The following is a 54703-nucleotide window of genomic DNA, read 5'->3' as shown; positions in this document are numbered from 1 at the left end:
CGCGAGGGGGTATTCCTCTGCCTCGGGTTCGAGGAAGAAGTCGAACGGGTTCAGCACCGCCATCTCGGCGACGAGGTCGACTTCGACGCGGAACTCCCGCGTCTTGTCCGGGAAGACGAGGCGCGCGAGATAGTTGCTCTGCGGATCCTGCTGCCAGTTGATGAAGTGCGTGGCCGGCAGCACCTTCAGCGAATACGACAGGATGCGCGTGCGGCTGTGCGGGCACGGTCGAAGGCGCACGACCTGCGGTCCGAGCTGGACCGGGCGGTCGTACTTGTAGTGGGTGACGTGGTTCAGGGCGACGTGGATCGACACGCTGGATCTCCGCGGATTGTCGGGACGTCGCCGGACGAGCCGCCGGCGACGTTCGGGGATGTGATCTTGTTGTAGAGGCCGGGCGGACCGCTGCGACGCGGCGCGCTCACAGCCAGTCCGGGTTCGGCAGTTCGGCGAAGGCCTCGCGCAGCCGCTCGCCCCACTGGCTGCGGATCTGTGCGTAGTAGGCGTGGTCCAGGTTGACCGAGATGTGCGACTTGACGGTCAGCGCGTCGCGCTCGATGACGCACAGGTCGAGCGGCAGGCCCACCGACAGGTTCGAGCGGATCGTCGAATCCATCGACACCAGCGCGCACTTGGCGCCATCGGCAAGCGTGGAGCCGTAGCGCAGCACGCGGTCGATGATCGGCTTGCCGTACTTCGATTCGCCGATCTGGATGTAGGGCGTGTCCTCGGTGGCTTCGATGAAGTTGCCCGCGGCATAGACGTTGAAGAGCCGCGGCGCCTCGCCGAAGATCTGGCCGCCGACGATCAGCGAGGCGTTGAACTCGACGCCGAACTCGTGCAGCGCGTCGGCGTCGCGCCGGTGCACCTCGCGCACGACGTCGCCGACGTGGCGCGCCACCTCGAACATGTTGGGCGCATTGAAGAGGTTGGCCGAATCGGTGAGCGCAAGGCGCTCGCTGATGATGTTCACGACCGACTGGCTCACCGACAGGTTGCCGGACGTGCACATCACGACCACACGCTCGCCCGGACGCTGCCAGACACGCATCTTGCGGAACGTGTTGATGTGGTCGACGCCCGCGTTGGTGCGCGAGTCGGACAGGAACACCAGCCCCTTTTCGAGGCGCATCGCAACACAGTAGGTCATGGCATTTGCTCGCTTGGTGCCGCGGCCGGAGGGCTCCCGCCGCGGCGGCTCACACGCTTCCCCCGCCCGGCTCAGGCGCCGACGAGGAAGTCCTCGCTGATGCGCACGCTCAGGTCACCGATCGAGTCGATGAAATCGTCCAGCCACGCGTGCAGCCCGCGCTCGAAGATGTCGTCCATGCGGCCGTAACGCAGCGTCGCGTACAGCTGGCCGGCGCGGCGCACGGTCTCGTCGGAGCGGCTGTTGCGCACCTTGTCCAGGATCTCGACCACCCCTTGCATGCACGAATGCAGCGCACGTGGCAGATCCTCGCGCAGGATCAGCAGTTCGGCGACGCGCTCGGGCGTGATCACGTCGCGATAGACCTTTCGATACACCTCGAAGGCCGACACCGAGCGCAGCAGTGCGCCCCAGTGGTAGAAATCGTTGGCATCTACGAGGTCGTCTCCCTGGCTCTGCTGCGCGCCGGGCAGGCCGTGATACTTCACGTCGAGGATGCGCGCGGTGTTGTCGGCGCGCTCGAGCAAGGCCCCTAGCCGAATGAACTGGAAGGCCTCGTCGCGCAGCATCGTGCCAAACATCGCCCCGCGCAGCAGCGAAGCGCGCTGCTTCACCCAGTCGAAGAAGGCCGCGATACCGCCCGAATGGATCTCGGCGAAACTCTGGTCGCGCAGCTGCAGCCAGGTCTCGTTGATCGTCTCCCACATCTCCGCGGTGAGCGTTCCGCGCACCGCGTGGGCATTCTCGCGCGCCGCACGCAGGCAGCTGTAGATAGACGACGGATGCGTCTCGTCGCGCACCATGAAATGCAGCACTTTCGTCGCGGTGACCTCGTCGTGCCGCTTCGCGTAGGCGTATTCGAGGCTGTTCAGCGCGATGATCGCGTTCCAGCTGCTGCGCTCGGTCTCCGCGTCGTGCGGCACGAGCGACATCTGATAATTGACGTCCAGCAGGCGCGCCAGATTTTCCGCGCGTTCGGAATAACGGGCCATCCAGTAGAGGTGATCGGCAGTACGGCTCAGCATGATCGGGGCTCCGGCGCGGCGGTCGTGGTCGGGGGGCGAAGACGGCAGGACTCAGCGCTGCGGTTCGGCATGGCCGTTCTCCAGCACCCAGGTGTCCTTGGTTCCGCCGCCCTGCGAGGAATTGACCACCAGCGAGCCCTCCCGCAGCGCCACCCGCGTGAGCCCGCCCGGCACCAGCGAAACCTCCTTGCCCGAGAGCACGAAGGGCCGCAGGTCGATATGGCGCGGCGCGATGCCGCTGTCGACGTAGGTCGGGCAGGTCGACAGCGCCAGCGTCGGCTGCGCGATGTACTTGTCCGGGTGCACGGTGAGCACCGCGCGGAACTGCTCGATCTCAGCCTTGGTCGCCGCCGGCCCGACCAGCATGCCGTAGCCGCCCGCGCCGTGCACCTCCTTCACGACGAGCTGCGGCAGATGCGCCAGCACGTAGCGCAGGTCGTCCTTCTCGCGGCAGCGCCAGGTCGGCACGTTGTTGAGGATCGGCTCCTCGCCGAGGTAGAAGCGCACCATCTCGCCGACATAGGGGTAGATCGACTTGTCGTCCGCGACGCCCGTGCCGATCGCATTGCACAGCGTCACGCGCCCGGCGCGGTAAGCCTTCAGCAGGCCCGGCACGCCCAGCATCGAATCCGGCCGGAAGACCTGAGGATCGAGGAAGTCGTCGTCGATGCGGCGATAGATCACGTCCACGCGCTTCGGACCGCAGGTCGTGCGCATGTAGACGGCATCGTGGTCGATGAACAGGTCGCGGCCTTCGACGAGCTCGACGCCCATCTGCTGGGCGAGGAAGGAGTGCTCGAAGTAGGCCGAGTTGAATGCCCCCGGCGTCATCACGACCACCGTCGGATCATCCACGCCGGCCGGCGCCACCGCACGCAGCGTCTCCAGCAGCAGATCGGGGTAGTGCTCGACCGGCGCGATCTTCTGCTGCGCGAAGAGCTCGGGGAAGAGCCGCATCATCATCTTGCGGTTCTCCAGCATGTAGGACACGCCCGAGGGCACGCGCAGGTTGTCCTCCAGCACGTAGAACTCCCCCGCCCCCGCGCGCACGATGTCCACACCCGCGATGTGCGCATAGATGCCGTTGGGCACCTTGAAGCCCTTCATCTCCGGGCGGAACTGCGCGTTGTTGAGCACCTCGTCGGCGGGGATGCGGCCCGCGCGCAGGATGTCCTGTCCATTGTAGATGTCGCCCAGGAACATGTTCAGCGCCTTCACACGCTGCTTGAGTCCGGCGCGCAGCGTCTTCCATTCCGCATTGGGGATGATGCGCGGGATGGTGTCGAAGGGAATCAGCCGCTCGGTGCCGGCCTCCTCGCCATACACGGCGAAGGTAATGCCGAGGCGACGGAACGCGAGGTCCGCCTCGGCCCGCTTGCGCGCCATCACGCCCGGCGACAGCCCGCGGGCCCAGGTTTCGAATGGAAGGTAGTGCGGGCGCGTCGTCGCATCCCCATCGTGCATTTCGTCGAAAAACAGCGTCGTCATGATGATTCGATCCGGTTGCGATTCATCGGACATCAGCGAAGACCATGCCAGGGTGAAATTCCCCACAACAGAAGCACCGTTTCATGCGGCTTTCGCAACTTCCGGACGAAACGGCACCAGATCGGTGCAATCTCCGCCCATTCAATGTGCATCAACAAGCGATGCACCAAGATGCAGCTCGCCGCAGCCGGGATGCGCAGCCGCCAGCTCCGCTCCCTCGCGGGTGGGTAAACCTCATCCTAGGAAAGAATTGCGCCCGCTGCGCCCCGTGCCGTCGCAACGGCACGCGCCCGACCCCGGAACCGCCTCAGCCGCGGCCAGCGGCGGGATTCTCGGCGGGGTCGTAAGGAATCACGTTCTCCTGCTCCGCCGGATCGTTGCGTGCGACGATCGCCCTTGCCGGCTCGGTGTCGCTGAGGTTGAAGGCCTGATGCGGGACGTCCGGCGGGATGAACAGGAACTCCCCCGCGCCGCTCACGACCCGCTCGCGCAGGCCGGGCCCGAACCGCGTCTCGACCCGCCCCTCGAGCACATAGATCGCGGTCTCGTAACCGCGATGCCGGTGCGGCGCTGCGACCCCGCCCGGCGGAATGACCACGATATGCATGGACAGCCCGCGGCTGCCGGCCGTCTCGCCCGAGATCCCGACGAAATACGGCAGCCGCTGCCGCGTGAGGACTTCGCGGTCCGGGCGCAGCGCGACCACGGTCCCGGACGATTCTGGCGTTCGTGTCGGCATGCGGGCTCCTCTTGATCGGAGGCTCTGCGGCGGGTCCGCCGCAACTCGTTCAGCGTAGCCCGCCGATTCGGCACTGTCGAGGCAACTCACGGCAACTCACGGCGCGGTCATGCTCCCGTGCCGCCGGTCGCTCCCGCCGACACAGCCTCAATCGTCCGCGAGTTCCGGATATTCCTGCCGCAGCGCGTCGCCGTCGCGCTTCCACGCGAGGCACTCGCCGACAAAGGCCAACGCGCGCGAATCCGGCCAGCGGCGCGGGTCCGGGTCGATGGCGACCTGCCGCGCCATGCGCTCGGGCCACGAGGCCTGGGTGTATGTGTTGCCGACCTGCGTGATGAGGTCGGTAAGATGCGCGCATCCCCGTTCGCTGCCGATGCGTTCGCGAATCTGCCGCCCGAAGCCCGGCCCGATCTGCAGCCCGATCAGGCCGCGGTAGGCATCCACCGCTTCAGGGCACGCCGACCACGGCGCCACCTGCATCGCGGCCCGTACGTCGAGAATCGTGAAATTGTCGTCGATCAGGAAATTGATACCCATGTGGTGCATGAACTCGCCCGCGTGCACCGGCTCGCGGGAGCGGAACGGGACGTCCTCACCTTTTTCGTCCACAACCGTCGCCTCGATTTCCCACAGGCCGTCCTTGCGGCGATAGGCGTGGCACGTGATCTGGCGCGTATGCGTGAGCTCGCGCTCGCAGTCTCCAAGCATTCCTGCCCCCACTCGAATCGGTCATGATCGCCATCGAACGCGATGACGAATGGCTCCATGGTAACGCCTGTCTGGTCCGCGGATCGTCGGCGCGGCCACTCGGAGTTCGGGCAGAACTGCATGAGGATCTAGCGATCCGCAGGCATTTCGACAGCCGAAAAGCAAAAGGCCAGCCCCGGAGGGCTGGCCTTTTGCCTGAATCGATGGTGCCGTTGAAGTGAATCGAACACTCGACCTACTGATTACGAATCAGATTTTTTCTCAATATAGAGAAATACAGATCAACGCAAAATTGCGCGTAAATGCCTGTTTTTTCACAGGCTACACGAATCAGCAGTTGAAATACATTGATCGGTGTTGCTAGAATTTGGCTACACCGTGGCTACACGAAATCGAGATTCTGGCTACACAGTGGCTACACGGAACCGCCTTCTGACATGAATGACGCGGTAATGACCGCCTCGATATGTCGTGTCGCCAACGTCGGAGCCGACATCATGCAACGCGAACGCCTGACCCCCGAGCGCATCCGTCGCTTCACCTGCCCCGCGGACGTGAAGCAGGCTTTTCTGTGGGACACCGAGGCGCCGCGCCTCGCCGTGCGGGCAACCGCTGGGGCGAAGTCCTTCGTGTTCGAGTCGAAACTCAACCGGCAGACGATCCGCCGAACGATCGGCGACGTGCGCGCCTGGACAATCGAGGATGCACGGACCGAGGCACGCCGGCTGCAGACGACGATCGACCAGGGCACTGATCCGCGCGAGCTCGACCGCGAACGGGAAGAGGCGAAAGCCGCCGCCAAGGCTGCCAAAGAGGCTGCACGGCGCGAAGCCGAGGAGCGCAAGCGCTACACCCTGCGCGCCCTCTGCGACGCCTACGTCGCCCACCTGGAGGCCCACGGCAAGGCCAAGAGCGCGGCAGCGACCCGCAGCGCGTTCAAGTGCCACGTGACGACGGCTCACCCCGCCATCGCCGACACACCGGCTCGCGACGTGACCGCCCATCACATCGCCGCCATCGTGCGCAAGGTGCGCGAAGCCGGCAAGGAACGTTCCGCCGGAATCCTGCGCAGCTACCTTTCGGCCGCATTCAATGCGGCCCGCCGCGCGCCCTTTGATGCCAGCCTTCCGGCTGAGCTGATCGCCTTCGGCGTGGAACACAATCCGGTCGAAGTCGTCGCCGCCATCCCCGTGAAGGCCGGCAATCGCACGTTGAACGTCGACGAACTGCGCGCCTACCTGCTCGCCCTTGGGGGCGAGCTGCCCGACCAGGCGCTGCGCCTTGCCCTGCTCGCCGGCGGGCAACGCCTGGCGCAACTGCTGCGCGCCCGCGTGAGCGACTACGACGAGCAGACCCGGACCCTGCGCCTGTGGGACGCCAAGGGGAAGCGGCGCGACCCGCGCGAACATCTGCTGCCACTCGCACCGAAGGCCGCGGCACTCGTCGCGGGGCTGGTGCAGCGCGCAAAGGCCCAAGAAACGGAGCGCGCGAAGGAAGGCGAACGCCCGGCCGACTTCGGGAATCTGTGGCTCTTCTCGACGCACGGCCGGGTGGCGATGACCGAGACTACCCCCGGCAAGCGCGCCGCCGAAATCTGTGCCGCGATGAAGTGCGAGCCCTTCGACCTGCGCGACATCCGCCGCACTTGCGAAACGATGCTGGCCGGCATGGGCGTGTCGCGCGAGACCCGCGCGCAACTGCTTTCGCATGGCATCAGCGGAGTGCAGGCCGCGCACTACGACCGGCACAGCTACATCGCGGAGAAGCGCACCACGCTGGAGGCCTGGGAACGCCGGCTGAAGGCCATCGAGAAAGGCGAAAGCGCACCCGCGAACGTTCGCCAGCTCCGCAGGAAGGGGAATGCAGCATGACGATGCAAGGCCGCCGACATCCTCTGTACGCTGCGCCCCGCGCCGCATTTGATACCAATTTGGTAACGTGCTAGATTGAACCATGCACATCATTGCCCTGCGAACACTGCGCGAGTTCTGGGAACGATACCCGCAGGCAGAAGCCCCGCTGCGCGGCTGGTATGCCGAGGCGGTCCGCGCCGACTGGCGGACACCCGCCGACATCAAGGCCGCGCACCGCAACGCGAGCTTTCTGCCGAACAACCGCGTGGTGTTCAACATCAAGGGCAATGATTACCGGCTGGTCGTGGCGGTCCGCTACACCGCCGGTGTGATGTTCGTTCGATTTGTCGGCACGCATGCGGAATACGACCGCATCGACGCCACAAGGATTTAGGAGGCCCGCCATGGAACTGAAACCGATCCGCACCGATGCCGAGCACCGCGAAGCCCTGGCAGAGATCGAACGTCTGTGGGACGCGCCCGAATCCGGCCCCGAAGCGGACCGCCTGGAAGTGCTCGCGCTACTGGTGGAAGCCTACGAGAAGGCCCATCACCCGATCGACGCCCCGGACCCGGTGGCCTTCCTCGAATACGTCATGGACAGCCGCGGACTGACGCGCAAGGATCTAGAGCCCTACATCGGCCCGCGCGGCCGCGTTGCGGACATCATGAACCGGACCCGCCCGCTGACCGTGGCAATGATCCGCCGCCTTTCCGCCGGACTCGGGCTGCCCGCCGATGTGCTGATTCAGCCGTACCCGCTGCGGGAGTCTGTCGCCGCCTGACCGAGCAACGCCGCCGCCTGACGGATCCAGGCAAAGCGGGCCGGCAAGTGCTACCAACACAGTGCCGACCCTGACCACAACGTGAAGGGGACTCACATCATGGCTATCGCCGAATTTACCACCGTGCAGAAAAGACCGACAGACGGGCGTGCAAGGCCTGCGTTGCGTGTCGTTCACATCCACGAGCAGAATACCCGCGAATGCGTGGCGGTCCTCGAAAAGCTACTGGAGAGTGCGCGAGCCGGTCGAATCATCGGACTGAACTGGTCGGCCATTACCGACGATCGAGAAATGATCAGAGGCCGCACCGGGCTTCTGAAACGCAACCATGCCCTAGCATTGCTCCTCGCGTCGCGTATGACGCTTGCACTCACACAAAGCAGTGATGCATAGACCACCGACATCGAATTTCGAGCGGTGCGCGAACGTCCTTCGACCCTGCCCGCAATCCGATCTGCAAAGGAGATCGAATCATGACCACGATCAACGAAACTGAAAGTCACATCACGGCTTCCCGCGCATCGCATATGAACCATGCGCCGATCTACCAGCTGAGCCCGGAGGCGACGGCAGCCGACATCGGGAACCATATCGACCTGCAGTTGGGGCGCGTTCATTCGATGCTCATGGCACTGGCCAATGTTGGCGAAGAGGAACTCACCGAAGACCAGACGAAGGATTGTTTGTACACCTGCATGGATATGGTTGAAGAGGTCAAGGACCTTCGCCGGTTCGCATCCGGCAAGATCCGGTAAAGACTCACGTCGGAGCAATGCCGCCCCTACCTCGACGGAGGGAAGATCCGGGACACCCTGCCCGGCCTGGGGCGGCACCCTCTACCAGGGACGCGGCACAGGTGCGCGAAATGGACGAATTAACGAACGAATTGGGTGTGAAGCTCGACAGCCTCGCATCTTCTTTGGAGCCGTTTTTTGCATCGCAGAATGGGCGCGGGTGGCTAAGGCTCTGTGAGCTGCTCGATGCCGCAACGACGGACCCTGAAATCTTGGGGAGTGAGCCGGCGCGCAACTTCCTTGCCGTGGTTCGTGAGTTGGCGCGGGACGCAATTACGGCCACCACAGAGGAGCAAGCCTTTGCCCCGCTGATAGCTGTAATCGAATCAGGCCGGGCAAGTGCAAAAGCAGATGCCAGCCACGAGGGTCGAAGACTGACTCGAGATTATGCAGAGCGCCTATTCATGGCGAAGCCGGGGGAGTGGGACACCATTGGCGATGCGGCGATGAAGCTTGCGCCCGATGTTATCCTGGAATCTCGCAAGCACTCCCGGCCATTGTCCGCCGGTAACGCGCAAAAAACCCTGTCCGAGTGGTTTAGCGAGCTCATACAGCGCAACCCAGATGCTAGGGCGAAACTGTCCGAGAAATCCCGAGCTGCCATTGACCGTGCAAGAGCCCGCAACCGGTAGCATGCAAGCGGGTACACGTGCATGCTGACGTAGAAGAATTAATAAAATCAATACGTTAGATTGCATTCGCCAACGTTGATTAACCGAGCAATTCCGCCGGAGATCAACGGAGGTTTTCCGACAGGAGAACCCGCGAATGCAAACATCAACGAAGGCCGAGACCGGCCAATCGTACCCCCTCGACACCGACACCTTTGCCGCGCGTAACCAGGTGAAAGGGCAGAGCGTCCGCGCTCGCGTGTGCCGTACGGGCTCATATTTCGGCGTCACTCCGAAGAAGCTCGCCAACGGCCGCCTGGCGTGGCCTGACGTTCAAGTCGCTGTCTGAGCGGAGGACGCCATGACGACGACACCCAGAAACGAAAACCCCCAGCTGGCACTGGGGGGCTTCGGCAACGGCACTGCGACGACACGCGCATTTTCCTTCCCCGATCCGGCGACCGTCAAGGGGGCTGTCCTGGCGGACCTCCTCGCCGGCCGCCGCATTACCCATCTCGATTGCTGGCGGGAGCATGGTTCGAGCCGGCTGGCGCATCACGCGTTCAAGCTGCGGGAGCTCGGCTGGCCGATCAGGACCGACGAAATCCACGTTCCGACGAGCGACGGCCGCAAAGCGATGATCGGCGAATACTCGCTGCCGGCGGAAACGATCCGCGATGCCGGCGTGCGCGGCCAACACTTCATCAAAGCCGCGCGCAGGAGGGCGTGATGGATGGGCCGCGAACGCACGAAAAGCGGCACAGGCGAGCGCTTCCTTGCCTTGCCGCACAAAGTCATGGACTGCCCCGCATTCATCGGACTGAGTTCCCCTGCAACGCGTCTGCTGCTGGATCTGGCGCGACAGTACGCCGGTACGAACAACGGCAAGCTGCTTTGCACGTTGTCCGTGATGCGCAAGCGCGGATGGACGAGCAACGACACGCTGATCCGCGCACGCAGGGAGTTGGAAGCAGCCGGATTCATCCAGCAAACCCGCCTGCCGATGATGCCGCGCCGTGCAGCGTGGTATGGGATCACATGGAGGTCACTGGACTTCGACCCGGTAATGGATCTAAAGCCTTGCGACTTCATGACGCGCGCGTACCTGCTCACCCCCGAGGAAATCAAAACGCGGCACCGTCTCCCGGTGGCATCAAGCGCCGGATAGCACCGTCTCCCGGTGGCATGGATGCCCTGATGCCACCGTCTCCCGGTGCAGTAGAGGCCGAAAACCCCGTTTTGATGCCACCGTCTCCCGGTAGCTATTTAGATGTTGCCATCTGTAGGGACGAATCTGAGGGGAGAACCTGACATGCCCATGACCCAAATCGACGGCCTCGCCTATGAGCTCGACGGCGACTTCATCGACCTGGAACAGGACTGCGGCATCGGGGAAGTCGATCGCATCCGCCTGCATCGCATCCACCTCGCGCACCTCGCCGAACTCGCCGGCCCGCTCTCTGCAGACCAAACGGCAGACCGGACCATCCGCACCCTGCAGCGCCGCCTTCTGACCCTGGCTCGCGAGATTCACGACGTTGCCGAGTGGGTTCGCAGCGGCGCAGACGACGAAACCGACACGTTCCCCGACTTCCTGATGGTCACGGCACTCGACAGGCTCGCACAGGCCTTGATTGATGACCTGCCCGCCTCGAACGACGACCGCCGCCATCAACCGTCGCCCGAAGCACTACCGAAAGCGGGACCGTTGAACAGTCCCGGAATCGGACCCGTTGCCGCGGGAACAGCACCGCAAACGGCAACCCCGGAAACGCAGATGGACCTCCTCGAACCCCTGGAGAACTGAATCATGACCGCACGAACCGCCGAACTGCTGCAGAACCACCTCGCGAGCTGCCGGGAGATTCTGGATCACCTCATTTCGGTCGAACTCGCCGACGACCTCGACGCGCTGCAGGGGCTGTATGCCGGAATGCGGACCGGGGAGGTATCGCTGCAACTGCTCTCCACCTTCGCCCCGGTGCCGTGCGTGCAGGGGATCGTGGTCGATGCGGGCGGCAACAAGCTGGAGCTCTTCCGCATCGTCGTAAGCCCGCCGGTGAAGAGTAATTGACTGTGGATTTGTTCAGTGCCATGATCGCCCCATCGAACACCCGCGATGCCCACGGCCCGCGGGAACTTCGATCCGGAATTCGGCAAGCTTCCACGAGGCGGGCGCGATCCAAGCACTGTTTTCGATAACAGGCATGGACGCGCCCGCTTTGCGTTTGCGTCAGGCCTAGACCGGAGAATCAAGATGAGCGGCAATAGCCTTTTCGAACAACGCGAAATAATCCGTGCGCACGAGCTGGATCTCCGCGCGGAGCTCGCGAAGATGGGGATCCCCTTCGAGTGTGGGGATTCCCGCAGCGACATCGTGAGCCATCGCGCCGACGTGCGGCGCGCGATCAACGCAGTGCGCGACCGTCAGATCGCGCGCATCGACAACTTCAACAACCTCTCGGACAAGGAGAAAGCCGCTTACGAGAGGGATACGAAGGTCATGGACGCCATGCAGGCGCTGATCGAGGTTCACAACATCACTCTCGAGAAACTGGACTTGGCGCCGCCTCCGGGCATGGGTTCGGATTCCTCCTCGCAGGCTTGGAAGCAGAACGACCGGAAGATCCGCGTCCTGAGTCCGAGCGATCGACTGGCAGAGGGGAGTCATGGCCCCGCTAACTTCGGATTCGGCGAGTACGTCCGCGCGATGGCCGTCGGTACCAGCAACCTGGAAATCCGGGCAGCACTCGCGGAAGGAACCGACAGCGCCGGCGGCTACTCCGTCCCGCGCGGCCTCATGGCGCAGCTGATTGACCGCATGCGCGCCAAGACCGTCTGCGTCCAAGCTGGCGCGTTGACGGTTCCGCTCGAAACCAACGTGACGTCGATCGCGCGCCTGGCATCCGATCCTTCGGCGGGATGGCGTGCAGAGAATGCCGCGGTTGCCGAGAGCGACCCGACCTTCGAAGGCGTGACCTTCACTGCGCGCAGCCTGGCCGTGCTGGTCAAGGTCTCGCTGGAGCTGCTGCAGGACTCCGTGAACATCGAAGAAGCCCTGATGACGGCCTTTGCCGGCTCGCTCGCGGGCGAGGTCGATCGTGTGGCCCTGTTCGGCAGCGGCACCGCTCCCGAGCCGCGCGGCATCTTCAACACGACCAACGTCGGCAGCGTCTCGATGGGGGCCAACGGCGCAGCACTGACGAACTACGGGAAGATCCTGGACGTGCTCTACGAACTGGAGGTGGCGAACGCGGCCGCCCCGACGGGCATGGTCATGCATCCGCGCACCTCGCGTGTGCTCAACGGCCTGGCGGATACCACCGGACAGCCCCTGCGCATGCCGGAAGCCCTCGCCGGGATTCCGCGCTTCGTGACCACGGCTACCCCGATCGACCAGACGCAGGGAACCGCGAACAACGCTTCGGCCGCCGTGATGGGCAACTTCCGCGAACTGCTGCTCGGAGTTCGTCAGGAGATGCGCATCGAGGTGCTGCGCGAACGCTTCGCGGAGAACCTGCAATACGGGTTCATCGCTCATCTTCGGATGGATGTGGCCGTCGCGCACCCGCAGAGCTTCTGCAAGCTGATCGGCATCATCCCGTAATCGTCATCCACGCCTGGATGACATCGGCGGCTAAGTCGTGAGTCCCGCCAGCATCTGAAGTAACCGCGACAGCCGGCAGCGGGGGGCCTCCCCGCGTGGCCGGCGCCCACATGGAGGCGATATGCAGGCGAATCAGCAAGAGCAAAAGCGTCAATACGTGCTTGCAGAGTGCAAGCGCCGGGGGATCCGCGTCACCCCAACCGGCAAGACGGCTTTCCGCCTCGTGGGCGCGGGCGTCGACCTGCTTGTCGCCGATCTGGCTTTCGTCGATGCGGCGAGCCTAGCGCCTGCAAAGGGCCGATCGGAATGGGTGTGAAGCTCTCCACCCTGAAGCCGAGGCTGCAGACGATCGGCAGCAGGACGATGAAGACGCTCCCGCGGATCGGTGCAACGCCACGGCAGCGCGGCTCGGGATGGATGAAGCGCCGGGCGTACTGGCTGCGCGAGCACCCGCTGTGCGTCGAGTGCGAGCAGCTCGGGCACGTCACTGCTGCAACGGAGGTGGATCACGTTGTGGCGCTGGCCGACGGCGGCGCTGACGACGACAGCAACCTTCAGTCGCTGTGCGGCGACTGCCACAAGGTGAAGACGGCGCGCGAGAACTCAGCGAGGGGTAGGGGGGGGTAAAAGTCTGCAGCCTGTTAGGCTGGAAACCGCGCTCCCTCCCACGCGCAGAACTTTTCCCCTTTTTGAAATCGAAATCAAATTGCGACCGGATTCAAATAGGGTGAAACGCAAGAGCGGCGCGGGTTTCATCGGTATTTGAATTTCGCTGAAATCAGCAAATGAGCAAGGTTCCGTCGAAGCCGACTGCGGCGAGAGACACGCAAACGAAGCTCACGAGAGAGCTGCAGGCGCGCATCCGTGCCGAGCGCCGTGCACTCGGTCTCAAGCCCCACGAGTGGGCACCCTCCGAGACCGGCGAGCGCAACCCCTATCCGCCTGGCTGCCCCGGATACGCGATGTGGGAGAAGGCGCGACGGCTGCGCGACAAGCTGCGGCAGAGGGCTGAAAGCCGGGAATCGTGATCCGAAGATCCCACTGAGTACCGTCCGATCGCCTGCAAACCGGGGCAGCCGGACGCCGCGCGAACCTCGCCCGCTACGTCGCAACGTTCCTGCCCGACCAGGAGCGGCGCAGATGGCGGCCGGACTGCACCCCGCGCATGCGGAGGAGACCTTCTGCGCCTTGGGCTGGACGGGCGAGCAAGTCCGAACCCTACCCCCGAACCCGGGTCCGTAGAGCCCGGCGAGGCGCGCCAAGTACGGCGCATCTCCACGAGACGCCCGCGTTTGTTGCCCCGGTTTGGCTACACCGTGGCTACACGGACCAAAAAAGCAAAAGGCCAGATCCGAAGATCTGGCCTAAGTGCTTGAATCTATGGTGCCGTTGAAGTGAATCGAACACTCGACCTACTGATTACGAATCAGTTGCTCTACCAACTGAGCTACAACGGCGAAGAGCCGGGAATATACCCCATGGTCCCGGATCGTACAAGTACCCCGAAACGCCAAACAACATGGGGTAAATACGGGGTCGACGACATGGGTATAACCAAAGATATACTGCCATAGTAACATTATGTTACCAATCTCGGACCCGGATCGAGCGCAATGGCGAAGACCCCGCAAATCGGCACCTGCCTGCTGTTTCCCGCAATCCTCGCTGTCGTGCTGAGTTCCGCAACGGCGGCGAGCCTGCACTTCATTCCGGCACTTGCGCCGCACGCTGCCGCCATTGTCCTGATGCTCGGCCTCGTGTACGGCGGGGTCCTCATTACCGCGCGGGCGCTGGCGCTGCGCCGGCTCGGAGGCGATCTGCCGCATGTCGTAGCGCTGCTGAACGGTTTGTCCGGCGGCCGGCTCGCCGAGGCCGCAAATGGCGGCGCATCCGCCGACAGCATCTCGGGACACGCGGCAACCGCTCAGCACACGCTGCGCGGCGTGATCGACGACGTAGCGCGTGACGCGCAGGAACTGGCCGCCAACGTGCGGCGCATGTCCGGACAGACGACCGAGATGGCGCTCACACTGCAGATGCAGGCCAGCACGAACCATGAGGTCGCCACCGCGATCCACGAGATCGACCGCAACATCGCGCTCGTTTCCCAGCTTGCAGCCGACACCGAAGCCGACTCGCGCGACGTCGCCGAGTTGTCACTAAGCGGCGAGCAATTCGTCGGCCGCGCCTCCGAGAAGATGACCCGGATCGTGCAGTCCGTGACGACCTCGGCCGCTCAGATCGAATCGCTGGTCGCGAGCGTGCGCGAGATCGGGGGCATTGCAAGGATCATCGCCGAGATTGCGGACCAGACCAACCTGCTCGCCCTCAACGCCGCCATCGAGGCCGCTCGAGCGGGCGAACAGGGCCGCGGCTTCGCCGTGGTTGCGGACGAGGTGCGCAAGCTCGCCGAGCGCACGGCGACCGCGACCGCCGAGATCACGCGCATGATCGGCACCATCCAGTCCGACACGAGTGCCGCGGTGACCCAGATGGCCGAGATCTCCCCCGAGCTGCAAACCGGCGTCGAAGAAGCGCAGCACGCCGCGGACATGCTGCGTCGGATCAAGAACCAGTCGCACGACGCGCTGAAGAAGATCAGCGAACTCGCCGCCGCGACGGCCAAGGAAAGCTCGGAAGCGAAGGAGATCGTGCAGGGCGTCGCGAACATGATTGCAGCGGCGGAGAAGACCGAAGCGATCATCCGCGAGACCTCCGGCACCGCCGCCAAGCTCGAGACGCATTCGACCAGCCTGCTGCGGCGGCTGGGCTTCTTCACGCACCTCGGCGGCGCGCTGGAGCCCGCGAAAAGCACCGGTCGCGCCGCGGTCGCACCGGTGATGACGTGGAACGGCGCACTGGCGACCGGCCACGCGGACATCGACGCGCAGCACCGCAAGTTGATCGAACTCGCCAACGCCGTGAACGCCGCGATGCAGCGGGGCGATGAACGCAGCGCGATTGGCGCAGTTCTCGACGAACTGGTCCGCTATACCGCGTTCCACTTCGGCTTCGAGGAGGATCTGATGAAGAAGGCGAACTACCCCGACTTCTTCCGCCACCAGCAGCAGCACAAGAAGCTCGTCGAGGACGTGCTCGCGCACAAGGCCCGCTTCGACGCGGGGCATGCGCTGTCGTCCGAGCTGCTGAGCTTCCTGCGCGACTGGCTGGTCAACCACATCATGAAGACCGACAAGGCGCTCGCGCGCGAGCTCAGGCAGGCCGCCTGAAATCCGGTCAGGCCGCTCTCCCGGCGATCGACGGTGCAGTGATCGTCGGAGGCGAGGACACCCAGTAGTCCGGGCTGCCGTAATGGTTCTTCAGATGGTCGATGAACAGGCGCACCCGTAGCGCAAGCCGCTTGCGCTGCGGGAACACCGCGTAGATCCCCATCGTCGGCGTGGCGAACTCGTCGAGCACCGTCACCAGGCGCCCGGCCCGCAGGTCGGCATCCACTTCCCACAGCGAACGCCACGCCAGCCCGTCGCCAGCCAGCGCGCACTGATGCAGCACCGCCCCGTCGTTGCATTCGAGCCGCCCGCTCACCTTCACCGCGATCGTCTCGCCCTTCTCGCCGCAGAATAGCCACCCGCGCTGCTGGCCGAGCGAAAGACAATTGTGCGACGCAAGATCCGGCGGCGCCACGGGCGAGCCGTGACGCGCAAGATAGGCAGGACTGGCGACCACCACACGCCGGTTGTCCGCGAGGCGGATCGACACCAGGCTGGAATCCGGCAGCTCGCCGATGCGGATCGCGCAGTCGATGCTTTCATTCACCAGATCGACGACGCGATCGGTGAGGTCCAGCGTGCAGGACACATCCGCGTTCATCTCCAGGAACTCGCGCAACAGCGGCGCGACGTGCAGCCGACCGAAGCCGGCCGGCGCCGATACCCGGATGTGGCCGCTCGCCTTCACCCCCCCCAGGCTCACGGACGCCTCCGCATTGGCGAGGTCGTTGAGGATGCGCTGGCAATCCTCGAGGAAGGCCGCGCCCTCGAAGGTGAGCGAGATACTGCGCGTCGTGCGCGTCACCAGCTTGACACCCAGGCGCTGCTCCAGCGCATCGAGCCGGCGACCAATCACCGCGGGGGTGACCCCCTCCGCCCGGGCGGCAGCCGAGAGGCTCCCCTTGGTCGCGACACTGACAAAGGTTTCGACCTGCTTGAATGCATCCATTTTATACTTTTAGTAAAAGATCAATTGACCTGACAGGGTATTCAGTCTTATACAAGAGTTCAATACACTTCATCCTCAACGAAGGGTGGAGGAGACGCTACCCCGACGACAGACGCCACCGTGGCCGGCAGCGATGCCGGCCACTCAAGGCGCGAACGACAACACCAGGACCCCCGCATGAAGCCCTCCGAGCGCATCCGCGCAGTCGCCTTCGACGCCTACGGCACGCTCTTCGACGTGTACTCGGTCGGCGCGCTCGCGGAACAGCTCTTTCCCGGCAAGGGAGAGGCGCTCACGGCGCTTTGGCGCCTCAAGCAGATCGAATACTCCTTCCTGCGCACGCTGTCCGCCCGTTACAAGCCCTTCCTCGAGATCACCGAGGACGGCCTCGTGTACTCGGCGAAGAAGCTCGGCCTCGCGCTGAGCGAATCGCAGCGCCGCCAGCTGATGAACCAGTATGCCTGCCTGTCGCCCTTCCCGGAGAACCTCGGCGCGCTGAAGGCGCTGCGCGCGCTCGGCCTGCCTATGGCCGTGCTGTCGAACGGCACGCCGCAGATGCTCGACGTGGCGATCAAGAGCGCCGGCATGACCGGGCTGTTCGACCACGTGCTCTCCGTCGACGCCGTGCATCAGTACAAGACCGCCGACGCCGCCTACCAGCTCGGCCCCGACGCCTTCGGTGTGCCGGCGAAGGAGATCCTCTTCGTGTCCTCGAACGGCTGGGACGCCGCCGGCGCGACCTGGTTCGGCTACACCACCTTCTGGATCAACCGCGCACAGCTGCCGATCGAAGAACTCGGCGTGGCGCCCACCGCAGTCGGCCAGCGCCTGACCGACATCGTCGAATTCGTGCAGGCGCGCTGCGCGCCCGCTGCCCGCCCATGACCGCCAGCGAGATCCTCATCATCGGACTGGCCGCCGCAATGGCAGGGGCGATGAATTCGGTCGCCGGCGGCGGCACCTTCTTCTCTTTCCCCGCCCTGCTCGCCGTCGGTGTGCCGCCGGTGGTGGCCAACGCCAGCAACGCGGTCGCGCTGTGGCCCGCCAGCCTCTCCAGCGCCTGGGCCTACCGCAAGGAGCTCGCGCGCTTCCGCAAGGGCCTCGCCGCGCTGTCACTCGTCGCCCTCGTCGGCGGTATCGGCGGCGGCCTGCTGCTGCTGTCGACCAAGGACGATACCTTCTCGATGCTGATCCCGTGGCTGCTGCTCGTCGCGACCGTGATGTTCGCCGGCAGCGGCCAGATCTCGGCGCTTCTCGCCCGCCTGCGCCAACGCGCCGACGAGGGCCCCTCCCACGGCACCGCGGGCGGCCTGCTGTTCCAGCTCGGCGTATCCATCTACGGCGGCTTCTTCGGCGCCGGCATGGGCATCGTGATGATCGCCGCGCTCGCCATCCAGGGACATCGCGACATCCACGACATCAACGCGCTGAAGAACTGGCTGTCCGCCATCATCTACAGCGTCGCGGTGGTCACCTTCGTCGTCGCCGGCGCAGTCAGCTGGCCGCACACGCTGGTCATGATCGTCACTGCCGCCATCGGCGGCTATTGGGGGGCGGTCGGTGCCCGCAAGGTGCCGGCCGTGTGGTTGAGGCGTTTCATCATCGGGGTGGGCAGCGTCCTCACCACCTACTATTTCTATAAAACCTATCTCATCTGAAGAGCGAGGAATCATGAGCACGAGAATCCAATGCCACCAGCTGCAGGTCGACGCCGAACTGCACCGCTTCATCGAAACCGAGGCCCTGCCCGGCACCGGCGTCGACGCCGGCGCGTTCTGGAAAGGTTTCAGCGAGCTCGCCAATGAACTCGCACCGAAGAACCGCGCACTGCTCGCCGAACGCGACCGCCTGCAGACCGAGCTCGACACCTGGCACCGCGCCCACCCCGGTCCGATCCAGGACATGTCGGCCTACCGCGCCTTCCTCGAGAAGATCGGCTACCTGCAGCCGGTGCCCGCGCCGTTCAAGGTCACCACCGCCAACGTCGATATCGAGATCCGCGAACAGTGCGGCCCGCAGCTGGTCGTGCCGATCATGAACGCCCGCTACGCGCTGAACGCCGCCAACGCGCGCTGGGGCAGCCTGTACGATGCCCTCTACGGCACCGACGCGATCCCCTCGGACGGCGGCGCCGAAGCCGGCTCGACCTACAACCCGGTGCGCGGCGCGCGCGTCATCGCCTTCGCGCGTGACGTGCTGAACCAGGCCGCCCCGCTCGCCCAGGGCGACCACACCAAGGCCACGGGCTACGCCGTCGAAGGCGGCAAGCTCGTCGTCACGCTCCAGGACGGCACCAAGACCGGCCTCGCCGACACCTCGAAATTCGCCGGCTTCCAGGGCGACGCCGCCGCACCGAAGGCCGTGCTGGTGAAGAACAACGGCCTGCACCTCGAGATCCAGTTCGACCGCAACCACCCGATCGGCAAGACCGACGCGGCCGGCATCAAGGACGTGCTCGTCGAAGCCGCGATCTCGACCATCATGGACTGCGAAGACTCGGTCGCCGCGGTCGATGCCGAGGACAAGGTCCTCGCCTACCGCAACTGGCTGGGCCTGATCACCGGCACCCTGGTCGAGAGCTTCGAAAAGGGCGGCAAGACGGTCGAGCGCCGCATGAACGCGGACCGCGAATACACGGCGCCCAACGGCGGCACGCTGCGCCTGCACGGCCGCTCGCTGCTCTTCATCCGCAACGTCGGCCACCTGATGACCAACCCGGCGATCCTGCTTGCTGACGGCGCGGAAATCCCGGAAGGCATCATGGACGGCGTCGTCACCGCGCTGATCTCGCTTCGCGACCTGAAGCTGAAGAACAACTCGCGCACCGGCAGCATGTACATCGTCAAGCCGAAGATGCACGGACCGGCCGAAGTCGCCTTCACCAACGAGCTCTTCGGTCGCGTCGAGCAGCTGCTGGGCCTGCCCGCCAGCACGATGAAGGTCGGCATCATGGACGAGGAGCGCCGCACCTCGGTGAACCTCGCCGCCTGCATCAAGTCCGCCGAGTCGCGCGTCGCCTTCATCAACACCGGCTTCCTCGACCGCACCGGCGACGAGATGCACACCGCAATGGAAGCGGGCCCGATGATCCGCAAGGGCGACATGAAGAGCTCCGCGTGGATCCAGGCCTACGAGCGCCAGAACGTGCTGGTGGGCCTCGATTGCGGCCTGCGCGGCAAGGCGCAGATCGGCAAGGGCATGTGGGCGATGCCGGACCTGATGGCCGAGATGCTGAAGCAGAAGATCGGCCACCCGAAGGCCGGCGCGACGACCGCGTGGGTGCCGTCGCCGACCGGCGCGACCCTGCACGCGCTGCACTACCATCAGGTCGACGTCCAGGCCGTGCAGCAGGAGATGGAGAAGATCAGCCTCGCCGCCGAGCGCGAAACCCTCCTCAACAACCTGCTGACCGTGCCGGTCGCGGCCACCGCGAACTGGAGCGCCACCGAGATCCAGCAGGAACTCGACAACAACGCGCAGGGCATCCTCGGCTACGTCGTGCGCTGGGTCGACCAGGGCGTGGGCTGCTCCAAGGTGCCGGACATCAACAACATCGGCCTGATGGAAGACCGCGCGACGCTGCGCATCTCCAGCCAGCACATCGCCAACTGGCTGCGCCACGGCGTCACAAACGAGGCGCAGGTCACGGAAACCCTGAAGCGCATGGCCGCGGTGGTCGACCAGCAGAACGCGGGCGACCCGCTGTACCAGCCGATGGCTGCGGACTTCGACAAGTCGGTCGCCTTCCAGGCCGCCAAGGACCTGATCTTCAAGGGCTGCGCCCAGCCCAGCGGCTACACCGAGCCGCTGCTGCACAAGTGGCGCCAAGTGAAGAAGGCGCAGGGCTGAGTCGCCTCGCGGAGGCCGGACCTCGCGTCCGGCCGGCAGGCGCACGGACGGCACCGCACATGCGGTGCCGTTTTTCTTCAGCCTCCGCGTGTCAGCCCTCGGTCGGCAACATCAGCCCTTCAACGCGCTGCGCGACGTCGGCGGGAAATGGCCGCGAACGTCGTGTGGCCGGATCCAGGCACACGGCAGTGAATTCGCATACGGCCGACAGCTCGCCGTTTTCCACGCTCACCAGCTCGTGGCGAAACCGGATGACCTTTTCGCGCATCTCCACCACCCCCGTGCGCACGAACACGGTATCGCCCGGGTATAGCTCGCTCATGTAGCTGACGTTCTGCTGCACCGCCGCCAGCTTGAGCTCACCACTGCGCAGCCTCGACGGCCCCAGCCCGACCATGCCGTAGAACTGCCAGCAGGCCGCATCGAAGAGGTCCAGGTAGGCACGCACGTTGATGTGCCCCATGTGGTCCCGCTGCCACTCGTACACCGTGCCGCGCGCCGTCTCCACCATCGCCATGCCCGTCTCCTGGTTCGCCCCGATTGTTTGAACTCGAACGATAGCCTCCGACGCCGCGCAAGGGCAATCCCCGCATCCCGAGCACTCGCTCCGGTAGAATTCGCTGCACTGCACAATCCAGACCACCGACATGGACATCATCACCGACATCATCCTGCGCGCCGGGCGCTCCGCGGTCGAACTCTCGCTGTTCGTGCTCCTCCCGGTGATGGTCGTCATGCTGTCGCTGATGCGCCTGCTCGAAGCAAGGGGCGTCCTGGACCGTGTCGTCCATGTGCTCGCGCCCGCGCTGCGCCCCGCCGGCCTGACCGGGCTGGGCGTCTTTGCCGCACTGCAGATCAATTTCGTCAGCTTCGCCGCACCGATCGCGACACTGACGATGATGGAGGGCCGAGGCGCCTCCAACCGCCATCTCGCTGCGACCCTCGCAATGGTGATGGCGATGGCGCAGGCCAACGCCGTCTTTCCGATGATCGCGATGGGACTCGACTTCGGGCTGACCCTCGCGCTGTCCGTGGTCGGCGGCCTCGTCGCCGCTGCCGTCACCTACCACGGCTTCGCACGCGGGCTGTCGGCCGTCGAAGGGCAAGTCGACGAGACCCTGCACCATCGCGTCGCCGAAGACGCCAAGGGGGTGCTCGATGTCATCAACCGTGCAGGAGCGGAAGCCTTCAAGATCGCGGTGGGGGCGATCCCCATGCTCGTACTTGCGCTCGTCGCGGTGCTGGCACTGCGTTCGAGCGGCGCCGTAGACCTGCTCACGCGCTTACTCGCCCCGGTGATGACCGCCGTGTCGATCGACCCTGCGTTGATCCTGCCAACGCTGACCAAGTACATCGGGGGCGGCACCGCCATGATGGGCGTGATGGACGAGATGCTGCGGGAAGGCTCAACCAGCGTGGGAATGCTCAACCGCAGCGCCGGCTTCCTGATCCACCCGCTGGACGTGCCAGGCGTTGCGGTGCTGATCTCGGCCGGCCGGCGCGTCGCCAGCGTGTGGAAACCGGCGGCGCTTGGCGCGGCGGTGGGCATCCTCGCACGCACCGCCGGTCACGCCCTGCTCGCCTGAAGCGGCCTCAGAACTCCAGCGTCAGGCTCACCCAGGCACGCGGGTCGAGGAATTGCGGCTCGGCGAAGTCCGGGTCGTGGCGATCCGCACCGCGCCGCCTGAATTCCGCACGGCGCCCTTCGATGCCCTGAGCAACCAGCGCAAGCTCGCCACGCGTCGGCCCCGCACGGAAGGGATAGCCCAGCCGCACATCGGTACGCTCGTACGCGTCGACCGAGGTGTGCGTCGTCCACTGGAAACGCCCATAGCGGAAATGGGCAAGCGACATTTCCATGCCCGCCGGCAACGCCTGGGTCCAGCGCAGCATCGTGATGTGGTCGGGCACCGAATGCTCCATATGGCGCTCGGCATCCCGCGCGAGACCGCGATTGACCGCCACCAGATGGGAATTGGCATGGGCCGTGATCGTCGCGAAGGACTGGTTGAGGGTGAACTCGCTGCCCTGGCGCGGACGCCAGCGGACCTGGTATTCCGCACCGCGGATGTCGACATCCTGCCCGTTCATGTAGTCCTTGTAATCCCCGCAACTCCTGGGCCTTTCCAGGAGACTGAGCACCTCGCACTGCGGCGGCGCAAGCCTGAGCGCAACGGGCAGGATCCGCCCCCGGACCTCCTCCTGGAACACGCGCACATCGACGAACACCCCCTGTTCGCGGAAATCGCCCAGGTAACCGATCTCGGCCACATCGATGCGCTCCTTGTGGACGTCCCCGCTCGCATTGCGATCAATCTCCAGCGGAATCACGCCGAAGGGCGGCCCCACATCCAGGGCACCGTAGAACTCGCGCGATTTCGCCTCCGTCAGCGAGGGAATGCGATGCGCACGCGACAACCCGGCACGCAGCGTCTGCCGCGGCGAAAGGTGGTAATTCACCGCCAGGCGCGGCGCGAGCGAGGTATCGGAGAGGGAGTCGTTCTCCCAGGTCAGCCCGAGATTGGTTGTCCACGCCTCGGAAGGACGCCACTCGAAATTTCCGAACAGACGATGCACGCTCTGCCGCACCGCGTCACCGCCACGGCCGTAGAACTGCTCCCCCCGCACCGCGTCATGGCGCGTGCCCACACCCCAAACGAGGCGCGTCTCGGGCGACGGAACCGCCGTATGCTGGAACTCCAGCTCGTCGCGCGTCGTGGTCGTGTGATAGTCGATCAACAGGCTCAACCCGGAATCCCGCGCGAGGAATGCGTCGTCGTACACCTCGTTCGAACGCGTGTAGCGCAGGGACACGGAGCCACCGTCGATGAGATTGCGCGTCCAGCCGAGCGAGAGAAATTCCTTGAGCGCCTTCTGCTCGCGAGGAGGGTTCGTGACGGCACCGACCTCCCCCGCGCGCAGAGCCATCTCGACGTTGCCAGCCTGGACCTGCAGCTCGTCCGCGGCACCGAGCGGAATATCGGCGCGCATATTCACCCGCCGGTTCTTGCGACGGTCATCGAAATGCTTGACCCCGTTGTCACGGGTAGTCTCTGCACTCAGACGCAGCGCAGCCTCGCCGATGCGCATGCCGACCCGCGCATGTCGGTCCGCAATCCCGTCGTTGCCCTGACCGACACGCACACGCACCCCCTGGGTATCGCGCGGCTCCCGGGTCACGACATTCACGACACCGAGAAACGCATTCGAACCATAGGCTGCCGAATTCGAGCCACGAATCACCTCGATGCGCTCGATCTCGTCGAGCGACACGTCGATCAGGTTCCACGCCACGCCGCCGAAGAACAGCGGGCTGTACTGCGAGCGCCCGTCGATCAGGATCTGCAACCCGCGCGGATTCTCGTCGGTCACGCCGTGATAGACGGCATTCGGCGCGCCGTTGAAGGAATGCGCGACCAGGAAGCCCGGCACCAGCCGCAGCAGATCCGCGAGATCGCGAGCCCCCGAGGTGCGTATCGTGTCGGCATCGATCACGGTCACCGAACCCGGCGCATCGCGCAAGGGCTGCGCGAGGCGCGATACCGACAGCACGACCGGCAACTCGTCGAAGAAAGGGTCCTCGACCACCCGGGCGAGCGGACCGATTTCCTCCGCCCCCGAGGCGGAGCCGGCGAGCGCTGCCATCAGGACCACCGAAGCGTTCCTTACCCCCATCTTTCCCCCTTCCGCTCCCAAACGGCAATGATTCGTCGCCGCCGCCTGCCGCAATGCAACACAATCCTGCCTCCGCGAAGCGATTCCGCCTCATGCGCGGCGCTGCGGCGCTCTCCCGTTCGCGATTGCTCGCGAAGCACCGCATTCGTCATTGAACCAGAAATTCCGCTTGCCGCCATGCATCATTTCCCTTTACGGGCATATTCGTCACCTCGGCGATTGCGTCGGGACGCCGGCACGATCTCCTCATGCATCTCCCGGCACACTGCGGGGCACGCACCCTTACGTCGCGGTAGCGCCTGACACTAGAATGACGGCCACCCCGCACGACAGGAAGCACGCGATCCGATGATTGGCGCACTGACCCTACTGCTTGTGTTCCAGCTTATCGGCGAGGCAATTGCCCGCGGACTCGATCTCCCCATTCCCGGCCCGGTCATCGGCATGGGTCTCATGTTTGCAGCCTTGGTGATGCGCGGCGGACCTGGCGGGGACCTGCGCAGCACCGCTACCGGGATCCTGCAGCACCTGTCGCTGTTGTTCATTCCCGCCGGCACCGGCGTCATGCTCCACTTCCAGCGCCTCGCCGACGAATGGCTGCCGCTGACCGTGGCGCTGATCGCGAGCACCCTGCTGTCGATCGGCGTCTCGGCGCTGCTCCTCCACCTGCTTTCCCGACATACGCCGCACGGCGAGGACCGGTCATGAAGCCTGCACTCGGCGAGATCTGGGTCTACCTCTCCACCACGCCGCTGCTCGGCCTGACCCTCACGCTGCTCGCCTACCAGGGCGCCCTGTGGCTCTACCGTCGGGCCAACCATCACCCGCTGCTCAATCCGGTGATGGTTGCCGTGACCGTCCTCGTGCTCGTCCTGAGCTTCACCGGAACGCCCTACCAGACCTACTTCGACGGCGCGCAGTTCGTGCACTTCCTGCTCGGCCCGGCGACCGTCGCCCTGGCGATCCCGCTCTATGCGCAGTGGGAACGACTGAAGGGAATGCTGCTCCCGCTCCTGGTCACGCTCGTCGCCGGTTCGCTGACGGCGGCCCTGTCGGCCGTCGGCATCGCTGCGCTGCTCGGCGCCAGCCGCGAGTCGGTGATGTCGATGGCCCCCAAGAGCGTCACGATGCCGATCGCGATGGGCGTCGCCGAGCGCCTCGGCGGCCTGCCCTCGCTCACCGCCGTGCTGGTGATGAGCACCGGCATCCTCGGCGCCGTCGGTGCCCGCTACGTGTACCGCCTGCTGCGCATCGAGGATCACGCCGTTCGCGGCTTTGCGATCGGCATCGCCTCGCACGGCATCGGCACCGCGCGCGCCTTCCAGGTGAGCGAGCAGGCCGGCGCCTTCGCGGCGCTGGCGATGGGGCTCAACGGATTGCTCACCGCGCTGATGCTGCCGTGGATCCTGCCCTGGCTCGAATCGCTGCTGCACTGATCGCCACCCCGTCCCGCTCCCCCGACCACGCCCCAACGGAATCTTCCACCGATGACTGCCCTGCTTCGCTGGTTCGACCGCAACATCCTCGAACTCGGCCGCGAGATGCGCCTGTCCTACCTGCCGCCGCTGATGGTTTATGTCGCGGCGGGGGTCTCCGGCCTCACCGGCATCGTCGGTACCTTCTTCGTCAAGGACTATCTCGGCCTGTCCGCTTCCTTCCTCGCCGCACTGGGCTTCTGGGCAGGCATCCCGTGGGCGCTGAAGATGCCCATCGGCCACCTCGTCGATCTGCTGTGGCGGCACAAGGCCGGCCTCGTGTATCTCGGCGCCTCGCTCATCACCGCCAGCCTCGTCATCATGATCGGCCTGATCGGCAACCCCGCCGCGATGCGGCAGGTGATGTCCGCCGAAGCGTGGTTCGTGCTGTCCGCGTTGCTCGCACCGGTCGGCTACGTGATGCAGGACGCCGTCGCCGACGCGATGACCGTCGAGGCCGTGCCGCGGCTCGACGAGGACGGCCATCCCTACCCGGACGAGACCGTACGCCTGATGCACACGACGATGCAGATGCTCGGCCGCGTCGCGATCATCGGCGGCACCGTGCTCGTGTCGCTGGCCAACGTCGCCATGTTCCAGGGCAGCGAAAGCCTGCCCGAAGCGGACAAGGTCGCAATCTACGTGCGCATCTACGAATACGCGCTGATCATCCCGCTGCTGTCGGTCAGCGGCGTGCTGCTCGCGGGCATCCTCAAGCGCCGCGAAGCCCGGCGCCTTGCCCGCCTCGGGCACGACGCGGCGACAATCGACCGTCTCGTCCACGCCCCCGAGCAGGCCACCGCGCCGAACTGGTGGATCCTCGGCGGCAGCGCCGTGTTCGTCGCGCTCACGCTTGCGGTCGGACTGTCCGGCCTCGGCTACGGACAGGAACTGATCTTCGGCGCCTCCTTCGCGATCATCGGCGTGATGATCTTTCGCCTGGTGCGCGAGCTGTCGGACGAGGCCCGCCGCACCCTGCTCGGCACCATCATCGTGATCTTCGTCTTCCGTGCCATGCCCGGGCCCGGCGCCGGCGCGAGCTGGTGGATGATCGACGAGCTGGGCTTCGACCAGAGCTTCCTGTCGCGCCTGGACCTCATCACCAGCACGCTGACGCTCGCCGGCCTCTTCCTCTTCCGCCGTTTCATGGCCGAGAAGTCGATCGCGCACATCGTGATCTTCCTGACCATGGCGAGCACCCTGCTGTCGTTGCCCATCCTCGGCATGTTCCACGGCCTGCACGAGTGGACCGCTGCCGCAACCGGCGGCATCGTCGATGCACGCTTCATCGCCATTGCCAACACGGCACTGGAATCGCCGCTCGGACAGGTGTCCATGGTGCCGATGCTCGCGTGGATCGCGAATTCCGCCCCGCCCCACCTCAAGGCCACCTTCTTCGCGGTGATGGCCTCGTTCACGAACCTTGCCCTGTCGGCCTCCCAGCTCGGCACCAAGTACCTCAACGAGATCTACACGATCACCCGCGAAGTGCGCGACGCAGCGAGCGGCGCTGTCACCGTGGCGGCAAACTACGCCGAACTCGGCCACCTCCTCGCCACGGTGCTGCTGCTGGGCCTCGCCCTGCCGCTGCTGGCCATCGCCACGACGCGGCTGCTCGGGCTGCGCAGCGCATGAGCATAGGTGCGAAACCGTTGCGCAGCCGCGGCGACAGGGGGAAACTGCGAGACAAAGGCCACGTGAGGACAAGTCCATGACACCTGCTTCGGTTCACGACATCCGCAACCTCGCCCTGCTCGGCCACGCCGGCAGCGGCAAGACCACCCTGCTCGAAGCCCTGCTCGTCGCCTCGGGCACCATCGGCGCCGCCGGCACGATCGAGCGCGGCGATACCGTCAGCGATTTCGACCCCCAGGAAAAGGCGATGGGGCATTCGCTATCGACCTCGCTCGCGCACCTCGAATGGGCCGGGCACTGGGTCAACCTCCTCGACACCCCGGGACTGCCCGATCTCGCCGGCCGCGCCCTGTCCGCCCTCCCCGCAGTCGAAACCGCGGCGGTGCTGGTAAGCGCGCCCGCCGGCATCGAAAGCGGCACCCGCCGCATGATGGAGGCCGCACGCGGCAAATGCCGCCTCATCGTCGTCTCGAAGATCGACGCGGCCACGCCGGCCTCGCTCGCCGCGCTGCTGGATGAGCTGTGCGCGACTTTCGGGCGCGAATGCCTGCCGATCAACCTGCCGTCCGCTAGTGGCGATGCGGTGATCGACTGCTTCTTCGCCCCCGACGCCAACCGCGAACCGGCCTTCTCCTCCGTCCTGGCTGCGCACGACAGCATCGTCGATCAGGTCGTCGAGCTCGACGAGGCCCTGATGGCAAGCTATCTCGAACAGGGCGAATCGCTCGACCCCGAGCAGCTCCACGCCCCCTTCGAGCAGGCCCTGCGCGAAGGCCACCTGATCCCGGTGTGCTTTGTCTCCGCCCGCACCGGCGCCGGCGTCAAGGAACTGCTCGACATCCTCGGCCGCCTCATGCCCGACCCGACCGAAGGCAATCCGCCGCGCTTCCTCAAGGGCGAAGGCTCAGCCGCACAGGAAGTCGAGGTCGCCGCCGATCCGGACCGCCACGTCATCGCGCACGTCTTCCAGGTCGCCAACGACCCCTACCGCGGCAAGCTGGGCCTGTTCCGCATCCACCAGGGGCGCATCAGCCCCAACACCCAGCTCTACATCGGCGACAGCCGCAAGCCCTTCAAGGTCTCGCACCTGCTGCGCCTGCAGGGCAAGAACCAGACGGAGACGCCTCTGGGCGTGCCCGGCGACATCTGCGCGGTCGCGCGCGTCGACGACATCCACCCCGACGCCGTGCTGCACGACTCGCACGATGAGGACAACTACCACCTCGCCCCTGCCAGCTACCCGCAACCGGTATTCGGACTCGCGCTGATCCCGCAGAAGCACGGCGACGAACAGAAGCTCGCCGAGGCGCTTGCGCGCCTGCTCGACGAAGACCCCTGCCTCGAGGTCGGCTTCGACCACCAGGCCCGGCAGACCGTCGTGCGCGGGCTCGGCGAGCTGCACCTGAAGATCATGCTCGAGCAGCTGCGTGCGCGCTGGAACCTGCAGTTCGACACCGCGACACCGTCCGTGCCCTACCGCGAGACGATCAACGGCACGGCCGAGGCGCGCTACCGGCACAAGAAGCAGAGCGGCGGTGCCGGCCAGTTCGGCGAAGTCGCGCTGCGCGTCGAATCGCTGCCGCGCGGCTCGGGCATCGAACTCGGCAACGAGGTCAAGGGCGGAGCGATCCCGACCAACTTCCTGCCCGCAGTCGAGAAGGGCGTGCGTCAGGCGCTGGCCGAAGGCGCGCTCGCCGGCTTTCCGGTGCAGGACGTCCGGGTCGTGCTCACGGACGGCAAGGCCCACGCCGTCGACTCGAACGAGGTGTCCTTCGTCACCGCCGGCCGGCACGCGACGCTCGAGGCGCTGCTCGGCGCACGTCCGGTGGTGCTGGAGCCGCTCGTCAGCGTCACGGTGAAGATCGCCGACGGCAACTTCGGCGAGGTCAGCGGCGAATTCGCGGGCCGGCGCGGCCACCTGACGACGACCGAAAGCCCCGCGAGCGGCGTCACGCTGCTCACGGCGACGCTGCCGCTGGCCGAGATGGAAGGCTTCGAGGCACGCCTGAAGGCGATCTGCGCCGGAGAAAGCGAGTTCTCGATGACCGCCACCGGCTACGAGCCAGCGCCGCAGGACGTGCAGCAACGTCTCGCCAAGGCCTGGACCGGCCACGGCAGCGGGCAGTAAGACGGACGGAGAATCACGATGAAACTCACCGAACAGCACCGGGTTTACTGGCGCAGCAACTTGCTGCTGACCTTCTCGTTGCTGTCGGTGTGGTTTCTCGTGAGCTTCGTCGCCGGCTACTATGCCGACGAACTCAACCGCTTCACGTTCATGAGCTTCCCGCTCGGCTTCTACATCTTCGCCCAGGGCTCGCAGATCACCTTTGTCATCCTGATCGGGATCTACGTGCTGGCGATGAACCATCTGGACCGCAAGTACCAGATCGGCGAGAAGCGCTGATCCGCATGGCGGCCCGGTGCGACCGGGCGATGCCCCTCAGTCGGCCGCGGCCGGCGCCGCCTCACCTTTCTTCCGGAGAACGAAAGGGTGGGCATGGCGACTCAGGATGAAATCTGCCAGGAACTTGCACCAGATCGTGCCACCGGCGAGGGCGCTCCAGGTCTCGTAAGGCAGGATCCCGGCCAGCACACCGAAGATCACGTAGGCCACCACGCCGCCGCCGAGCAGATTGATCAGCGCCGTATACGGCGCGAATTTCTGCGGGTCTGCGGGCGGCTGGCCGCGCTTGAGCGCGACTTCGGAGAAGTCCCGCCGGAAGATGATGCGCCACGCCCGCCGCAGCCAGTAGAAGGCAATCGGAAATAAGGCGAGGAAGAGAATCCAGTTGAGGGCGATGCCGACGTCGAAAGCCATGTGACGCTCCTGACTCTTGCGGCGCCGCGCGCCGCGGGGAAAACCGCCCCGACCGCGGGCCGGGGCTGCGGTGCCGCTCCCCGGCCGGGGGCGGCACCGCGATGGTGCTTCTGCTTCAGTCAGCGATCAATGCGCATGGGCGCCATCGACCGCCTTGGCTCCGCGCGGCACACGCACGCTCTCCACCAGATGCTGGATGTGCTCCGGCGGCTCCTGCGTGAGCTTGTCGACCACGAAGGCGACCCCGAAGTTGACCAGCGCGCCGATCGCACCGAAGGCTTCCGGCGTGATTCCAAAGAAGCTGTTGGCGCCCCCGATCAGATCGAGGAACTCGGTGCCCTTGATGAAGAAGATGCCCTTGTGTGCGAACACGTAGAACAAGGTCACGAAAAGGCCCGCCAGCATGCCGGCCACAGCGCCCTCCTTGTTCATCTTCTTGCTGAAGATGCCCATCATGATCGCCGGGAAGAGCGAACTGGCCGCGATACCGAAGGCCAGCGCCACCGTACCGGCCGCGAATCCGGGAGGATTCAGGCCGAGCCAGCCGGAGATCACGATCGCGACCGCCATGGCGATCTTGCCGGCCATCAGCTCGCCCTTCTCGCTGATGTCCGGCATGAACACGCCCTTGATCAGGTCATGCGACACCGCGGCGGAGATCGCCATCAGCAGACCGGCAGCGGTCGACAGCGCGGCAGCCAGACCGCCCGCGGCCACCAGCGCGATCACCCAGTTGGGCAGCAGCGCGATTTCCGGGTTGGCCAGCACGATGATGTCGGCATTGACCGTCAGCTCGTTGCCCTTCCAGCCAGCCTGTTCGGCCTTGGCCTTGGCGTCGGCATTCTTGGTCGCATCGTTGTAGTACTGGATGCGGCCGTCGCCGTTCTTGTCCTCGAACTTCAGCAGACCGGTCTTCTCCCAGCGCTTCATCCAGTCCGGACGCTCGTCGGCCTTGATGCTGGCCTCGGGCGCGTACAGGTCGCCGCCCTTCATCACCGCGGTATTCACGGTCGAATGCAGGTTCAGCTTGGCCATTGCCGCGACGGCCGGGGCGGTCGTGTACAGGATGGCGATGAACACCAGCGCCCAGCCGGCCGAGGTGCGTGCATCGGCCACCTTCGGCACGGTGAAGAAGCGCATGATGACGTGCGGCAGGCCCGCCGTGCCGATCATCAGTGACATCGTGTAGACGAACATGTTGAGCGTGCTGCCCGCGGTCGTCGTCGTGTACTTGCCGAACCCGAGGTCGGTCACCACCTGGTCGAGCTTCGCCAGCAGGGACATGTCCGTGCCGGTCATGTCGGCGCCGAGTCCCAACTGGGGCAACGGGTTACCGGTGAGCTGCAGCGAGATGAAGATCGCCGGGATGGTGTAGGCGAAGATCAGCACGATGTACTGGGCCACCTGCGTGTAGGTAATCCCCTTCATGCCGCCGAACACCGCGTACAGGAAGACGATCGCCTGGCCGACGTAGATGCCGGTTTCGCTCGACACGTTCAGGAAGCGCGAGAACGCGACGCCCACACCCGTCATCTGGCCGATGATGTAGGTGATCGACGCGGTCAGCAGGCAGACCACGGCCACGGTCGAGGCGGTCTTCGAGTAGAAGCGGTCGCCGATGAACTGGGGCACGGTGAACTTGCCGAACTTCCGGAGGTAGGGAGCCAGCAGGCATGCCAGCAGGACGTAGCCACCGGTCCATCCCATCAGGAACAGGCCGCCGCCGTAGCCCATGTTGGCGATCAGGCCGGCCATCGAGATGAACGAGGCCGCCGACATCCAGTCGGCCGCCGTCGCCATCCCGTTCATGACCGGGGGCACGCCGCCGCCGGCAACGTAGAACTCGGAAGTCGAGCCCGCACGTGCCCAGATGGCAATGCCGATGTACAGCGCAAAGGACGCGCCGACCACCAGATACGTTGTCGTTTGCAGATCCATGTCGCGGCCCTCAGTCTTCGTGAACGTCGAATTGGCGGTCGATGTCGCCCATCTTCTTCGCGTAGTAGAAGATCAACGCGATGAAGATGTAGATCGACCCCTGATGCGCGAACCAGAATCCCAGCGGATAACCGCCGAGGGAGATGCTGTTCAGCGCTGGAGCAAACAGGATGCCCGCCCCGAACGAGATCACGAACCAGATCACCAGAACCTTGACGAGCAACCCGAGGGTCGCACGCCAATACGCTGCACTTGTGTCGTCCATCATGTCTCCTCTTATAGTTTGCGCCTTGGGTCACACTCGGCCGGAGATGCTCGACCGACAAGGCCGCATCGGGATTGTTGAAACACTCCCTTACTGTTCGCTTACAAAGCTTAAAATTTTTAAATGCACCCATTTGCAGAAATGCAGACTGCACCGATCGCGATAGGGGCGGTCAGGTCACCTGACCGTTCCCCTCCCACACCCCCGGCATGCGGGTCCGCACCGGGCGGCAGTCTAAAACTGGTTACGACCACGCGTGATCAACAGGAAAGGATGGAGATGTCCGCATGATCAACAGCGGATTCGGCCTGCGGCCGGTCTGCAAGGAAGAGGTTGACGGGAAGTCCCTTGGGGATCAACTTACGGCCGGACTTGCACCCGCAGGAGTGCGCCCATGCTTGGCGCACATGAAAAAGCCCCGCGCCGGTTTCCCGGCGCGGGGCTTTGTGCCTGCGGCGACAGTCGCTTAGATCGTGACGGTGTCGGCGACCGAGCTGAACTCTTCGATCTGGTCGAAGTTCATGTAGCGATACACGTCGGCAGCCTTCGCATTGACGGCCTGCACCTGCTCCATGTATTCGGCGACGCTCGGGATCTTGCCCATCAGCGCGCACACTGCGGCGAGTTCCGCGGAACCGAGGTACACACGGGTGTCGATGCCGAGGCGGTTCGGGAAGTTGCGCGTCGAGGTCGACATCGCCGTCGAGCCCTTGCGGATCTGCGCCTGGTTGCCCATGCACAGCGAGCAGCCCGGCATTTCCATGCGCGCGCCCGACTTGCCGAGCACCGAGTAGTAGCCTTCCTCGTTCAGGATCATCGCGTCCATCTTGGTCGGCGGGGCGATCCACAGACGGGTCGGGATGTCCGACTTGCCTTCGAGGACCTTGCCGGCGGCGCGGAAGTGGCCGATGTTGGTCATGCACGAGCCGATGAAGACTTCGTCGATCTTGTCGCCGGCGACTTCGGACAGCAGCTTCACGTCGTCCGGGTCGTTCGGGCAGGCGACGATCGGCTCCTTGACGTCCGCGAGATCGATCTCGATCACGGCGGCGTACTGGGCGTCGGCGTCGGCCTTGAGCAGCTCGGGCTTGGCGATCCAGGCCTCCATGGCCTTGATGCGGCGGCCCAGGGTGCGCTTGTCTTCGTAGCCGTTGGCGATCATCCACTTCATCAGCGTGATGTTCGAGCGCATGTACTCGATGATCGGTTCCTTGTTCAGCTGGATCGCGCAGGCGGCAGCGGAACGCTCGGCGGCGGCGTCGGACAGTTCGAAGGCCTGTTCGACCTTCAGGTCCGGCAGACCTTCGATCTCGAGGATGCGGCCCGAGAAGACGTTCTTCTTGCCCTTCTTCTCGACGGTCAGCAGGCCCTGCTTGATCGCGTAGTAGGGGATCGCGTTGACCAGGTCACGCAGCGTGACGCCGTTCTGCAGCTTGCCCTTGAAGCGCACAAGCACCGATTCCGGCATGTCGAGCGGCATCACGCCGGTCGCCGCGGCGAAGGCCACGAGGCCCGAGCCTGCCGGGAAGGAGATGCCGATGGGGAAACGGGTGTGCGAGTCGCCGCCGGTGCCGACGGTATCCGGCAGCAACAGGCGGTTGAGCCAGGAGTGGATGACGCCGTCGCCCGGACGCAGCGCAACGCCGCCACGGGTCGAGATGAAGGACGGCAGCTCGCGGTGCATGCGCACGTCGACCAGCTTCGGGTAGGCGGCGGTGTGGCAGAAGGACTGCATCACCATGTCGGCGGAGAAGCCGAGGCAGGCGAGATCCTTGAGCTCGTCGCGGGTCATCGGGCCGGTGGTGTCCTGCGAGCCGACGGTGGTCATCTTCGGTTCGCAGTAGGTGCCCGGCAGGATGCCCTTGCCTTCCGGCAGACCGCAGGCGCGGCCGACCATCTTCTGCGCGAGCGAGTAGCCCTTGCCCGGATCGTTCGGCTGCGCCGGCAGGCGGAACAGCGTCGACACGGGCAGGCCCAGCGCCTCACGCGCCTTGGTCGTCAGGCCGCGGCCGACGATAAGCGGAATGCGGCCGCCGGCGCGCACTTCGTCGAGGATGACCGGAGTCTTGAGCTGCGATTCGGCAATCACGGCGCCGTTCTTGAGCGCGGTGACCTTGGCGGTGGCGGAGTCGATCTTCAGCTCGATCTCGTCGCCCATGTCCATCTGATTGACGTCGAGTTCGATCGGCAGCGCGCCGGCGTCTTCCATCGTGTTGAAGAAGATCGGGGCGATCTTGGAGCCCAGGCACACGCCACCGAAGCGCTTGTTCGGAACGAAGGGGATGTCCTCGCCGGTGAACCACAGCACCGAGTTGGTGGCGGACTTGCGCGAGGAGCCGGTGCCGACGACGTCGCCGACGTAGGCGATCAGGTTCCCCTTCTTCGCGAGCGCTTCGAGCTGCTTGACGGGGCCGCGGGCGCCCGGCTCGTCGGCCTCGATGCCGGGGCGGGGGTTCTTCAGCATCGCCAGCGCGTGCAGCGGAATGTCGGGGCGCGACCAGGCGTCCGGCGCGGGCGACAGGTCGTCGGTGTTGGTCTCGCCGGTGACCTTGAACACGGTCAGCTTCTGCGAGGCGGGGACTTCCGGACGCGAAGTGAACCACTCGGCGTCGGCCCAGCTCTGCATCACGGCCTTGGCGTTCGCATTGCCGGCCTTGGCCAGTTCGGCGACGTCGTGGAAGTAATCGAACACCAGCAGGGTCTTCTTGAGGCCTTCGGCGGCCACTGCGCCCACGGCAGCGTCAGCGAGCAGGTCGATCAGGGGCTTGACGTTGTAGCCGCCCAGCATGGTGCCGAGGAGTTCCGTTGCCTTCTCGCGCGAGATCAGCGCACAGGCTTCCTCGCCCTTGGCAACCTTGGCCAGGAACTCGGCCTTGACCTTGGCGGCGTCGTCCACGCCGGCCGGGACGCGGTACGTGATCAGTTCGACGAGGAAGGCTTCCTCGCCCTTCGGCGGGTTCTTCAGCAGGGCAACCAGATCCTGCGTCTGCTGCTTCGACAGCGGCAGGGCCGGGATGCCGAGGGCGGCACGCTCGGCGACGTGGGCACGGTAGGCTTCAAGCACGGCGGATTCCTTCCTTTTTCGTGACGTTGGCTGGGCGTCGGGGCTGCGGACCCGGACGGCGCTGGGAGATTATATGTCTTTTATAAGACTTGAGGTGCAATGCAACAACGATCGCTCGTCAGCGCGCGAATTCTACTCCTCCCCAAGGACTTGCGTATCCCTGCGGGGGGGCTTCCGGGGATTGCTTTGCCCCTCCCGTCGCAGAAACGCACGAGGACGGCACGGGAACGCATCCGGCACACGCCGTTCCAATGAAAAACGGATGACTTGCCACCCGAACCGCCATCGGGCACGGCATCCACGAACTGCAAGGAAGGAGATCGACCATGCCCCAAGCCGCTTTCGACACCCTCAGGACCTTCACCACCGTTTCCGGGACGCGGGGTCTTTTCCATTCGCTGCCGGCGCTGGAAGCCACCGGGACGGGCAAGGTGTCGCGGCTGCCGGTATCGCTGCGCATCGTGCTGGAAGCCCTGCTGCGCCACTGCGATGGGCGCAAGATCACCGCCGGGCACGTGCGCCAGCTCGCGAACTGGGGGGCGAACGCTGAACGCACCGAGGAGATCCCCTTTGTCGTTGCGCGCGTGGTGCTGCAAGACTTCACCGGCGTACCGCTGCTGTGCGACCTCGCCGCGATGCGCAACGTGGCAGCGGCTACGGGGCGCAATCCCAAGCTGATCGAACCGCTGGTTCCGGTCGATCTGGTCGTCGACCACTCGGTGCAGGTCGATCACTACGGCACGCCGCAGGCGCTGCGCCAGAACATGGAGCTCGAGTTCCAGCGCAACCGCGAGCGCTACCAGTTCATGAAATGGGGCATGCAGGCCTTCGACACCTTCAAGGTCGTCCCCCCGGGCATCGGCATCGTGCATCAGGTAAACCTGGAATACCTGTTCCGCGGCGTGCGCGGGCACGACACCGCCGAGGGGCGGCTGTACTACCCGGACACGCTGGTCGGCACCGATTCGCACACGACCATGATCAACGGCGTCGGCGTCGTCGGCTGGGGCGTGGGTGGCATCGAGGCCGAGGCCGGGATGCTCGGCCAACCGGTGTATTTCCTCACACCGGACGTCGTCGGCGTGGAGCTGACGGGACAACTGCGGGAGGGCGTGACCGCGACCGACCTCGTGCTCACCGTCACCGAAATGCTGCGCAAGCAGAAGGTGGTCGGCAAGTTCGTCGAGTTCTTCGGCGAAGGCACCGCGAGCCTGTCGGTCACCGACCGCGCGACGATCGCCAACATGGCGCCCGAGTATGGGGCGACGATGGGTTTCTTTCCCGTCGATGAAAAAACCGTCGCTTACATGCGCGACACCGGGCGCACCGAAGCCGAATGCGAGCTCTTCGAGGCCTATTTCCGCGCGCAGGGCCTATTCGGCGTTCCCCGCGCGGGCGAGATCGACTATTCGACGACGCTGCGCCTCGCCCTGGCGTCCATCATCCCGTCGCTGGCCGGGCCGAAGCGGCCGCAGGACCGCATCGCGCTGCAGGACATGGAGGAAGTGTTCGACCGCCTGTTCTCCCTGCCGGCGAGCGACAACGGCTTCGGCCAGCCCGAAGCCGCGCTCGGCACGCGCTTCCCGACCGCGCTGCCGGGCGTGACGCTGGGCCACGGCGACGTGCTGATCGCGGCAATCACCTCATGCACCAACACCAGCAACCCGGCAGTGCTGATCGCCGCGGGCCTGCTGGCGAAGAAGGCGGTCGAAAAGGGACTGTCGGTGCAAGCGCACGTGAAGACCTCGCTCGCGCCGGGTTCGCGCGTGGTGACCGATTACCTGGGCCGCGCCGGCTTGCTCGAGCCGCTCGCACAACTGGGCTTCGCCCTGGCGGGCTACGGCTGCACGACCTGCATCGGCAACGCCGGGGATCTGGCACCCGAGCTCAACGACGCGATCAACGAACACAGCGTCATAGCTGCTGCGGTGCTATCGGGCAACCGCAATTTCGAGGCGCGCATCCACCCCAACCTGCGCGCGAATTTCCTCGCCTCGCCGCCGCTGGTCGTGGCATTCGCGATCGCCGGCCGCGTGAACGTCGACCTCACAGAGAACCCGCTGGGCACCGATCGCGACGGGCGCCCCGTGTATCTGCGAGAGATCTGGCCGAGTTCCGAGGAGATCGCCGCGGTGCTACCGTTCGCGCTGGACCCTGCGACCTTCACGCGCCTGTATGCAGACTTCACCCGGGACCACGACCTGTGGAACGAAATCCCGGCCACCCCGGGACAGGTTTACGGCTGGCCGGAATCGACCTATATCGCCCGCCCACCCTTCTTCGAGGGCTTCGCCATGCAGCCGCGCCCCGTCGGCGACATCGTCGGCGCGCGCATGCTGCTGATGCTGGGCGACTCCGTGACCACCGACCACATCTCGCCCGCCGGTTCGTTCAAGGACAGCACGCCGGCCGGCCAGTGGCTGCTGGCGCGCGGCGTCGCAAAGCAGGATTTCAACTCCTACGGCTCGCGGCGCGGCCATCATGACGTGATGGTGCGCGGCACCTTCGCCAACGTGCGCGTGAAGAACATGATGCTACCGCCGAGGGACGACGGGTCGCGCATCGAGGGGGGCTACACGCTGCTCGACGGACGCCAGACCACGGTGTTCGAGGCCGCAACCGGCTACCTGGCGCGAGGCGTTCCCACCGTCGTGTTCGCCGGGGAGGAGTACGGCACCGGCTCGAGCCGCGACTGGGCCGCCAAGGGCACCCAGCTGCTGGGCGTGAAGGCGGTGGTCGCGAGGAGCTTCGAGCGCATTCATCGTTCCAATCTCGTCGGCATGGGCGTCATGCCATTGCAGTTCAAGGGCGAGGATTCGTGGGAGAATCTCGGCCTGACGGGCGACGAGACCTTCGACATCCGGGGCATCGACACGACGCTGCAGCCGCGCCAGGACCTGACGCTATCGATCCGGCGCAGCGACGGGAGCGTGCGCGACGTGGCGGTAACGTGCCGCATCGACACGCCGATCGAAGTCGATTACTACCGCCACGGCGGCATCCTGCCCTACGTGCTGCGGGAAATTCTCGGTCGCCCGGACTGACATCCGGACATTTTCGCCATGCTCGCCATCCCCTGCCCCTGCCAGTCCGGCAAGACCTTCACCGAGTGCTGCGCGCCGGTGATCGCCGGCGAAATGCCGGCCGATTCGGCCGAGGCGCTGATGCGCAGCCGCTACACCGCCTTCACGCAGTCCAACGAGGCCTACCTGCTCGAGAGCTGGCATCAGTCGACGCGCCCTGCGACGCTTGACCTCGCCGGCGGCGAACCGGCGCCGAAGTGGATCGGGCTGCAGGTACGCCAACACCTTCAGACCGGGGAAAACACCGCCATCGTCGAGTTCGTCGCCCGCTATCGGGTGGGCGGGCGCGCGCATCGCCTGCACGAGACCAGCCGTTTCGTGCGGGAGGGGCATCGCTGGTATTACGTGGATGGCGACATCCACGAATGACGGCGCAACCGCTGCCGATCGCCTCCGCATATAATCGGACCGCTATATGCCCCTCACCTGAGCGGGCACCTCTCCAGCGGCACTTCCGCTGCCTTGTCGCGAGACCGGCATGAACCTCGAAAAAGTCATCTTCGGCTTCTTTATCGTCCTGGCGGCGACGCTCAACTTCGGTTTCTTCGTCGGGGACATCGACAATCCCCAGCACCACGACATTTACGAGCTGTTCTTCGCGATCGTCGTCAGCCTCATCGCCACGGTGCTCAAGCTCGGCGACCGCACGCAGATCGGCGCGGTGCATCTATCAACGAGCCTGGTCGCGGACCTCCAGCTGATCGCGGCGGCGATGGTTTGGGGGTATGCGGCACACATTTCCGCGGACGGCCTCACACCCGAGATGGTGGCTCGCATCGTGTCGCTGTCGGGCGGTGCGCTGTTCGCGAACGTCGTATCGGTAATCATCCTGATCGCCGAAACGATCATGCAGCGCCGCTGACGGAGCCATTCGCGATGATGCCGCTGCTGCGCCATCAGAGCGTCTTCTTCCTGATCATGCGGCGCATGCGCGCGCCGTTCATCCTGCTGATCGCCATCATCGCGATCTCGGTGATGGGACTCACGCTCGCGCCGGGCGTCGACGAAAACGGCAAGACGGTCTACCTCAGCTTCTTCCATGCGCTGTATTTCATCAGCTACACGGCGACGACGATCGGCTTCGGCGAGATTCCCTACGCCTTCTCCGACCAGCAGCGGCTGTGGGTCCTCGCCTGCATCTACCTGTCCGTGATCGGCTGGGCCTACACGGTAGGCACCGTCTTCGCGCTACTCGCCGACCGCAACCTGCAGCAGGCGATCCGCACACAGAGTTTCATGCGCGCGGTGCGCAACCTGCGCGAACCCTTCTACCTGGTGTGCGGATTCGGCGAGACCGGGCGGCTGATCTGCGACGCGCTCGACCGTCTCGGATTCCGCGCCGTGGTCATCGAGCTGGACGATACCAAGGTTGGCGAAATCGAGTTGTACGGCTACCACGCCGACATCCCCGCCCTGTGCGCCGACGCACGCAACCCCGAAAACCTCAAGTTCGCGGGACTCACACACCGCAGTTGCATCGGCGTCATCGCGCTGACCAACGACGACAGCGCCAACCTCGCGATCGCGATCGCCGCGCGCCTCCTCGCCCCGAAAATCCCCGCCCTGTGCCGTGCGGAGTCCGCCGAAACGGCGGCCAACATGGCCTCCTTCGGCACGCGCCACATCATCAACCCGTTCGAGAAGTTCTCCGAATACCTCGCGCTCGCACTGCACGCCCCCGCCGCGTGGCACCTGCTCACCTGGCTCACGGGCGTTCCCGGCACGACGATGGAGCGCCAGCGCGATCCCCCGCACGGCGAATGGATCCTGTGCGGACATGGTCGCTTCGGACGAATGCTCGCACACGTCCTCGAGCGCGAGGGCGTCCCCCTCACGATCATCGACCGCAACGCGCCCCCACCGGCACCGTCGGCGCGCTGGGTGCAGGGCGAAGGCACCGGAGCCCCCGCCCTCGAAGCGGCAGGCGTGCGGCGTGCCGCCGGCATCGTCGCCGCGACGGCCAACGACGTGGACAACCTGTCGACAGTCGTCACCGCGCGCGAGCTCAATCCGAAACTGTTCGTGATCCTGCGCCAGAACCACTTTGCCAACAATTCGCTGTTCGAGGCCTTCGACTACGACGTGAATGTGGTACCCAGCCGCATCATTGCGCACGAGTGCCTGGCGATCCTCACGACGCCCTTGCTGGTCCCCTTCCTCGAGGACATGAAACGCCACGACGAGGACTGGTGCGACCGGCTGCTCGGACGCCTGACGGATCGCTTCGGCTGGGAAGTCCCGACAGTGTGGAGCGAGCGCATCAACCTCAGCCGGGCCCCCGCGCTGTACCGCAAGCTGATGAAGGGCGTGACGATCGAACTTCGGTCGCTGCTCAAGTCACCGTCGAACCGCGACGACGCCCTCGCGTGCGACATCCTGCTGCTGCGGCGCGACGATGACGACCATCTGCTGATCCCCGAAGGCGACACGGAACTGCGAGCAGGCGACGAGCTCCTGCTGGTGGGCACCGCGGAAGCCCAGAGGGAATTCGGCCTGCTGATCTCAAACGACCATGCGCTCGTCTATGTCCTCACCGGCACGGACCTGCCCGGCGGCTGGATCTGGGAACGGCTGTCGCGCAATCGGGCGGAGCGGAGCGAGACGGCATAGCGACGCTGGCTCGCCCCGCCAGCACCGGAATCACTCCGACGCGACCAGCACCACCGTTTCGCCGCCGAAGCACACCGTTGCGCCCGGCCTCAGTTTCGCGCGCTTGCGCGACTCCACCTTGCCATCGACCGTGACCCGCCCCGCCTCGACCGCGGCGTGCGCCTCGCCGCCGGTGCCGGTCATGCCGGTGGCCTTGAGCAGTTGATCAAGCTGGATATATTCGCCGCGCACGGCAAACGAAAGCGTCATGCATTTCTCCCGGGCAGCCCGCAGGCTGCACAATTCAAATTGATCGACCTCGAGCCGTCAGCCTACACTGCCGGCTAAACCTCTGCCGTCCCGTGATCGCCCATACCATGTCCGACGACCTGCTGCAGCAGATCGACCGCACCCTCAGTCGCGCAGCCGACACCGGTGCGCTGCTCCCCATCCGCACCGAACGCACGCCGATCGAGGACGCCGGCATCGGTTTCACGGTGCGCTGGGTGTCCACGCTGGCGCACAAGGACGCCGCGCGGGTCGAGGCCGCGGTGAAGCGCGACCCGGACTTCAACCCCTTTCTCCCGCCCGACCCGGAACTGACCGTCGGCCCCCTCGGGGATCAGCACCTGGGAGTGCTGAACAAGTTTCCCGTCATCGACCGCCACCTGCTGATCGTCACCCGTGCCTTCGAGGCGCAGACGGCGCCGTTGACGCGGACCGATTTCATCGCGCTCGCGACCGTGATGACCTCGCTCGGCGGGCTCGGTTTCTACAACGGAGGCAGCGAGGCGGGTGCCAGCCAGCGCCACAAGCACCTGCAGTGGGTTCCCGACGCCGCGGAGACGGCGCGCCTGGGCCTATTTACCAGCCAGCTCCCCGCGGACCTGCCCCCCTTCGCGCACGCCGCCCTCGACACCCTGCCCTGGCGGCACACCTTTGTGCGCCTGCCGCCCTGCTGCGACGCCATATCGCTCGGCGAAGCCATGCACCTCGCGTTCCGGAACGGCTGCGAAACGCTCGGCATAGACCCCGCTGCGGATCCCATGCCCCCCTACAATTTCCTCGTGTCGCGCGACTGGATGACCGTGATCCCGCGCGTCCGCGAGCGTCACCAAAACATCTCGGTCAATGCGCTGGGCTTCGCCGGCTCGCTGTTCGTGCGGCGCCCCGAGGAGATCGAGACCGTGCGCGCGATCGGCCCGCTCAGGCTGCTCGCTGCAGTCGCGCGCCCGCGCTGATCAGGCGGCCTGCCCCGCGGCGATCGGGCGCAAGGGCGGCAAGCCGATCTGCGCACGCAGCTCGTTGCATTTACCATTCGGCGAACCGTCCGCCTCGTGCGACGGAAACTCGCGGCATGGTGTCGGACGCCGGTCATAGATCGTGCAGAACACCCGCCCGCCGGGCTGACCTTCCAGCGCCACGCAGCGGCGCGGCTCCGCGTTGGTCCCCTGCATGCAGCGCAGGTGCAGGTTGAGCTTTTCCGTCAGCCCGGCGGGCACGCAACCGCCCGGCGCGTCGTCCGCCTCGCCCCAGTAGAACGAGACGCGGAAATGGACGCAGCACATGCCGCAGTCCAGGCAGGGGTTCGGATCGCTCATCGCAAGTCGGTGCCGGTGCAGGTTTCGGCGCGATTCTACCCAAGGTCGCCACGCCCTTGCAGGCTCACCTCACAGCGGCGGCAGTCCGTGGCGCCGCCGCGCGCGGTCGCAGGCATCCTCACCGATGCCGAGCGCCGCGTAGGGCGCGAAGTCGCGACAGGGGGACGGCCGCCCGGCGTAGATCGTGCACCGGACCCCGCAACCGATGTCCCCTGCCAGCGCGACGCAGCGCGGCGGCGCTTCGTCGGTGCCGCGCATGCGCACGAGCTCGCCGGTCACCGCAACCGTCATCGCATCGGGAACGCCTCCTGCGGTCACGCTGGCCAGTTCCGAGCGATGAAAATCGACGCGGAAGGCGGCACAACAGGCGCCGCAGCGGGTGCAGTGGTCGTCGCTCACGCCGCGCCCCGCACCCTGGCGCAAACCCTCACTCGAGCGCTCCGCAGCACTTCTTGTACTTCTTGCCGCTACCGCAAGGGCAGGGATCGTTGCGGCCGACCGCGGCCGGCGTGTGCATGGCGGGCTGCTCCACGGACAGCAGCGCAGGCGCCGCCATTCCGAGCGCACGCCATTGCCCAAGCACAGTCTCGATGCAGTTCACAGCCTGTTCGAGCCACTCCAGCCGGGTTTCCTCGTCCGCCAATTCGGCGTCGTCGGAAGCCCAAGGCGCCATCAGCTTGTCGAGCGCGTCACGCACGGCCTCCGCCGCCTCCGTGGGCAGTCCGGCATCCCAGTCCTCGGGCCACAACTCGAGCCCCTGCGCGAAACCTTCGACCCACTCCTCGCCTATCGCGATGGTGTCGCCCTCGCTCGCCGCGTAGCAGAACGGCTCCCACCCTTCGGGCTCGCCCAAGGTGGTCGCGAGTTCGTTGTAATAGCGCCGCACCAGGCGGATCGCGCGCTGCATCTGGCTGCCCGAACCGAAGGAAATTTCGTCCCCGTGCGCCGACCACACCGGCGGCAGCCACTCCTCGGGGGGAATCGGCACGGGCGAGGCGATGACCGCGGCGAGGTAGCCGTCGAGCATCTCCAGGTCCATGCAATCCTCGGGCACGACATCCGAGGTCAGAAGTTCCTCGAGCGCCTCGAATTCCTCGTCGTCGAGCAGGTGGGGGTTGTCGTTCTCTGCGCTTGCAGCGGTTTCGTTCGTCATCGTCTTTCTCCGGAATGCCTTTCAGCGTGCGCCATCCTCTTGCAGCGCGCAAGCCTGCGCGTCGAGATCGCAGACCAGGCGGAAGAGCGTCTGGCCGGAATCGCGGTACTTGCGCTCGAAGGGCGTCAGCGGAGCGGGAGCCTCGAAGGCTTCCCATGCGATGTCGCGGCCGGTCGCCAGGCCGAGCGCACACACGAACTCCTCGATGTACACGCGCCAGTTCGTGCGGCACTCGAGCACCCCGCCGAGCCGCGGCACGAACGGGAAGACCGGGTGCGCGTGCCAGCGCCGCGCGAGATGGCCGATCTTGGGCCAGGGGTTCGGGTAGAGGATGTAGTGACGTGCGAGCCGCAGGCCGGCATCGCTCATCAGGCGCCAGTAATCGACGAGATCCGCGCGCACGAAGACCATGTTCTTCGGCAGCAGTGCATCGGGATAAGGCTTGCGGCGCTTGAGCCTGTCCTCGGACTGGTCGACGCCGATCACCCAGTGATCCGGGAAGGCGCGCGCCAGCTGGATCGTGCTGTGACCGACACCGCAACCGGCATCGAGGATCAGCGGCGCACTGCGGTCCCATCCCGCGAGGCTGGCCTCGAAGGCTTCGCGGTTGTAGTCCAGGCAGGGCTTGCGGAAGGGCTCCGCGAGGTGGCGCTGCACGCGTCGCAGCAACTGTTCATGCACGCCCGCCTGGGCGCTCTCGGGGATGCGCGAGTTTGCGTAACTCATCGGATGCTTCCGGTTCAGGCCGCCAGCGGCAGCGCAACGGCGGCGATGCCGTGGCGTGCGAGCGCGGCTTCGATCTCGGGGGGCCTGCGCGCCGCGCGGATTTCGCGGAACAGCTGCTCGGCCTGCGGGTAATTGCGGCGCAGCAGGTTCAGCCACTGCTTGAGGCGGCCCGGCGAATGCTGCGGACGCAACCTGACCTGGACGCGCTTCCAGTAAAGTGCCAGGAGGGGTCGCAATTCGGCCCACTCCGCCTCGCGGTCGATAACGCGACCGGCCTCGCCGCCATGTGCGCGCAGGCGTCGCGCAAGGAAGGGGTCGGCAACCGCGCCGCGCCCCAGCATCACGTCGGCAACCCCGCTCTCCGCACGGCAGCGCCGCCAGTCGGCCTCGGACCACACTTCGCCGTTGGCAGTCACGGAAATGTCCACCGCCTCGGCAATGCGGGCGATCCACGCCCAATGCGCCGGCGGACGGTAACCGTCGAGCTTGGTGCGCGCATGCACGACCAAAGCTTCCACGCCTCCGGCGGCGAGCGCCTGGGCGCATTCGACGGCTCTCGCGGTGTCGGCGACGCCCAACCGCATCTTCGCCGTGAACGGTATTCCGGCCGGCACCGCAGCCCGCACGGCGGCAGCGATGCGATGCAGCAGCTCGGGCTCGTCGAGCAGCACGGCTCCGCCGCGATGACGATTTACCGTCGGAGCGGGACAACCGAAATTGAGGTCCACGCCAGGCGGCGCGAGCTCCACGAGACGCGCGGCGTTATCGGCCAGACAGGCGGGGTCCGAGCCCAGCAGTTGCAGGCGCACCGGCACCGCAGCCGCGGTCCGTCCGCCGGACAGCAACTCGGGGCTGATGCGCCGGTAGAAGCGATGCGGCAGGAGCGTGCCGGACACTCGCGCGAACTCGCTCACGGCCCAGTCATAGGAGCAGGCGCGGGTGAGAACGTCGCGCAAATCGGCGTCGAGCAGACCTTCCATCGGCGCGAGCAGCAGACGCACACCAACTCCCTGAAAAAGGGGCGTATTGTACGGCCAACGGCAGCAGGAGAGCCACCTGCGACCCGGATGTACGCCCCCGGACGCACTTCAGTCCGACCGTGTGAGCGGCTTCAGCCGCGAATCGACGTCCGGCGTTTCCGGACCGCTCGATTCACGACGGAAGGCGCACCCGAAATGCTGCCCGGCCGATCGTGCGTTTGCCCTGCAAAACAGCGGCTTGCTTGCCTTGCGACACCGGATCAGTGATAATCTACGGTTTCCACCTGCTGTCAGGGCGGCCACATTCACCGCCCGCTCGTTCGAGGAATCACCATGAAAGCGGATACCCACCCGAATTACCAAGTCGTCCAGGTCACCTGCTCCTGCGGCAACGCCTTCGAAACCCGCTCGACGCTGGGCAAGCCCGTGCTGCACGTCGAAGTGTGCGCGGCCTGCCACCCGTTCTACACCGGCAAGCAGAAGATCGTCGATACCGCCGGCCGCGTCGAGCGCTTCCGCCAGAAATACGGCAGCGTTCAGCGCCTTGGCTGAACCCCGGTTTCCGGTCGCGACAAAAAGGCAGCTTCGGCTGCCTTTTTTGTTCCTCGAAACACGGCGCAGCCGCGCGCGCCGGCTAGAATTCCGCACCCGACGTTCCAACGCCGTCCGCACCATGACGGATGGCGCACCATGACATGACTGGAGAATCCTTCCGGACCTCGATGATCCGGCGGCATCTGTACGGCGCGACCGGCCTGGCGCTGCTCATCGCCCTGTACCTGCTCACCGGACTGACCGGCCATGACCCTTGGCGCGGCGACGACGCACGCCATTTCGGCCCGATCCTGGAGATGCTGCAGGGAAACCATCTGCTGTTCCCCGCCATCGCCGGCCAGCCCGAAACCGATTTCCCGCCGCTCTACTACTGGGCCGGCGCCGCGTTCGCGCGCCTGCTCGCCCCCTTGCTGCCGCTGCACGACGGCGCCCGGCTGGCGACCACGCTGTTCACGGCCCTGGCGATCTTCTGGATCACGCGCGCGGCAACCCGCCTCTACGGGCGCGAGACACGCACCCCCGCAGCCCTGCTGACCCTCGGCACGCTGGGCCTCGTGCTGCATGCGCATGAAACGCAACCGATGATTGCGCTCATGGCGATGCAGACCCTCACGCTGGCGGGCCTCTCGCACATCCCGACCCGGCCCGTGCTCGGCGGCGTCCAGGCCGGAATGGGCGCGGCGCTCGCCTTCCTCGCCGGCGGCCTGCCCGGTGTCGTGCTTTCGTTGCCACTCTTCGTCGTCGTCATCGCCGCCTGTCCCGAATGCCGCAATCCGCGCGCCAGTAGCGGACTGATCATCGGGCTGAGCATCGCCCTCGGCGCATCGGCGCTGTGGCCGCTGGCGCTGCATTATCAGTCCCCCGAACTGCTCGCGCTGTGGTGGCGCAACGAGTGGCACGACCTGTGGGCCGGAGCGATGAGCGGCAACGAATTCGCGCGCCTGGTCGAACTGCTCGGCTGGTTCGCCTGGCCGCTGTGGCCCATCGCGCTGTGGTCGCTGTGGCGCACGCGCCGCCGCCTGCTGCGCGCGTCCGCGCTGCTGCCGATCACGGCCCTTGTCTTCGCCCTGGCCTGGATCATCCTGAACGGCAGCCTCAGCCCGGCCTCGATGCTGCCGCTCGTGCCGCCGCTCGCGCTGCTTGCGGCATCAGGGGTGCCGACCCTGCGACGCGGCGCCGCGAACGCCTTCGATTGGTTCGGGATCATGACCTTCGGCGTCTTCGCCCTGCTGGTGTGGATCGCATGGAGCGCCCAGGTTTTCCTGTGGCCGCCCGGACTCGCACGCCACCTCGTGCGCGTGGCGCCGGACTTCGCCCTGCGCGCACCCGAGATCTCGGCCATCGCCGGCATCGCCATCATCGCCGCATGGGTACTGCTGGCGTGGCGTTTGCCGCGCTCGCCGAACCGCGCGCCGGCGAACTGGGCGCTCGGGATGACGATGCTGTGGTGCCTCACGATCGCGCTGCTCAAGCCCTGGTTCGACCATGACCGCAGCTATCGTCCGGCCGCAACCTCGCTGAAGATCGCGCTGTCGGGCGAGCGTGAGGGCTGTGTCGCGATGGTGGGCTTGTCAGCCAGCCAGCGCGCCTCCTTCCATTACTTCGCCGGCATCCGGCCGGAGCGGGTCGTCAACAACGAAACCCCGTGCGGCTTCCTGCTGGTTTTCGACGATCGCAGCGAGACGCAAAAACCCGCGCCGGAATGGCAGCAGATCTGGGAATTCCGTCGCGGCGGCGGGAGACAGCAGGAAATCTTCCGCCTGTACCGGCGCGACTGAACCGGGCCGGCACTCGACCCCGGCGCGTGCCCTCAAGGGGCGCCGCCGGGGCTGCCGACTCAGTCCTGTAGGCGCAGGAAGTTGTCGCGATAGTGGCGCAGTTCGCCGATCGACTCGTAGATGTCCGACAGCGCCTCGTGCTTGCCCTTCTTGACGACGCCCTTGTAGATCTCCGGGCGCCACCGGCGCGCGAGCTCCTTCAGCGTCGACACGTCGAGGTTGCGGTAGTGGAACCACGCCTCGAGCTGCGGCATGTAGCGAGCGAGGAAGCGGCGATCCTGGCACACGGAGTTGCCACACATCGGTGAGGTGCGCGCGGGCACGTACTGCTGCAGGAAGGCCAGCATCTGCGCCTCGGCATCCGCCTCACCGGTCGTCGACGTCTTCACGCGGTCGGTCAGGCCCGACTTGCCATGCGTATCGCGGTTCCACTGATCCATGCGGTCGAGCACGCTGTCGGGCTGATGCACCGCGATCACGGGCGCCTCCGCAACGGTATTGAGCTGCGAATCGGTGATCACGATCGCGATCTCGATGATGCGATCGGTATCCGGCTCGAGCCCTGTCATCTCCATGTCGAGCCAGATGAGGTGATTCTGATCCTGTGCCATAATCGTCCGCCCCGCTTGAGCAAAGGCGCGATTGTGGCATAGATGCCGCGCCGCCCGCCTGTCCGTCTGCCCACACTCGCCGAATGTCCCCGCACGCCTTCTCGTACCTCTTCCTTGCCGCCGCCGCACTCACCCTGTTCGCCAGGCTCGTGCTCATGATGCGCCAGATCCGGCACGTGCGTGCGCACCGGGAATCGGTACCGCCCGCGTTCGCGGAATCGATCAGCCTGGACTCGCATCGCAAGGCGGCGGACTACACTGCCGCACGGATGGGGCTCGGCACCGTCGATGCTGCCATCAGCACCGCCTGGCTGCTCGCCCTCACCCTCGGCGGCGGGCTGCAGGCCATCCACGACCTGCTCGCCGGATTTCTCGAAGCGGGAACGCTTGTGCACGGCGTTGCCCTGCTCGCGACGCTCGGCGTCGCCGGCTGGGCCATCGAGCTGCCGTTCGCGCTCTATCGCACCTTCGGCATCGAGAAGCGCTTCGGCTTCAACCGCATGACGCCCGGCCTCTACCTCGCCGACCTCGCGCGCGAGGCCTTGCTTGCCGCCCTGATCGGGCTGCCGGTCCTTGCGGCCGTGCTGTGGCTGATGGGCGCAATGGGCGAACGCTGGTGGCTGTGGGTGTGGCTCTTCTGGCTCGCCTTCAACCTGCTGGCGCTCTTCATCTGGCCGACCTTCATCGCGCCGCTGTTCAACAAGTTCACCCCGCTCTCGGACGAGGCGCTCAAGTCGCGCGTCGAGGCACTGCTGGCACGCTGCGGCTTCCGCTCCCGCGGCCTGTTCGTGATGGACGGCTCGCGCCGCTCGGCACACGGCAACGCCTACTTCACCGGTTTCGGCGCCGCCAAGCGCATTGTCTTCTTCGATACCCTGCTGGAAAAGCTCCGGCCCGAGGAAGTCGAGGCCGTGCTCGCTCACGAGCTCGGTCATTTCCACCACCGCCACATCTGGAAACGCCTCGCGGTGATCTCCGCCGCAAGCCTCGGCCTGCTGTGGCTACTGGGCTGGCTTATGGGGCAGCCGTGGTTCTATGCCGGACTGGGCGTTGCCCCTGCCTCGGCCGGCACCGCGGTCGCGCTGGCGCTGTTCGCGTTGGCCCTGCCCTGTTTCACCTTCCCCGCCGCGCCGCTGATGAGCTACTGGTCGCGGGTGCATGAATTCGAGGCCGACGCGTACGCGGTGCGGCAAACCCGCGCCGCCGATCTTGCGCAGGCACTCGTCAAGCTCTACCGCGACAACGCCTCGACACTTACCCCCGACCCGCTGTACTCGAGTTTCTTCGACTCCCACCCGCCGGCGGCATTGCGTGTCGCGCGCCTGCGCTCCTCCAGCTGAGAACCGCCATTTCGTGAGCAAGCCCAGACAGAAGCACGGCACGGCCCTCGAGGGCGTCATCGTCGCCGCGTTCGGCCGCCATTACGAGGTCGTCGTCGCGGGACAGGCCGGGCAGGAAACCAAACCGCTGAAGTGCTACCCGCGCGGCAAGAAGAGCGTCTTCGCGTGCGGCGACGAGGTCGAGATCGAAGCGACCGGCAGCGATCAGGGCGTCATCACTGCGCTCAAGCCGCGGCGCAACCTGCTGTGGCGTTCGGACGCCTTCCGCGAGAAGCTCATCGCGGCAAACCTCAGCCAGGTCGTGCTGGTGACGGCAACCGAGCCGGGGTTCTCGGATCTGCTCATCTCCCGCTGCATCGCCGCGGCCGAAAGCCAGCACCTCAGGACCCTCATCGTCCTGAACAAGGCCGACCTCGCCGATTCCCTGCCTGCCGCGCACCGCATGCTCGCACCCTTCGAGCGGCTCGGCTACGAGGTGATCGAGCTGAGCGCACGCGCCGGCGCCGACGAGCTGCGGCCCTACCTCGCCGGCCAGCGCAGCATCTTCGTCGGGCAGTCGGGCATGGGAAAATCGACCCTCACCAACGCGCTCATCCCGGAAGCCCGTGCCGCGACACGCGAGATTTCCGAAGCACTCAACAGCGGCAAGCACACCACCACCTTTGCCCGCCTGTATCCGCTAGACGGCGGCTGGCTGATCGACAGCCCCGGACTGCAGGCCTTCGGTCTCGCCCACCTCACGCCCGATGAGCTTGCGGCGAGCTTCGTCGAATTCAACGATCACCTCGGCAAATGCCGCTTCCGCGATTGCCGGCACGAGTCCGAGCCGGGCTGTGCCCTGCAGGCTGCGCTCGCGTCCGGCGCGATCGATGCGCGCCGCTTCGAACATTACCGGCTGATCCGCGACGAGATCCGCGAGGCGAAACGCCAATCACAGGGCTGGTAGCCTTCTGCGGCCCGCCCGACGCCCGAAAAAAAACCCGCCGCAGCGGGTTTTTTGCTTTCCGGGAATGGATCGCTCAGATGCGTTCCCAGATCGTCGTGATGCCCTGACCGCCGCCGATGCACATCGTGGCCATGCCGTAGCGGCCGTTGACGCGGATCAGCTCGTGCAGCAGCTTGGTAATGATGACGCCGCCGGTTGCGCCGACCGGGTGACCCAGCGCGATCGCGCCGCCGTTCGGGTTGGTCTTCTTCGGATCCAGTTCGAGCCCCTTGTTCACAGCGATCGACTGCGCCGCGAAGGCTTCGTTGGATTCGATCACGTCGATCTTGTCCAGCGACAGGCCGGCACGCTGCAGCGCAAGCTTCGACGCCGGGATCGGGCCTTCGCCCATGACGTCGTTGGGCACGCCAGCAATCGCATAGGACACGAGGCGCGCAATCGGCTTGTGGCCGCCGGCCGCAGCCTTGGCCGCGTCGGCCAGCACGAGGAAGGCAGCCGCGTCGTTGATGCCGGACGCGTTACCGGCGGTGACCGAACCATCCTTCTTGAAGGCGGGCTTCATCTTGCCCAGCGCTTCCATGGTGGTCATGCGCGGGTGCTCGTCGGTATCGAACACGACCGGGCCCTTGCGGGTTTCGAAGGTGATCGGGACGATCTGGCTCTTGAAGCGGCCGTCGGCGATCGCAGCAGCGGCACGGTTCTGCGACTCGAGCGCGAAGGCGTCCTGATCCTCGCGGCTGATGCTCCACTTGGTGGTCAGGTTCTCGGCCGTGATGCCCATGTGGCCCACGCCGAACGGGTCGGTCAGCACGGAAACCATCGCGTCGATGGCCTTGGTGTCACCCATGCGTGCGCCGCTGCGCAGCGCGGGCAGCAGGTAGGCGCCGCGCGACATCACTTCGACGCCGCCGCCGATCGCGAAGTCCGCATCACCCAGCATGATCGCCTGGGCGGAGTTGACGATGGCCTGCTGCGCCGAGCCGCACAGACGGTTGACGGCGAAAGCCACCGAATCCATCGACATGCCGCCCTGGATCGTCGCAACGCGCGCGACGTAGGCATAGCGCGATTCCGTCGGGATGCAGTTGCCGACGGTGGCGAAGGTCACCTGCTTCGGATCGACGCCGGCACGGGCGATCGCTTCCTTGACGACCACGCCGCCCAGCTCGGCGGGCTCCATGTCCTTCAGCGAGCCGTTAAAACCGCCAACAGCCGAACGGACTGCGCTCAAAACCACAACTTCACGATTCGCCATCTGTGCTCCCTCCTGGATGTTAGGCACCAACCCAGCCGGCAATCACCAGCAGGGCCAGCATCAGCAAACAGAGCACCAGTGCGCGCCAGATCAGCCCCACTGTGCTCTGCATGTAGTCGGCGTCGGCCTCTTCCCCGACGCCCATTTCCGGTCGTTCGACAATCTCGCCGGATTCATGGACGGGCATGCCCAGGCGCACACCGAGCGCGCCCGCGCCTGCCGCGATGAGTATACCGGACGCCCTGTCGGCCCAGAGCATCGACTGGGTGCGCCAGCAGAACACCGCATCCTCGAAGTCGCCCACCACCGAGAACGACGCCGCGGTCATGCGCGCGGGCAGCCAGTCGATCACCTCGAAGACCTTGCGGGCGAAGCGCCCGAACTGGCCGAACTCGGCATCCGTACGCTCCCCCCACTCCTCGCCGAGGAAGCGGGCAAGGCGATACAGCAGCGCGCCGCTCGGCCCTGGCAGGACGATGAACCAGAAAATCACGCCGAACACGTTGCGGTGAGCGGCGACGAGCCCCTCCTCGATCGCGAGCCGCGCGACCTCGCTGGAACTCGCCCCGACGTATTGTCCGCCGCGCCATTCGCCCAGCAGCGACCGCGCGCGGTCGAGTTCGCCCATGCGCAGGGCGAGGTGGATGTCGGTGAAGAAATGGCTTTCCTGCCGGAAGCCCATCGTCAGGTAGAGCACCGCGATGTTGAAGAGCACCGCCAGCAGCGGATGGACAAGCCACAGCAGGAAGAAGACGAGCGCACCGCCCGCGACCACCGAGACGACGACGAGCAGCCAGGCAACGACGCCATTGCGGGCCTGGCCGTCGTTGAAACGTTCGACCAGGACGCCCGACAGGCGACGGAGCGGATCCAGGACGATGTGCCGCACCGGCAAGGGCCGAACCTGCTCGAGCAGCAGCGCAACGATCAGCGAAAGAAGCGTCATTCGTATTGCGATTGAGAAAGGGCCGGACCCGTGATAGCCACTGACGATACCATAAAAGCACTGCGCGATTGTGCAACGCGGAAAAAGCGCGCACGAAATTGGATTGATGGGTTCGACAACAGCAAACCGGTGATTGTTGCAAATGACTGAACAGTGCGTGCCGCCGCTCCGGGTTTATCGCCGCGCGTGCGCTCCATAGACTGCAGCAAACGGGAGCGGTCAGGAAGGGCCGCACCCGGCATGCACTGGAGCCCAAATGAGTACGATGCCCACCCTCTTCGTTTCCCACGGAGCACCCACTTTCGCACTCGAGCCGGGCGAAGCCGGACGCGAACTCGCCGCCCTGGCACGAACGATCCCCACGCCCCGCGCAATCCTGATCGCCTCGCCGCACTGGATGACTCCCGCACTGAAACTGTCGACAGGCCGACAGCCGGAAACGATCCACGATTTCGGCGGCTTCCCCGCCCCCCTGTACGACCTGCGCTACCCGGCGCCCGGCGATCCGGACCTTGCCGCCCGCGCGATCGGGCTCCTCGCCGCCACCGGAATCGATGCACAGCCGGACGGGACTCGCGGCCTCGATCACGGCGCGTGGGTGCCCCTGCGGCACATGTACCCGGACGCCGGCGTGCCGGTCGTGCAGATCTCGATGCCCGGGCGCCGCCCGGCGAGCTGGTTCCATGCCCTGGGGCGGGGGCTGTCGCCGCTGCGCGAGGAGGGCGTCCTGATCGTCGGATCCGGAAGCCTCACCCATAACCTTTACGAGTTCACCGGCACGGCAACGGGAACCGCGCCCTACGTCAATGCTTTCGCCGAGTGGGTCGCCGACACGCTGGCCGTGGGCGACGTCGATGCCTTGCTGGACTATCGGCGGCGCGCGCCGCATGCCGAGCGCGCCCATCCGACCGACGAGCACCTCATGCCGCTCATGTTCGCCCACGGCGCGGCCGGAATGCCGGCGGGCGCACGCCGCCTGGCCGCCGCCGACGTGCGCTACGGCATGCTCGCGATGGACGCCTACGTCTTCGGCGCGAGCTGATCGGACGGCCGCCCCGACCGCCCCGACCGCCGCAACACGCTTGTGCGACACAGGATACCGGCGTCTAATCGCCTGACATCCAGTATGCGATGCCTGCGCGGTATCGCAAACGACGGGAGGAGGCGCCATGCATCGACTGTTGTTACTCGCCGGCAGGCTGTCGGGACTTGGCGGACTCGCCCTGTGCCTGGTCGCGGGCCTCGCGCGGCTGTCCGGCAGCTTCTGGATCGGGGGATACCAGGTCGGCACCCTGCTCCTGGCCGGAATCGGCGCACTCGCCGCCGGCAGCTTCCTGCTGCTGTGGGCGCTGACCGAGCGCATCGAATAATCGCCGCAGCGCCCCCCCGTCCGAAGCCCCTCACCGCTGCCATTCGCTGTAATATAAGCGTTTGCTTTTATTAAAATCAGGAGATCGCGATGACGATAGTACGGCTGGT

The 54703-nt window shown here is 66.0% G+C and carries 60 protein-coding genes and 1 tRNA gene (2 of these 61 running past the window's edge); 38 read left to right on the top strand and 23 right to left on the bottom strand.

Features of this window, described 5'->3' with window-relative positions:
* The 6 genes from U5817_RS06800 to U5817_RS06775 all read right to left on the bottom strand — a co-directional run.
* Positions 1–315 carry the start of a DUF2126 domain-containing protein gene (locus tag U5817_RS06800; RefSeq protein ID WP_407280138.1) on the bottom strand. It extends 3045 nt beyond the left edge of the window, so 315 of the gene's 3360 nt are visible here — the first part of the coding sequence; its start codon is at positions 313–315; its stop codon lies off the left edge, out of view.
* A 106-nt stretch (positions 316–421) separates the two neighbouring features.
* A complete protein-coding gene (locus tag U5817_RS06795; RefSeq protein WP_407280137.1) occupies positions 422–1150 on the bottom strand; it encodes a peptidase in 729 nt (242 codons plus the stop codon).
* Between the two features lie 71 nt (positions 1151–1221).
* Positions 1222–2175: an alpha-E domain-containing protein gene (locus tag U5817_RS06790; protein ID WP_169128816.1), complete on the bottom strand. Its 954-nt coding sequence runs from the start codon at positions 2173–2175 to the stop codon at positions 1222–1224.
* A 51-nt stretch (positions 2176–2226) separates the two neighbouring features.
* On the bottom strand, positions 2227–3663 hold the full coding sequence (locus U5817_RS06785) for a circularly permuted type 2 ATP-grasp protein (RefSeq protein ID WP_407280136.1): 1437 nt from the start codon (positions 3661–3663) through the stop codon (positions 2227–2229).
* Between the two features lie 307 nt (positions 3664–3970).
* Positions 3971–4402 carry a cupin domain-containing protein gene (locus U5817_RS06780; protein WP_407280135.1) on the bottom strand — a complete coding sequence of 144 codons (432 nt, stop codon included), beginning with the start codon at positions 4400–4402 and terminating at the stop codon, positions 3971–3973.
* Between the two features lie 147 nt (positions 4403–4549).
* A complete protein-coding gene (locus U5817_RS06775) occupies positions 4550–5110 on the bottom strand; it encodes a DUF2889 domain-containing protein (protein WP_407280134.1) in 561 nt (186 codons plus the stop codon).
* 23 nt (positions 5111–5133) lie between these two features.
* Here U5817_RS06775 and U5817_RS06770 point away from each other — a divergent pair, with 23 nt between their 5' ends.
* The 16 genes from U5817_RS06770 (at position 5134) to U5817_RS06695 (ending at position 13788) form a co-directional block, all read left to right on the top strand.
* Positions 5134–5331: a hypothetical protein gene (locus tag U5817_RS06770; RefSeq protein WP_407280133.1), complete on the top strand. Its 198-nt coding sequence runs from the start codon at positions 5134–5136 to the stop codon at positions 5329–5331.
* 276 nt (positions 5332–5607) lie between these two features.
* Positions 5608–6981, top strand: coding sequence for a tyrosine-type recombinase/integrase (locus U5817_RS06765; RefSeq protein WP_407280132.1), 1374 nt, complete (start codon positions 5608–5610; stop codon positions 6979–6981).
* Between the two features lie 82 nt (positions 6982–7063).
* Positions 7064–7357 carry a type II toxin-antitoxin system HigB family toxin gene (locus tag U5817_RS06760; RefSeq protein WP_407280131.1) on the top strand — a complete coding sequence of 98 codons (294 nt, stop codon included), beginning with the start codon at positions 7064–7066 and terminating at the stop codon, positions 7355–7357.
* Between the two features lie 10 nt (positions 7358–7367).
* A complete protein-coding gene (locus U5817_RS06755) occupies positions 7368–7748 on the top strand; it encodes a type II toxin-antitoxin system HigA family antitoxin (RefSeq protein WP_407280130.1) in 381 nt (126 codons plus the stop codon).
* A 99-nt stretch (positions 7749–7847) separates the two neighbouring features.
* Positions 7848–8141 (top strand): hypothetical protein, encoded by a 294-nt coding sequence (locus U5817_RS06750; RefSeq protein ID WP_407280129.1) that lies wholly within the window; start codon positions 7848–7850, stop codon positions 8139–8141.
* An 80-nt stretch (positions 8142–8221) separates the two neighbouring features.
* Positions 8222–8503, top strand: coding sequence for a hypothetical protein (locus tag U5817_RS06745; protein WP_407280128.1), 282 nt, complete (start codon positions 8222–8224; stop codon positions 8501–8503).
* Between the two features lie 110 nt (positions 8504–8613).
* Positions 8614–9174 carry a hypothetical protein gene (locus U5817_RS06740; protein ID WP_407280127.1) on the top strand — a complete coding sequence of 187 codons (561 nt, stop codon included), beginning with the start codon at positions 8614–8616 and terminating at the stop codon, positions 9172–9174.
* 136 nt (positions 9175–9310) lie between these two features.
* Positions 9311–9502 carry a hypothetical protein gene (locus U5817_RS06735; protein WP_407280126.1) on the top strand — a complete coding sequence of 64 codons (192 nt, stop codon included), beginning with the start codon at positions 9311–9313 and terminating at the stop codon, positions 9500–9502.
* Positions 9503–9514: 12 nt separating this feature from the next.
* Positions 9515–9883 (top strand): helix-turn-helix domain-containing protein, encoded by a 369-nt coding sequence (locus U5817_RS06730; protein ID WP_407280125.1) that lies wholly within the window; start codon positions 9515–9517, stop codon positions 9881–9883.
* Between the two features lie 3 nt (positions 9884–9886).
* On the top strand, positions 9887–10321 hold the full coding sequence (locus U5817_RS06725; protein ID WP_407280124.1) for a hypothetical protein: 435 nt from the start codon (positions 9887–9889) through the stop codon (positions 10319–10321).
* 144 nt (positions 10322–10465) lie between these two features.
* Positions 10466–10960: a hypothetical protein gene (locus tag U5817_RS06720; protein ID WP_407280123.1), complete on the top strand. Its 495-nt coding sequence runs from the start codon at positions 10466–10468 to the stop codon at positions 10958–10960.
* A 3-nt stretch (positions 10961–10963) separates the two neighbouring features.
* Positions 10964–11227 (top strand): hypothetical protein, encoded by a 264-nt coding sequence (locus U5817_RS06715; protein ID WP_407280122.1) that lies wholly within the window; start codon positions 10964–10966, stop codon positions 11225–11227.
* A gap of 183 nt (positions 11228–11410) precedes the next feature.
* Positions 11411–12760 carry a phage major capsid protein gene (locus tag U5817_RS06710; RefSeq protein WP_407280120.1) on the top strand — a complete coding sequence of 450 codons (1350 nt, stop codon included), beginning with the start codon at positions 11411–11413 and terminating at the stop codon, positions 12758–12760.
* Between the two features lie 121 nt (positions 12761–12881).
* Entirely contained in the window at positions 12882–13076 is a 195-nt protein-coding gene (locus U5817_RS06705; protein ID WP_407280119.1) for a hypothetical protein, read from the top strand.
* Positions 13073–13387, top strand: coding sequence for an HNH endonuclease (locus tag U5817_RS06700; RefSeq protein WP_407280118.1), 315 nt, complete (start codon positions 13073–13075; stop codon positions 13385–13387). Before U5817_RS06705 ends, U5817_RS06700 begins: the two co-directional genes overlap by 4 nt.
* A gap of 158 nt (positions 13388–13545) precedes the next feature.
* Positions 13546–13788 (top strand): hypothetical protein, encoded by a 243-nt coding sequence (locus U5817_RS06695; RefSeq protein WP_407280117.1) that lies wholly within the window; start codon positions 13546–13548, stop codon positions 13786–13788.
* Positions 13789–14141: 353 nt separating this feature from the next.
* Here U5817_RS06695 and U5817_RS06690 read toward each other — a convergent pair.
* A tRNA-Thr gene (locus U5817_RS06690) sits at positions 14142–14217 on the bottom strand.
* A 156-nt stretch (positions 14218–14373) separates the two neighbouring features.
* Here U5817_RS06690 and U5817_RS06685 point away from each other — a divergent pair.
* Entirely contained in the window at positions 14374–15990 is a 1617-nt protein-coding gene (locus U5817_RS06685; RefSeq protein WP_407280116.1) for a bacteriohemerythrin, read from the top strand.
* A 7-nt stretch (positions 15991–15997) separates the two neighbouring features.
* Here U5817_RS06685 and U5817_RS06680 read toward each other — a convergent pair whose 3' ends face one another.
* Positions 15998–16939 carry a LysR family transcriptional regulator gene (locus tag U5817_RS06680; protein WP_169128834.1) on the bottom strand — a complete coding sequence of 314 codons (942 nt, stop codon included), beginning with the start codon at positions 16937–16939 and terminating at the stop codon, positions 15998–16000.
* Between the two features lie 177 nt (positions 16940–17116).
* Here U5817_RS06680 and U5817_RS06675 point away from each other — a divergent pair, with 177 nt between their 5' ends.
* Genes U5817_RS06675 through U5817_RS06665 form a run of 3 tightly spaced genes read left to right on the top strand, consistent with a single transcriptional unit; the run spans position 17117 to position 20788 of the window.
* Positions 17117–17824 carry a haloacid dehalogenase type II gene (locus U5817_RS06675; RefSeq protein WP_407280115.1) on the top strand — a complete coding sequence of 236 codons (708 nt, stop codon included), beginning with the start codon at positions 17117–17119 and terminating at the stop codon, positions 17822–17824.
* Positions 17821–18597 (top strand): sulfite exporter TauE/SafE family protein, encoded by a 777-nt coding sequence (locus tag U5817_RS06670; protein WP_407280114.1) that lies wholly within the window; start codon positions 17821–17823, stop codon positions 18595–18597. Before U5817_RS06675 ends, U5817_RS06670 begins: the two co-directional genes overlap by 4 nt.
* Positions 18598–18610: 13 nt before the next feature.
* Positions 18611–20788: a malate synthase G gene (locus U5817_RS06665; protein WP_407280113.1), complete on the top strand. Its 2178-nt coding sequence runs from the start codon at positions 18611–18613 to the stop codon at positions 20786–20788.
* 91 nt (positions 20789–20879) lie between these two features.
* Here U5817_RS06665 and U5817_RS06660 read toward each other — a convergent pair whose 3' ends face one another.
* Positions 20880–21305, bottom strand: coding sequence for an acyl-CoA thioesterase (locus U5817_RS06660; RefSeq protein WP_407280112.1), 426 nt, complete (start codon positions 21303–21305; stop codon positions 20880–20882).
* Between the two features lie 130 nt (positions 21306–21435).
* On the opposite strand from U5817_RS06660, the gene U5817_RS06655 reads away from it, so the two are divergent.
* On the top strand, positions 21436–22374 hold the full coding sequence (locus tag U5817_RS06655; protein WP_169128844.1) for a nucleoside recognition domain-containing protein: 939 nt from the start codon (positions 21436–21438) through the stop codon (positions 22372–22374).
* Positions 22375–22381: 7 nt separating this feature from the next.
* Here U5817_RS06655 and U5817_RS06650 read toward each other — a convergent pair whose 3' ends face one another.
* Entirely contained in the window at positions 22382–24433 is a 2052-nt protein-coding gene (locus tag U5817_RS06650) for a TonB-dependent receptor plug domain-containing protein (protein ID WP_407281029.1), read from the bottom strand.
* A gap of 378 nt (positions 24434–24811) precedes the next feature.
* Between U5817_RS06650 and U5817_RS06645 the strand changes: the two genes are divergently transcribed.
* The 5 genes from U5817_RS06645 (at position 24812) to U5817_RS06625 (ending at position 29980) form a co-directional block, all read left to right on the top strand.
* A complete protein-coding gene (locus U5817_RS06645) occupies positions 24812–25171 on the top strand; it encodes a CidA/LrgA family protein (RefSeq protein WP_407280111.1) in 360 nt (119 codons plus the stop codon).
* Positions 25168–25899 (top strand): LrgB family protein, encoded by a 732-nt coding sequence (locus U5817_RS06640; protein WP_169128850.1) that lies wholly within the window; start codon positions 25168–25170, stop codon positions 25897–25899. Before U5817_RS06645 ends, U5817_RS06640 begins: the two co-directional genes overlap by 4 nt.
* A gap of 51 nt (positions 25900–25950) precedes the next feature.
* Positions 25951–27573 (top strand): hypothetical protein, encoded by a 1623-nt coding sequence (locus tag U5817_RS06635; RefSeq protein ID WP_407280110.1) that lies wholly within the window; start codon positions 25951–25953, stop codon positions 27571–27573.
* 76 nt (positions 27574–27649) lie between these two features.
* Positions 27650–29701 carry an elongation factor G gene (gene fusA / locus U5817_RS06630; RefSeq protein WP_407280109.1) on the top strand — a complete coding sequence of 684 codons (2052 nt, stop codon included), beginning with the start codon at positions 27650–27652 and terminating at the stop codon, positions 29699–29701.
* A gap of 18 nt (positions 29702–29719) precedes the next feature.
* The gene (locus U5817_RS06625; protein WP_169128856.1) at positions 29720–29980 is read left to right on the top strand and encodes a DUF4212 domain-containing protein; all 261 of its coding nucleotides are present in this window, start codon (positions 29720–29722) and stop codon (positions 29978–29980) included.
* A 36-nt stretch (positions 29981–30016) separates the two neighbouring features.
* Here the strand turns inward: U5817_RS06625 and U5817_RS06620 are convergent, their stop codons facing one another.
* From U5817_RS06620 to U5817_RS06605, 4 genes are all read right to left on the bottom strand, one after another.
* Positions 30017–30394: a hypothetical protein gene (locus U5817_RS06620; RefSeq protein WP_407280108.1), complete on the bottom strand. Its 378-nt coding sequence runs from the start codon at positions 30392–30394 to the stop codon at positions 30017–30019.
* 126 nt (positions 30395–30520) lie between these two features.
* Positions 30521–32332 carry a sodium:solute symporter family protein gene (locus U5817_RS06615; RefSeq protein ID WP_407280107.1) on the bottom strand — a complete coding sequence of 604 codons (1812 nt, stop codon included), beginning with the start codon at positions 32330–32332 and terminating at the stop codon, positions 30521–30523.
* A gap of 10 nt (positions 32333–32342) precedes the next feature.
* Positions 32343–32600 carry a DUF4212 domain-containing protein gene (locus U5817_RS06610; protein ID WP_407280106.1) on the bottom strand — a complete coding sequence of 86 codons (258 nt, stop codon included), beginning with the start codon at positions 32598–32600 and terminating at the stop codon, positions 32343–32345.
* Positions 32601–33063: 463 nt separating this feature from the next.
* Positions 33064–35661 carry a bifunctional aconitate hydratase 2/2-methylisocitrate dehydratase gene (locus U5817_RS06605; protein ID WP_407280105.1) on the bottom strand — a complete coding sequence of 866 codons (2598 nt, stop codon included), beginning with the start codon at positions 35659–35661 and terminating at the stop codon, positions 33064–33066.
* A 326-nt stretch (positions 35662–35987) separates the two neighbouring features.
* On the opposite strand from U5817_RS06605, the gene acnA reads away from it, so the two are divergent.
* The 4 genes from acnA (at position 35988) to U5817_RS06585 (ending at position 41354) form a co-directional block, all read left to right on the top strand.
* Positions 35988–38705, top strand: coding sequence for an aconitate hydratase AcnA (acnA, locus tag U5817_RS06600; RefSeq protein ID WP_407280104.1), 2718 nt, complete (start codon positions 35988–35990; stop codon positions 38703–38705).
* Between the two features lie 18 nt (positions 38706–38723).
* Positions 38724–39113, top strand: coding sequence for a YchJ family protein (locus U5817_RS06595; RefSeq protein WP_407280103.1), 390 nt, complete (start codon positions 38724–38726; stop codon positions 39111–39113).
* A gap of 109 nt (positions 39114–39222) precedes the next feature.
* A complete protein-coding gene (locus U5817_RS06590; RefSeq protein WP_169128870.1) occupies positions 39223–39606 on the top strand; it encodes a DUF6394 family protein in 384 nt (127 codons plus the stop codon).
* Between the two features lie 14 nt (positions 39607–39620).
* Positions 39621–41354, top strand: a complete 1734-nt coding sequence (locus tag U5817_RS06585; protein WP_407280101.1) for an NAD-binding protein — start codon at positions 39621–39623, stop codon at positions 41352–41354.
* A 30-nt stretch (positions 41355–41384) separates the two neighbouring features.
* Here U5817_RS06585 and U5817_RS06580 read toward each other — a convergent pair whose 3' ends face one another.
* Positions 41385–41603 carry an RNA-binding S4 domain-containing protein gene (locus U5817_RS06580; RefSeq protein ID WP_407280100.1) on the bottom strand — a complete coding sequence of 73 codons (219 nt, stop codon included), beginning with the start codon at positions 41601–41603 and terminating at the stop codon, positions 41385–41387.
* Between the two features lie 107 nt (positions 41604–41710).
* Here U5817_RS06580 and U5817_RS06575 point away from each other — a divergent pair, with 107 nt between their 5' ends.
* Positions 41711–42574, top strand: a complete 864-nt coding sequence (locus U5817_RS06575) for a phosphorylase (protein WP_407280099.1) — start codon at positions 41711–41713, stop codon at positions 42572–42574.
* Here the strand turns inward: U5817_RS06575 and U5817_RS06570 are convergent, their stop codons facing one another.
* From U5817_RS06570 to U5817_RS06550, 5 genes are all read right to left on the bottom strand, one after another.
* Complete coding sequence (locus U5817_RS06570) at positions 42575–42934, bottom strand: YkgJ family cysteine cluster protein (RefSeq protein ID WP_407280098.1); 360 nt, start codon at positions 42932–42934, stop codon at positions 42575–42577.
* A gap of 69 nt (positions 42935–43003) precedes the next feature.
* A complete protein-coding gene (locus U5817_RS06565) occupies positions 43004–43333 on the bottom strand; it encodes a YkgJ family cysteine cluster protein (RefSeq protein WP_169128879.1) in 330 nt (109 codons plus the stop codon).
* 28 nt (positions 43334–43361) lie between these two features.
* Complete coding sequence (locus U5817_RS06560; RefSeq protein WP_169128880.1) at positions 43362–44087, bottom strand: UPF0149 family protein; 726 nt, start codon at positions 44085–44087, stop codon at positions 43362–43364.
* 21 nt (positions 44088–44108) lie between these two features.
* Positions 44109–44813, bottom strand: a complete 705-nt coding sequence (locus U5817_RS06555; RefSeq protein ID WP_407280097.1) for a tRNA (guanine(46)-N(7))-methyltransferase TrmB — start codon at positions 44811–44813, stop codon at positions 44109–44111.
* A 14-nt stretch (positions 44814–44827) separates the two neighbouring features.
* Positions 44828–45814: a tRNA-dihydrouridine synthase gene (locus U5817_RS06550; RefSeq protein ID WP_339380030.1), complete on the bottom strand. Its 987-nt coding sequence runs from the start codon at positions 45812–45814 to the stop codon at positions 44828–44830.
* Between the two features lie 312 nt (positions 45815–46126).
* On the opposite strand from U5817_RS06550, the gene rpmE reads away from it, so the two are divergent.
* Both rpmE and U5817_RS06540 read left to right on the top strand, forming a co-directional pair.
* Positions 46127–46345, top strand: coding sequence for a 50S ribosomal protein L31 (rpmE, locus tag U5817_RS06545; protein WP_169128882.1), 219 nt, complete (start codon positions 46127–46129; stop codon positions 46343–46345).
* Between the two features lie 143 nt (positions 46346–46488).
* Complete coding sequence (locus U5817_RS06540) at positions 46489–48126, top strand: glycosyltransferase family 39 protein (protein WP_169128883.1); 1638 nt, start codon at positions 46489–46491, stop codon at positions 48124–48126.
* Between the two features lie 59 nt (positions 48127–48185).
* On the opposite strand, the gene orn is transcribed toward U5817_RS06540, so the two are convergent.
* A complete protein-coding gene (orn, locus tag U5817_RS06535) occupies positions 48186–48737 on the bottom strand; it encodes an oligoribonuclease (RefSeq protein WP_169128884.1) in 552 nt (183 codons plus the stop codon).
* An 83-nt stretch (positions 48738–48820) separates the two neighbouring features.
* On the opposite strand from orn, the gene U5817_RS06530 reads away from it, so the two are divergent.
* Positions 48821–50077, top strand: a complete 1257-nt coding sequence (locus U5817_RS06530; protein WP_407280096.1) for a M48 family metallopeptidase — start codon at positions 48821–48823, stop codon at positions 50075–50077.
* 13 nt (positions 50078–50090) lie between these two features.
* Entirely contained in the window at positions 50091–51023 is a 933-nt protein-coding gene (gene rsgA / locus U5817_RS06525; protein WP_407280095.1) for a ribosome small subunit-dependent GTPase A, read from the top strand.
* Positions 51024–51096: 73 nt separating this feature from the next.
* On the opposite strand, the gene U5817_RS06520 is transcribed toward rsgA, so the two are convergent.
* Both U5817_RS06520 and U5817_RS06515 read right to left on the bottom strand, forming a co-directional pair.
* Positions 51097–52278, bottom strand: a complete 1182-nt coding sequence (locus tag U5817_RS06520; protein WP_407280094.1) for an acetyl-CoA C-acyltransferase family protein — start codon at positions 52276–52278, stop codon at positions 51097–51099.
* A 19-nt stretch (positions 52279–52297) separates the two neighbouring features.
* Complete coding sequence (locus tag U5817_RS06515) at positions 52298–53224, bottom strand: CobD/CbiB family protein (RefSeq protein WP_169128891.1); 927 nt, start codon at positions 53222–53224, stop codon at positions 52298–52300.
* A 256-nt stretch (positions 53225–53480) separates the two neighbouring features.
* On the opposite strand from U5817_RS06515, the gene U5817_RS06510 reads away from it, so the two are divergent.
* The 3 genes from U5817_RS06510 to U5817_RS06500 all read left to right on the top strand — a co-directional run.
* Complete coding sequence (locus tag U5817_RS06510; protein ID WP_407280093.1) at positions 53481–54266, top strand: DODA-type extradiol aromatic ring-opening family dioxygenase; 786 nt, start codon at positions 53481–53483, stop codon at positions 54264–54266.
* A 127-nt stretch (positions 54267–54393) separates the two neighbouring features.
* A complete protein-coding gene (locus tag U5817_RS06505; RefSeq protein WP_407280092.1) occupies positions 54394–54594 on the top strand; it encodes a hypothetical protein in 201 nt (66 codons plus the stop codon).
* A gap of 89 nt (positions 54595–54683) precedes the next feature.
* Positions 54684–54703: the 5' end (the start) of a DUF3365 domain-containing protein gene (locus tag U5817_RS06500; protein WP_407280091.1), read on the top strand. 556 nt of this gene lie beyond the right edge of the window; the window shows 20 of its 576 coding nt (coding positions 1–20); its start codon is at positions 54684–54686; its stop codon lies off the right edge, out of view.

Source organism: Aromatoleum evansii (genome assembly GCF_045689615.1).
In the GTDB taxonomy this organism is placed as follows: Bacteria; Pseudomonadota; Gammaproteobacteria; order Burkholderiales; family Rhodocyclaceae; genus Aromatoleum; species Aromatoleum evansii.
Note: the sequence above shows the minus strand (reverse complement) of the source record. Positions and strands in the feature narration are given on the sequence as shown.

Excerpts from the sequence above, each read along its gene's own strand:
- U5817_RS06795 (WP_407280137.1), bottom strand. The coding sequence starts at position 1,150 with ATGACCTACTGTGTTGCGATGCGCCTCGAAAAGGGGCTGGTGTTCCTG.
- U5817_RS06790 (WP_169128816.1), bottom strand. The coding sequence starts at position 2,175 with ATGCTGAGCCGTACTGCCGATCACCTCTACTGGATGGCCCGTTATTCC.
- U5817_RS06785 (WP_407280136.1), bottom strand. The coding sequence starts at position 3,663 with ATGACGACGCTGTTTTTCGACGAAATGCACGATGGGGATGCGACGACG.
- U5817_RS06780 (WP_407280135.1), bottom strand. The coding sequence starts at position 4,402 with ATGCCGACACGAACGCCAGAATCGTCCGGGACCGTGGTCGCGCTGCGC.
- U5817_RS06775 (WP_407280134.1), bottom strand. The coding sequence starts at position 5,110 with ATGCTTGGAGACTGCGAGCGCGAGCTCACGCATACGCGCCAGATCACG.
- U5817_RS06770 (WP_407280133.1), top strand. The coding sequence starts at position 5,134 with ATGATCGCCATCGAACGCGATGACGAATGGCTCCATGGTAACGCCTGT.
- U5817_RS06765 (WP_407280132.1), top strand. The coding sequence starts at position 5,608 with ATGCAACGCGAACGCCTGACCCCCGAGCGCATCCGTCGCTTCACCTGC.
- U5817_RS06760 (WP_407280131.1), top strand. The coding sequence starts at position 7,064 with ATGCACATCATTGCCCTGCGAACACTGCGCGAGTTCTGGGAACGATAC.
- U5817_RS06755 (WP_407280130.1), top strand. The coding sequence starts at position 7,368 with ATGGAACTGAAACCGATCCGCACCGATGCCGAGCACCGCGAAGCCCTG.
- U5817_RS06750 (WP_407280129.1), top strand. The coding sequence starts at position 7,848 with ATGGCTATCGCCGAATTTACCACCGTGCAGAAAAGACCGACAGACGGG.
- U5817_RS06745 (WP_407280128.1), top strand. The coding sequence starts at position 8,222 with ATGACCACGATCAACGAAACTGAAAGTCACATCACGGCTTCCCGCGCA.
- U5817_RS06740 (WP_407280127.1), top strand. The coding sequence starts at position 8,614 with ATGGACGAATTAACGAACGAATTGGGTGTGAAGCTCGACAGCCTCGCA.
- U5817_RS06735 (WP_407280126.1), top strand. The coding sequence starts at position 9,311 with ATGCAAACATCAACGAAGGCCGAGACCGGCCAATCGTACCCCCTCGAC.
- U5817_RS06730 (WP_407280125.1), top strand. The coding sequence starts at position 9,515 with ATGACGACGACACCCAGAAACGAAAACCCCCAGCTGGCACTGGGGGGC.
- U5817_RS06725 (WP_407280124.1), top strand. The coding sequence starts at position 9,887 with ATGGGCCGCGAACGCACGAAAAGCGGCACAGGCGAGCGCTTCCTTGCC.
- U5817_RS06720 (WP_407280123.1), top strand. The coding sequence starts at position 10,466 with ATGCCCATGACCCAAATCGACGGCCTCGCCTATGAGCTCGACGGCGAC.
- U5817_RS06715 (WP_407280122.1), top strand. The coding sequence starts at position 10,964 with ATGACCGCACGAACCGCCGAACTGCTGCAGAACCACCTCGCGAGCTGC.
- U5817_RS06710 (WP_407280120.1), top strand. The coding sequence starts at position 11,411 with ATGAGCGGCAATAGCCTTTTCGAACAACGCGAAATAATCCGTGCGCAC.
- U5817_RS06705 (WP_407280119.1), top strand. The coding sequence starts at position 12,882 with ATGCAGGCGAATCAGCAAGAGCAAAAGCGTCAATACGTGCTTGCAGAG.
- U5817_RS06695 (WP_407280117.1), top strand. The coding sequence starts at position 13,546 with ATGAGCAAGGTTCCGTCGAAGCCGACTGCGGCGAGAGACACGCAAACG.
- U5817_RS06685 (WP_407280116.1), top strand. The coding sequence starts at position 14,374 with ATGGCGAAGACCCCGCAAATCGGCACCTGCCTGCTGTTTCCCGCAATC.
- U5817_RS06680 (WP_169128834.1), bottom strand. The coding sequence starts at position 16,939 with ATGGATGCATTCAAGCAGGTCGAAACCTTTGTCAGTGTCGCGACCAAG.
- U5817_RS06675 (WP_407280115.1), top strand. The coding sequence starts at position 17,117 with ATGAAGCCCTCCGAGCGCATCCGCGCAGTCGCCTTCGACGCCTACGGC.
- U5817_RS06670 (WP_407280114.1), top strand. The coding sequence starts at position 17,821 with ATGACCGCCAGCGAGATCCTCATCATCGGACTGGCCGCCGCAATGGCA.
- U5817_RS06665 (WP_407280113.1), top strand. The coding sequence starts at position 18,611 with ATGAGCACGAGAATCCAATGCCACCAGCTGCAGGTCGACGCCGAACTG.
- U5817_RS06660 (WP_407280112.1), bottom strand. The coding sequence starts at position 21,305 with ATGGCGATGGTGGAGACGGCGCGCGGCACGGTGTACGAGTGGCAGCGG.
- U5817_RS06655 (WP_169128844.1), top strand. The coding sequence starts at position 21,436 with ATGGACATCATCACCGACATCATCCTGCGCGCCGGGCGCTCCGCGGTC.
- U5817_RS06650 (WP_407281029.1), bottom strand. The coding sequence starts at position 24,433 with ATGGCAGCGCTCGCCGGCTCCGCCTCGGGGGCGGAGGAAATCGGTCCG.
- U5817_RS06645 (WP_407280111.1), top strand. The coding sequence starts at position 24,812 with ATGATTGGCGCACTGACCCTACTGCTTGTGTTCCAGCTTATCGGCGAG.
- U5817_RS06640 (WP_169128850.1), top strand. The coding sequence starts at position 25,168 with ATGAAGCCTGCACTCGGCGAGATCTGGGTCTACCTCTCCACCACGCCG.
- U5817_RS06635 (WP_407280110.1), top strand. The coding sequence starts at position 25,951 with ATGACTGCCCTGCTTCGCTGGTTCGACCGCAACATCCTCGAACTCGGC.
- fusA (WP_407280109.1), top strand. The coding sequence starts at position 27,650 with ATGACACCTGCTTCGGTTCACGACATCCGCAACCTCGCCCTGCTCGGC.
- U5817_RS06625 (WP_169128856.1), top strand. The coding sequence starts at position 29,720 with ATGAAACTCACCGAACAGCACCGGGTTTACTGGCGCAGCAACTTGCTG.
- U5817_RS06620 (WP_407280108.1), bottom strand. The coding sequence starts at position 30,394 with ATGGCTTTCGACGTCGGCATCGCCCTCAACTGGATTCTCTTCCTCGCC.
- U5817_RS06615 (WP_407280107.1), bottom strand. The coding sequence starts at position 32,332 with ATGGATCTGCAAACGACAACGTATCTGGTGGTCGGCGCGTCCTTTGCG.
- U5817_RS06610 (WP_407280106.1), bottom strand. The coding sequence starts at position 32,600 with ATGATGGACGACACAAGTGCAGCGTATTGGCGTGCGACCCTCGGGTTG.
- acnA (WP_407280104.1), top strand. The coding sequence starts at position 35,988 with ATGCCCCAAGCCGCTTTCGACACCCTCAGGACCTTCACCACCGTTTCC.
- U5817_RS06595 (WP_407280103.1), top strand. The coding sequence starts at position 38,724 with ATGCTCGCCATCCCCTGCCCCTGCCAGTCCGGCAAGACCTTCACCGAG.
- U5817_RS06590 (WP_169128870.1), top strand. The coding sequence starts at position 39,223 with ATGAACCTCGAAAAAGTCATCTTCGGCTTCTTTATCGTCCTGGCGGCG.
- U5817_RS06585 (WP_407280101.1), top strand. The coding sequence starts at position 39,621 with ATGATGCCGCTGCTGCGCCATCAGAGCGTCTTCTTCCTGATCATGCGG.
- U5817_RS06580 (WP_407280100.1), bottom strand. The coding sequence starts at position 41,603 with ATGACGCTTTCGTTTGCCGTGCGCGGCGAATATATCCAGCTTGATCAA.
- U5817_RS06575 (WP_407280099.1), top strand. The coding sequence starts at position 41,711 with ATGTCCGACGACCTGCTGCAGCAGATCGACCGCACCCTCAGTCGCGCA.
- U5817_RS06570 (WP_407280098.1), bottom strand. The coding sequence starts at position 42,934 with ATGAGCGATCCGAACCCCTGCCTGGACTGCGGCATGTGCTGCGTCCAT.
- U5817_RS06560 (WP_169128880.1), bottom strand. The coding sequence starts at position 44,087 with ATGACGAACGAAACCGCTGCAAGCGCAGAGAACGACAACCCCCACCTG.
- U5817_RS06555 (WP_407280097.1), bottom strand. The coding sequence starts at position 44,813 with ATGAGTTACGCAAACTCGCGCATCCCCGAGAGCGCCCAGGCGGGCGTG.
- rpmE (WP_169128882.1), top strand. The coding sequence starts at position 46,127 with ATGAAAGCGGATACCCACCCGAATTACCAAGTCGTCCAGGTCACCTGC.
- U5817_RS06540 (WP_169128883.1), top strand. The coding sequence starts at position 46,489 with ATGACTGGAGAATCCTTCCGGACCTCGATGATCCGGCGGCATCTGTAC.
- orn (WP_169128884.1), bottom strand. The coding sequence starts at position 48,737 with ATGGCACAGGATCAGAATCACCTCATCTGGCTCGACATGGAGATGACA.
- U5817_RS06530 (WP_407280096.1), top strand. The coding sequence starts at position 48,821 with ATGTCCCCGCACGCCTTCTCGTACCTCTTCCTTGCCGCCGCCGCACTC.
- U5817_RS06520 (WP_407280094.1), bottom strand. The coding sequence starts at position 52,278 with ATGGCGAATCGTGAAGTTGTGGTTTTGAGCGCAGTCCGTTCGGCTGTT.
- U5817_RS06515 (WP_169128891.1), bottom strand. The coding sequence starts at position 53,224 with ATGACGCTTCTTTCGCTGATCGTTGCGCTGCTGCTCGAGCAGGTTCGG.
- U5817_RS06510 (WP_407280093.1), top strand. The coding sequence starts at position 53,481 with ATGAGTACGATGCCCACCCTCTTCGTTTCCCACGGAGCACCCACTTTC.
- U5817_RS06505 (WP_407280092.1), top strand. The coding sequence starts at position 54,394 with ATGCATCGACTGTTGTTACTCGCCGGCAGGCTGTCGGGACTTGGCGGA.